Raw genomic sequence first — 57,671 nt, 5'->3', positions numbered from 1 at the left:
AAAACCACATAAAAATCAGGAATAAATTAAAATATTAACACAATAAATAATTAGATCATTTTTAAACCAAAAGCAACCGCCATTTTACCGCCATAAAATAAACAATAAAAAACAACTATAAAAAAATATATTTCAACAAATTGATTTTAATTTATTTATTTTAAATTATTTAGGTTTTATGAAATACCAATGCGGAATTGGAATCCGCTTTGGAGATATTCGATTATACCGCAGTAAAAAAGTGATATTTAATACAAGTTGTGAGGGTTGAAGCAGATAGTTTTCTAAATTGGAATTTGAATCTCGCGTACAGTTTATTTCACTATGCCTATAGTGTGATAACTAAAAAGGTGAAACATGAGAAAATAAATTGAATAAGAAAAAATAAAACGCCGATTATATTGAAATGGCTGGGGTACCAGGATTCGAACCTGGGCGTGGCGGGATCAAAACCCGCTGCCTTACCGCTTGGCTATACCCCAATAAAGGATAGAGTTTAAGATTAAATGGTGCGGGTGGAGAGACTTGAACTCACACACCTTGCGGCGCCAGAACCTAAATCTGGTGCGTCTACCAATTTCGCCACACCCGCACTGAATACTTCCGGTAAAAGTACTATCTAATCTTTGTGGTGGCTACGACGGGATTCGAACCTGTGACCCCATCATTATGAGTGATGTGCTCTAACCAACTGAGCTACGTAGCCATTTCATTCGCAACGTCGTAAGCAACACTGCGAGGCGCATTATGCTTGTGTTACGCCAAATCGTCAACCCTTTTTTTAAGATATTTTGAAAAAAAGTGACGATTGATTAAGATGCAATCAAATCCAGTTTAATAACGCTTCAATTCTCCTTTTTTGCAACTCAAAATAAATTTGTTTTCCTACATATCCTTCAGCAAGGATAGGTTGCACATTAACTTTATTGGCTATTTCATAAGCATCTTTTAAATAATTTCCTTGTTCAAATGATGTTATTTTAGCAAAAGCTTGGCTTGCAATAATTAATTGTTCAAGGTGCAAAGGATTGCGCCATACATCTATACTATTTAGTAAAGAAACAATTTGCTCAGCAGATAGTGTTTGCACTCGCTCAAGATCGTTACGATATTGCTGAACCATGATGGCAACTTTCGTATAGTTGTTGGGTACTTTAATTTTTCTACATAACGCTTCGACTGTTGACTTGTTAGGTAACTGAGCACACAGCACGGCAAAACGGATAGTTAAATCGTCAGTTAACAAGGCTGATTTTTTTAGTGCTTCAATAATATTGGTAGTTAAATCTAATGATGGAAACAGTAATGTAAGTGCTCCACATTGTGCCAGTACTTGAAAATAGATTTGAGGATTTAAAGCCGATAAGGCCTTTTCGGTTTCCTTCCATATGCGTTCTGGTGTTAGGTAACTAACTTCACCAGCTGATACCATCTGTTTCATTAGTTCTAGAGTTTGTGGCGCGACTGTAAAATCTAACTGATGAAAACGCGCTGCAAAACGCGCCACACGCAATATACGTAGTGGATCTTCTCGGAAGGCTGGTGAGACATGGCGTAAGACTTTATGTTTAATGTCATCAATACCATGATAAGGATCGACAATATTGCCGTTTTCGTCCATGGCAATGGCGTTAATAGTTAAATCTCGGCGAATCAGATCTTGCTCTAATGTAATTTCTTTACCAAAATCGCAAATAAATCCAGTATAACCTTTACCTGATTTGCGCTCAGTGCGAGCCAATGCGTATTCTTCTTTTGTATCGGGATGCAAAAATACTGGAAAGTGTTTACCGACTTGTTGATATCCCAAAGCCAAAAGTTCGTCAGGTGTAGCACCAACAACAACCCAATCATGGTCGGAAACAGGCAAATGTAACAATCTATCGCGTACACTTCCGCCTACAAGATAGATTTTACTCATCTATCGCATCCAACGTTCTTTTTTGCGTCTGCTAGTGATAATGCTTGGTAATATAAGCCCTAAAATAAGCCCCCCTCCAGCAACAAGACCACCATAAGTAAACCAAGTTACAATAAGATCACGACGTTTATCATCAACTTGATTTAGCATTGACTCAATTCTTGCTCCTTGCTCCTTGACCTTTTCCTCTAAAGCTTCATTTTTATTTTGTAGTGTTTCAATTGATTTTTCGGCCAATTGCAACTTTTGGATATATTCACTCACCAATTTTTGTTGATTTGCCTCAGCGTTATCAACTTTATCTTGATATTCTGCAAGCTTTGCTTCTAATAATGGAAAGCGTTCTTTATAGCTAGGTTCTTCATTTAATTTAGCAGTTTCAATCCAAGCTGCACGACCATTTTTAAGCTGGATGCGAGTGTATTTACCATCTGCGCTTTTTTCAAGCTCGATGACCTTTTCGCCGGCTTTCACTGCGTTAGAAAACGCATATTGTGAGCCAGGACCACGATGCAAATAAACATCAACATTATCAGTCACATATTTGTCTATAGCGTAAGTATCAAAAGAAATCGCAAAAAGTGAAAGCATCGCAATAATATTTTGTTTTTTCATTACATTCCTAAATAATTACCCATAAATGATGACATAATAACACAAAAAAACAGCAATTCGCATATTCATTTTATGATAAATGGTTTTAAAGTTTAAGACTAAGATAGTAACTACCACAAATGAAATCGTTTACATTTTATGAGATCTTAATCACAAAATATAAAATTTAAGATACTGTTTGAGACAAATAGCCCTTATTTTATAGGAGTAATTAAATTATAAATTTGGAGCCATTATGAATTACCGTCTTAAAAATAGCTATATCGATGTCATATTTCACACAACACCTTATCCTGAATTATGTTATTTTGGTAAACGATTACAAAACTTACAATCTGAGGTTGTTGACTTGCTAATCCCGGCTGTACCTAATTCTCGTATAGATGTCCATGTACCATTTACCCTTTGTCCAGAAGAAGGATTAGGTAATTTTAGTACACCAGGACTTGAAGGTCACCGAAATGGTAAAGATTGGTCTCCCGTTTTTACTACCAAAGAAGTTAATCAAACCGATAATGACATTACCATTATTAGTGAAGATAGCATTGCTAAACTCCGTTTGACCAACCATTTCATTTTAGATAACAGCGGCGTGCTACAATGCCAAAATACTTTAACCAATTTGGGAGACGAACCATATCAAGTTAACCGACTTTCGGTTACGTTACCCATTCCTGAACGTGCACAAGAACTAATGGCATTTAGTGGTCGTTGGATTAAAGAGTTCTTCCCTCATAGAACAAAAATATCACACTGCGGTTATTTACAAGAAAATCGTCGAGGTCGAACATCACATGAGTATTTCCCTGGTATGATGATTGGTACGGAAGGTTTTAAAGAACAAACAGGAGAAGTCTGGGGAGTCCATTTGGGTTGGAGTGGCAACCACCGAATTCAAGTTGCCGTTAAAAGTAACGGTAAGCGTTTTATTCAAGCCGAAGCCCTTTATCTTGCTGGTGAAATATCTCTGGCTAAAGGTGAGTCGTTAAGCACACCTTGGTTATATGCAACCTATAGCGATGAAGGCTTAAATAAAATGAGTCAGCATTTTCATCAATACTTGCGTAATAATATTATTAAGTTTTGTCATAACAAATCTAGACCAGTCCATCTTAATACATGGGAAGGCATCTTTTTTGATCACAACCCTGATTACATTATGAAAATGGCCACTAAAGCGGCCCAAATTGGTGTTGAACGTTTTATTATTGATGATGGCTGGTTTGGGAAACGTGATGATGATTATCAAGGGTTAGGAGATTGGTATATTGATAAGAGAAAATATCCAAACGGATTAGAACCAGTAATTAAACACGTTAAAGACCTTGGTATGGAATTTGGTATTTGGGTTGAACCAGAGATGATTAATAAAAACTCAGATCTTTATCGTGCTCATCCAGATTGGTTGCTCGAGCTACCAGGTTACCATCAACCAGAAGGTCGCCATCAGTATTTGCTGGATTTACAAAACCCTGATGTTTTTGAATATTTGCTTGAAAGACTAACATGGTTACTTGGTAGTTATGATGTTGATTATATAAAATGGGATATGAATCGAGAAATTGTGCAACCAGGTCATGAGAGTAAGCCTGCAATTGTAGGTCAAACTAAAGCGCTTTACCGATTACTTGATATTTTGCAAGAAAAATTCCCGAATATTGAAATTGAATCTTGCTCATCTGGAGGTGGACGCATTGATTATGAGATTTTAAAACGTACACAACGTTTTTGGACTTCAGACTCTAATGATGCATTAGATAGACAAATTATTCAACGAGGCATGAGCTATTTCTTCCCTCCTGAAGTAATGGGTGCACATATTGGTGGTGCATTATGTCATACCACATTCCGCGAACTACATATGAATTTGCGTGGTCTAACAGCCTTATTTGGTCATATGGGTGTTGAACTCGATCCAGTAAAAGAGTCTGAGCAAGAACAAAAAGGGTTTGCGCATTATATTAGTTTACACAAACAATTGCGCCCTTTATTACATAATGGTAGCTTTGTGCGTTTAGATGTTGATGATACTCCAGCGATGCAAAGTTATGGTGTTGTCAGTCAAGACCAAAAAGAAGCTGCATTTATTATTGCTCAACTAACATTACCAACTTATGCTTTAAGTGGCAATTTGCGATTGTCAGGTTTGTTAGCCGATAAGCAATACCAAATTGAGGTGCTAGATATGCCTGATAATATCGATCCTAAAATAAACGGTCATGTGATGAAGGCTTTACCGCAATGGATGATGACTGAAACAACACTGTCTGGTGATTGGTTAATGAATGTAGGCTTACCTTTGCCAGTGCTTGATCCTGCAACAGCAATGTTAATAAAAGTGACCAATAGGTAATATTATTAACACTCTTAATTTAATTGTTTAACAATAAATAAGGGGGAATTAACCATATCGCTAATTCTCCTTAATTTTGAATTACTACTGAGAAAATTTAGGTTGTTAATACATTAATGATATTATTGGCAAACATTTTTTGTTACCTTATGATGGCTAATTTAGTCATATATCAAAAGTGTTGAAAACTAATAAGCTTAAAGTACCAGCCAAAAGATCATTAACTTGCGTTTTATGCGCCTATTTTGTCTTATATTGTTTATAATCAACAAAACTCTATATTGACAAACATTAAACATAGAAATTATAAATATTTTATTAGTAGTAATTAATTAAAAGGTTTTTTATGGCGACAATAAAAGATGTTGCACGTTTAGCAAAAGTTTCTGTTGCAACCGTATCCCGCGTGATTAATAACGCAAATAACGTACGAGATAATACGCGAAATATCGTAAAAAATGCCATGGAAAAGTTAAATTACTATCCAGATGCTAATGCGCGAGCTTTGTCACAACAAAATTCGAATACCATTGGTATTATTGTAGCCGATGTTTCAGATCCGTTTTTTGGAGCAATGGTTAGCACCGTTGAAAAAGTTGCTTCACGAACTGGGCATTTTTTGTTGATTGGCAATGGTTATCATAATGAGCAACAAGAATATAATGCCATTACCCAATTAATTGAGCATCGCTGTTCGTCGTTAGTTGTGCACGCCAAAATGATCCCCGATAATGCACTTAAGAAATTGATGCAACAAGTGCCTGGGATGGTTCTGATTAACCGTATCTTAAAGGGATTTGAAAAACGCTGTATTGCGCTTGATGACCGTTACGGTTCTTATCTTGCCGTCAAGCATTTAATTCAACATGGGCATACCAAAATTGGTTATTTATGTTCAAATCATAACATTTCTGACTCATCTGATCGTTTACAAGGTTATAAAGATGCTTTATTAGAACATGGAATCGATGTTAATGAGAACTTGATTGCTATTGGCTTACCCAATGAAATAGGTGGAGAACAAGCAATGATGTCGTTGCTTGAAAGAAACTGTCATATCACCGCAATCGCTTGTTACAACGACTCAATGGCAGCTGGTGCAATGTCGGTACTTTATGAGAATGATATTAAGATTCCAAATAATATTTCGATTATTGGATTTGATGATCTTGTTTTATCGCGTTATTTACACCCTAAATTAACCACTATTCGTTACCCATTACAAACAATGGCAGAACAAGCCGCTGAATTAGCATTAAAGCTGGCTAAAGGTGAAGCTCCACCATCAAATTTAATTAATATTTTTATACCAACACTTACCAAACGTTATTCAGTAAATTGTATAAAATAGTTAATATTTAATGAAATTTACACATCCAGTATATAAACATCAACAAGCTATTCACTTTTCATCTGAACTATATAAGTAACTTTGACTTAATAATAGTTCAGATGATGAGTTTAATATTATCTCCTATTATGTGAAATTGTCATTAAAACCATACTTCTGTTTGTACACCAAAACTAATTTGATGATCTTTACCATTAAAATCAAATTGACTAATATCATTTTGCAACGCTTCTATATAAGAAACATAAAAACGGATATCAGGTCGTGAAGATAAAATACTTTTTCCAACTTTGAATGAATGATAAAGTGTAGTTTTATATCCTTCTTCAACATAAGTTTTACTTTTGACTTTATTCTTTTGCCTAAAGTAACCTAGTTCAATACCACTTTGGTTGTAAGTGTCCCATATATAAGCGGGTCTTATTGCTGATTTAAAGCTGGTAAAATCAGTATGAGGAAGATTAAGATCATAAGAGTAAACATCATTACCTGAAGTTAACGCCAAAGCATGAGCAACAATAATATCATCGCTTAAATAGGCTTCACCTTCTGATACTAAGCGATAAGCTTTACCACCAGTATGCGTACCAATATAGTCGTTATCCGAATTGCTAGCAAACTCTGGATTATTAGTATTAATGTTAGCTAACTGTGAAGCAACGGAATTGGTTGCTGTCTGTAATGTAAACTGATTAAATCCACCAAAAAATTCATTTTGACGCAAAACAAAGCTACCAAGCCAAGCATTTTTAACAGATACATTATCTTGGATTTTAGATTTATTGGGTGCTGAATAACGCGCATTCACACCAAGCGTTGCACCTTTCCATAATGGAATATCACGATAGCGGATTTCTAGTTCGTTTAAATCAACTTCTTCTTTTTTATACTGGGTAATTTTATTCCCATTACCATCATCTTTAACGACTTCTTTTTTATTTTTTACATTTACATCTGCTCTAACTAAAGCTAAATCAAGTGTACCCATTCCAAATTTAAGATTTTCAATACCTATCCCCCCGCCTGCTGGCGTTTTTTGCGTTTTCCAATCAAGCATTTGTATTTCATTATAAGGTAAAGAGTGTTTACCAACCCATAATTTTGCATCAGGAAAACGTGGCACAAATCCTTTTGTTTCTAAATAGATATCTGAAAATTGCATCAGATTATCATCTTGAGTATTAAATAAACCCGCAGCTTTATTTGTTGCAACGTTTCCATCAATCATAACAATTGCATCAACGCGTCTGCCATCTTGATCATAGACTTTTTGCTTAAAGATAAGATCATACCAACCACCATATTCATTACCAAATCGACCTAATGCACCTTCTGCATAATTTTTAGGTTTACCATTACTTGAGGTTGACCAACCACCACGAAAGTAGCCATTATAAGAAAATCCTATTTCATCTTTAATATAATCTTTAAATTCAGCTAAAGTAAATGAGGTTTTTTCTGGATAATTTTCACTTTGTATGGTTTCAGCTTTTGGTGTGTTAACAAGTACAATTTGATTATTACTTACTTGTACAGGACTAACAGGCGCCTGTTGTTTTATAATTATTGCTTTTTGACTATTTTTAAGCGATTTTTTCTGATTATTGATAACCATTTGTTGTTTTTGAAGATGATTATTTAATTGAGCAAGCTGTTTATTAGACTCTATTACTTGCTTTTTCAAATCATTAGACTCTTGACTAAGTGCTAATAATTTTTGCTCTAATAACGCAATTCTTGCTTCTAACTCATCTTGAGTTGCAGCCATAGCATTTGGTACATAACACAAGCCCAGCATCGTTATTAAAACAATTCGTTTTAGCTTCACTTTACATACTATTTTTTTTGATAATTTCATTTTTTCCCCTACTCATTATTTTAAAAATATATATAAACATCTTTTAAATTTGAGACAAAAAAAAACCTAAAGAATAGTTATAACTATTCTTTAGGTTTTGCCCGCTAGAAGTCGGTAACAATCCAATACCTTTTAATAGGTGGTTTCAATATAACCAATAAAAACGACTATTCAAAAACTAAATACTAATATTGTGATTGATATCACATTAAAAATTATCACTTTATATAACAACACAAACAAGTGTAATCGGTCATTCTTAAAAAGATTGCAAAACAATAAAACACATATCATATAAAAATGTATACGATTACATAAATGTTAACTTCATCACTGTTTTTAATCACCTGTAATTTATAATTCATAAAAGCACAATGATAATGCTAGTAATTGAGTTATCAGCATTACACAAACAAACTGAATTAGTGGGTGAACTATATGTATCCTTCCTTCAATGAAATAATAAATCGGCACGATTGGAATAACTTATCTGTTTTAAGTATTAATCGACTTGATACTCATCCAAAATTTCATAGCTGGCGAGATAAGCAACAAGCTAAAAATAACAGTAATTCCAATTCGATATTATCACTAAATGGCGATTGGTTTTTTAGCTATTACTGTAACCCCAAACACGTACCTGAATCTTGGTTACACAAAGAGGTTGATAACACAACCATTGCTGTCCCTTCTAATTGGCAACTGCAAGGGTATGATGCTCCAGTTTATACTAATATCCGCTATCCATTTCCTTATAATCCGCCATTTATACCAGAAGAAAACCCAACGGGCTGTTATTCTCGATATATCAATATCACCAAAGAATGGCTTGCTAAAGGTAATACAAGAATTATATTTGATGGAGTCAGTTCTGCATTTCATCTTTGGTGTAATGGCAAATGGGTTGGCTATTCACAAGATAGCCGAATTGCAGCAGAATTTGATTTAACACCTTTTTTAAAAGTCGGTCAAAATCGCATAGCAGTATTAGTTTTAAAATGGTGTGAGGGAAGTTATCTTGAAGATCAAGACATGTGGCGATTAAGTGGTATTTTTCGCGGCGTCTGTTTACTAAATAAACCTAAATCACATTTACGTGATATTCACATTGACACCTTACTTGACGCTTGTTATCAAAATGCCACTTTATCACTACAGGTTGATGTCCAACATGCTGGAAATATGGACTTGTTAAATGTCGGTATTGAATTATGGCGGCAAGATAAATTAATTGTTAATCATATGCAATCGATAGACCTACCTTTTGTTGATGAAAAAGGAGGATATACTGACCGCTTACATTGTCAGATACCGATTACCAAACCACAATTATGGAGCGCTGAAACCCCAAACCTTTATCGTGTTGTTGTGAGTTTATATCACACAAAAACAGGATTAATTGAATCAGAAGCTTATAACATCGGATTTAGAACCGTTGAAATTAAACATGGACAACTATGTCTCAACGGTAATCCACTACTGATTAAAGGGACAAATCGTCATGAGTTTTACCCTGATTTAGGATATGCATTGACCGAAGAAGCAATGCTACACGATATTAAGCTTATCAAACAACATAATTTTAATGCGGTGCGTTGTAGCCATTATCCTAATGATCCACGTTGGTATGATCTTTGTGATCAATATGGTTTGTATTTAGTTGATGAAGCAAATATTGAATCGCATGGTATGTTTCCTATGTCTCGCCTATCTGATGATCCTAGCTGGTTTGCTGCTTATAGTGAGCGAGTAACACGGATGGTTCAGCGCGATCGTAATCATCCATCCATTATCATCTGGTCTCTCGGAAATGAATCAGGACATGGATCAAACCACGACGCCCTATATGCTTGGATCAAAAGTAATGATCCAACCCGCCCAGTACAATATGAAGGTGGTGGTGCCAATACTACCGCCACTGATATAATTTGCCCAATGTATGCGCGTGTTGAACAAGATCAGCCCCACCCTAATGTGCCAAAATGGGCAATAAAAAAATGGATCTCAATGCCTGATGAAAATCGTCCACTTATTTTATGTGAATATGCCCATGCAATGGGTAACAGCCTAGGTGCTTTTTACAAATACTGGCAAGCATTTAGACAATACCCTAGATTGCAAGGTGGATTTATTTGGGAATGGGCTGATCATGGTATACGTTGTCAAAAAAAATCAGGTGAAAGTTATTGGGCTTATGGTGGTGATTTTGGTGAAGCTTATCATGATAGGCAATTTTGCTTGGATGGATTAGTGTTTCCTGATAGGACTTCTCACCCTAGTTTAATTGAAGCAAAAAAAGTACAGCAACCATTCCAATTTAAGCTAATTAGTCAAAAACCGTTGATTATTGATATTACAAACGAATATCTATTTCGCCATACTAATAATGAAAGTTTATATTGGGAACTGTTAATTAATGGGAAAAAACATCAAAGCGGAAAAATTAAACTTGATATTCAGCCCGATAGTGCATTACAAGTTACCCTACTTAACGATATACCAAGCAATTTACACTGTGAGGACTTACATTTATCAGTAAGAGTTATTCAAAATAAAGCGACACCATGGTCACCAGCTGGCCATATAGTTGCATGGGAACAGTGGCGACTAGTTAATTCATATATTGCACCCTTAGCTTTTTGCCAAACAAAAAGTAAGCTCACATTGACTGAAACCCAAGATGATTACCTTGTTCATTATAAAAACCAATGTTGGCAATTTAATAAAATAACAGGGCAGCTTTGCCAATGGACAAAAGGAAACAAACCATTATTATCCTCGGCTTTTGCTGATCAGTTTATTCGTGCACCTGTTGATAATGATATTGGTATTAGTGGTGATTTTGATAGTAATAATAATCCATTTGCTTGGATTGAACAGTGGAAGGCAGCTGGTTATTACAACCTTACTCATCAATGTTTGGGCATAAATATCTCACAATCACCCGATAAAATTGTGATTGAAGCACTACATGGATATTTCGTTAACAATAAAAAAGTCATTCAAAGTAGATGGCAACACCTGTTTGATCAAGAAGGCAAGTTGACTTTATCTGTGCAAGTTGATATTGCCAATGATATGCCAGCACCCGCGCGAATTGGTCTAAGTTATAAAATAAAACAGATCCCTAAAAAAGTAAAATGGCTTGGTTTAGGCCCTCATGAAAATTATCCTGATCGAAAAGCCTCGGCTATTTTTGGTGATTGGTCATTACCTTTTGCCGAACTTTATACACCTTATATTTACCCGTGTGAAAATGGTCTACGCTGTGATGTAAAAAAATTGCAACTTAATGAGATGACAATAACTGGGCAGCAATTTAAATTCAACATTAATCAATATGGCACTGAGCAACTAATGGCAAAAACACACCGTCATTTATTAGAACCCAAGTCATGTGCGTATGTCAGCATTGATGCTTATCATATGGGGATTGGTGGTGATGATTCTTGGACACCAAATGTACATCGTGAATTTTTGCTGACAGATAAGCATTATAACTATCAACTGATTTTTAAGTGTTAATTAAAAATACTTAATTCTAAAAAAATAAGGCACAAATAATTAGTGCCTTATTTTTAATTAGTTAACACTTCACCCTCAAATAACTTATCAAGCTCTTCGATAAACGCTTGCTCAGGTAGATGGTAAAAGATGCCATGCTCTGGCATACCACGCAAAAACAGATAGTAAACGCCCCCAAAATGGGTTTGATATTGGTAATTTGCTAAGCGACTTTTTAAAAAGCGATGCAAGGCTAAACAATAAAGTTGGTATTGTAGGTCGTAGCGATGTTCACACATCACTTTTTCTAATGCTTCTTGGTTATAAGAATCAGCGCATTCCCCTAACCAATTAGATTTATAATCGACCACATAATATTTACCTTCAAATTTAAAGACTAAATCAATAAATCCCCTTAGCATGCCTTGTACCGAATCAAAATCTAACTCAGGACATATTCTTGATAAGCTATCATATTTTTTACATAAGCTATCTAATTGCTGGCTAGTTACTGTTTTACGTATAGGAAGATAAAATTGTAATTCATTAATATGCTGCCCCATTAATACTTGCGATAATATTAAATTTGGCTCATGCAGTTGTGTTGTCAATACTTGTTGCATCCAATTTGTTACTACACCACTCCATGCTGGCTCTAAATTGAGTTTTTTTACCATTTGATTACATAATTCATCAAGATTATCTGGTGTGATCTCTTCCATAATGCTGTGCATTAATGTACCCACATATGCCCCTTTCGGAAAGTGGTGGATATCATATTGTATATCAGTTGACGGAGCACTAGCAGATTCAAGTTGGAGTTCATCCCAATCATTAATAATATCGGGATTGTAAGTCGATACTGTATGATTGTGTTTTTGTAACTCAGTATAGCTTGTGACCCGCCAATCACTCGAGAGGTTACGTGAAAACGCATTAGCCGATAAGGATTGGCTTGGCAAAATTTGGGGAATATACTGCTTGCTATCAATTGGTAGTTGTACATCAACCAGATTAGCTATACTTGCAATTGATCGTAATTCACTTTTTAATAAATGATTAATCGCTGATTGGTTTTTCTTCAACGAGGCAAGCCCAATACTACAATGATAAACCGAACGGGTCATGGCTACATACAATAATCGTAAATCTTCGGCAAGACGTTCGTTTTCTATCTGTTGCTTGATCTCATCAGTCAGTAACCATGCATAAGTTAGCTGATAGTCATTGTCTTTATCATGATAAAATTGACTGTCCGATGCACGACACATCGAAATAAATGGTAACCAAACAATCGGAAATTCCAACCCTTTTGATTTATGAATGGTAATAATCTTCACCAGATTTTCATCACTTTCAAGGCGTTGCTGATGATTTTCTAAATTAGGGTCGGGACTAACGATTTGTTTTGTCAACCAGCGAATTAACGCATGTGGACTATCTAATTCATTTGACGCTTCTTGGAGTAATTCACCTAAATGCATTAAGTTAGTTAATATTCTTTCACCATCTTGGCGAGCTAAAATATTTTCAGCTAAATGACGTTTTTTCATCATTCGGCGTAACATAACTAACACACCATAGTATTGCCAAATTGCTTGGTATTGTTTGAACTCTTCCACTAAACTTTCCCATTTATCTTGATCATCAGTGATTTGTTCAAGTTCAGTCATGGTTTGCCCTAATAGCGAGGTCATTAATGCAAGCTTGAGCATTGTTTCGTTTTCAGGCATTAAGACAGCTTGCAATAGGCTCAAAACATCTTTTGCCTCTATTGAAGAAAAGACGCTACTATGGTTTGATAAATAGACACTTTTAACGCCACAATTAGCTAATTTTTGTTGAATAATTTCGGCTTCACGCCCAGTGCGCACTAAGATCGCAATATCAGCTGTAGTTACAGGTCGTTGCTGTTGTTCATTATCAATTAATATTGTCGAATTAGACAATAAAGTCACAATTTGATTAGCACAACAGCTTGCTATATGTTCTTGATAATCTGTATTGTTGGCAATCTCATCAGGCAGTAAATAAGCCGTTAATGCTGCAAACTCTTGGTTGTTAACTTGCAAAAACTTTTGCTGATTGCGTTTTGCTGCCTCCATGGGTAAAAAAGGAATATCTTCAAATATAAATGGATTATTGCAATTAGCAAACAATTGATTAACCGCTTTAACCATCGAAGCTGATGAACGATGGTTGACATCCATGGTAAAATAATTTTCTCCAGTCGATTGTTTAGCCTTTAGATAAGTGAATATATCAGCCCCTCGAAAGCTGTAAATCGCTTGCTTTGGGTCGCCAATAAATAGTAAACCTCGATCTAGCCGTTGGTTATCATAAATACGGTTAAAAATTTGATACTGCGTGGGATCGGTATCTTGGAATTCATCAATCAAAGCAACGCAGTATTTTGACGCAATACTTTGCGCTAATCTTTCACCTGTTTTTGCTTGTAATGCGCGATTAAGTTGCCCTATAAGATCATCAAAGCTCATTTCGCCATTTTTGCTTTTTTCGCTATAGAGCCCTTGTTGAATCACACTGACAATATCCATTAAGATTTGGCTACGTAAGTCAAGCGGTTGTGAATATAGATCATCAATTTGTTCAAAGACAAAATGACAAGGTGCGCTCTTTCCTTCTTTTGTCTTTTCGATTAATACCGATTGCTTAAATTTTTTAAGTTCCTCTGGTAATTTAAACGTTTGAGTTGCGCTATTAGCCCATGCTGATACTTTAATTACCCAATTGGGTAAATGTCGGCTACTATAAGATTGTTTGCTAACACCTGATTGCGTAATGATATTGACTAATTCATCAGACAAGGCTAACCAAGACTGTTTGGCGCTTTCAATTCTTTCAAAATTTTGTTGGTAAAATGCCTTAATTGTTGTACCAATATCTGGATTTACCTTGTTAGTATTATTAATTTCCAAACTTAAATAAGGATTGATATCTTTTAATAAAGCGGTTGGATCTTGCCATGTTGCAAGTACTAAATAAGCAAGCTGTTTATCAAGTGGCGTAAAGTAGTGACGCCAAAACTCTTGTGTTACCCTTAATTTCAGTTGAGATTCATCAGAAATTAGCTTTTGTTCAAATAAAACACCAGACTCAAACGCATGGCTAGTTAAGATACGCTGACAAAAACTATGAATAGTATAAATTGCCGCATCATCCATTGATTGTTGAGCATCTGTTAGCCGTTGTATTGCTAATTGGCGATCATCAATTAACTCTATCAGTTGTTGATAAATCGGATCTTGATGCTGCCCTTGTAGCAGTCCAATTCGCAATTCTTGAATATTTTTTCTTATTCGGGAACGTAGTTCTTGAGTTGCAGCTTTAGTAAAAGTAACAACCAGAATTTCGTTAACTTCTAAAGGTCTTGGATAACTATTTTGACCGATACCAAGCAACAATCTTAAGTAAATAAAGGCAAGTGAATAAGTTTTACCTGTTCCAGCCGATGCTTCAATTAAGGTTCGACCAGTTAAAGGTAAATCAAAAAGATTGAGTTTTTTTACTCCACTTGATGAAACCATTCAAGCTTTCCTGCAGAGTCTGGCAATAAATTAATACAAGCAATGGCAGCAGTAGGAAACATAGGCGGAGAAACTTGCGGGCACAGTTCATTAACTAAATATCCCACCAATGGCAAATGCGACACCACGATCACATTATCAACCCCATCAGCTAACAATAATGTTAATACGTCAACAATATGAGATGGGCTACCACCGGGCACTAAAAATTGATTAGTTTCAACTTTTTCAACATGAACATGCGATGATAATTCAGTCAATGTTTGTTGTGCTCGGAGATAAGGACTCACTAAGCCAAAATCAAATTGATAATCCTGCTGTTTAAGCCATATTCCAGCTTGATTTGACTGAATAATACCATAATCTGTTAATGTTCGACTTGAATCGGATGAAGCAGAAAATCCTGCTTCACCATGTCTCATAATACAAACTTTCATCAATATTTAATTAACGTAATTTTAATTGAAAAATCATGGATTCTGCACCACAGCAAAAAGTGAATTTTACTGATAATTTAAAACCATCATTAATTTTTTCAATATTACTTTCAATTTTGCAAGGCTCGGTTTCAACATCTTTGGCGGCTTGTGTTAATGATGCCAACTTTTGTTGAGCTTCAGATTCTGTCGCAAAAACACGCTCATATTCAGCGCTACAATCTTCGTTGTCAATGATTGTACCAACATCCACACAACAGCATGCTGCTGTTTCGTTTGCTTTACATTTGTTTAAAGAATCTGTCATGCTACACCTCTGTTTAGCCATTAATATTGCTAGTAGTATACTCTCTATCATCACTTAGGGCAAAGTGCTAACTCTGTTTTGTTTTAGTTTTGTTATTTATAATAACTCGATAACTAACCGCTTTAACAAATTTTGATTGAGTTTTTAAGTCATATATCGGAATTATTCGCGTTGTTTACCGTAATTTGAAAATCGACTGTATAACGCCGTCTCCCCCAAACAAGCGATACGGTGTTTATACTATAAAAAATCACGTCTCTGATTTGGCTAACTACTTTATATTTATGGCTAATCGTCCAACTATTTATAGCACTGAAAGATCTCATTAAACATTCAATAACATGACTGCTATTGAATATAAAACACAAGAACAGATAGCATCATTTTCTAGATGAGTTGCGTGCTCACTATCGGATATTTACCCAACTATTCACCTTTTAGGTTATATTTTTTGTAAAAAATATTCAGGATTCTATACCGTTTCGGGATAAATTGAGACTTTGCCATCGTTCATTGGTTAAAACGTGCGCTCGCCATCGTATCCATTAGAAATACACAAAACCAACCAGCCCTAAAATAAATGGGTAAGTCAAAAGCGTAATACGTACTTTAATGGCGATGTGCCATAATCCGCAAATAATGAGTCATTCAAAAGATAGAAAACTAAAAGTTTAAGCGATTACAGGTAAAACGTTTTATGAGCTTTTTAGATGATTATTTTCATCATGAAGTGTAAACAACCCGAAGTATTCCGACCAGCCATATAATTAGTTTTCTGAATAAATGTTAGCAGTATATAACGCCAAATTACTTTGTTAGAGGTAGGATAAATCGGGTGAAGTGAACAAACCTCTGCCTGACGGCAGAGGTCATATCATTAAAATTTAGGTGCTGAAGGACGACCTCGTTTTTTAGCAAATCCTTTATCAGATGTATCAGATTTATTACCTTTACGACCTCGCTTAGGTTCGGACATTGTGCCATTAACTAGGCTCATCTTCATTGGTTGATTAAGCACTCTTACCTTTTCAAAGTGTTTTAATATATCTTTCGGCATGCCTTTTGGTAACTCAACGGTTGAATAAGTATCATAAAGCTTGATATTACCAATATAACGGCTACTAATATCGGCCTCATTGGCAATTGCTCCAACAATATGACGCACTTCAACACCGTTTTCTTTACCAATTTCGATACGGTACATATCCATATCACCCACATCTCGGCGTTCACGACGCTTTGGTGCTTCACGATTGTCTCCTCGTAAACGGCGCTCACCACCACGATTATCACGATCACGACTATCGCGTGATGGTTTAAATACCGGATCAGGTGGAAGAATCAATGGACGTTCACCTTGTGCTAATTTGAGCAATGCAGTTGCAATTGTTTCAAGATCAGCACCACTTTCGGCTTGTATTTGCGCTAATAAATTTTGGTATTGATCTAAATCACTACTCTCTAACTGTTTTTGGACTTGCTCCGTAAATTTAGCTAAACGACGTTTTTCGAGCAGCTCTTTAGATGGTAAGCCAACTTCAGGAATCGGTTTTTTGATCGTTTGTTCGATATTTTTGAGCAAGCGACGTTCACGGCTATCAACAAATAAAATAGCGCGACCTGCTCGACCTGCTCGACCTGTTCGTCCGATACGATGCACATAAGATTCAGAATCTAAGGTAATATCATAATTGATAACCAAACTAATACGCTCTACATCCAAACCACGAGCTGCAACATCAGTTGCAATTAAAATATCTAATCGACCATTACGTAAACGATCTAATGTTTGTTCACGCAATTGTTGTGTCATATCGCCATTTAAAGCGGCACAACTATAACCATGTTTTTCAAGCACTTCTGCCACATCCAAAGTTGCTGATTTTGTTCGAACAAAAATAATTGCTGCGTCAAAATCTTCTGCTTCTAAAAAGCGAACAATCGCTTCATTTTTACGCATACCTCGAACAAGCCAATAGCTTTGATCAATATCAGGTGCCGTTTGTTTGGTTCCTTTAATTTGAACTTCTTTAGGATTATGCATAAATCGTTTAGTAATACGACGAATTGGTGCAGGCATCGTTGCTGAAAATAATGCTGTTTGATGATTTTCGGGAATCGTTGCCATGATGCTTTCAACATCATCAATAAAGCCCATTCTTAACATTTCGTCAGCTTCATCAAGCACTAAACCTTTCAAATTGGAAAGATCCAATGTTTTACGATTTAAGTGATCAAGCAAACGCCCTGGTGTACCAACCACAATTTGTGGCCCTTGTTTTAACGCTCGTAATTGCACGTCATAACGCTGCCCGCCATATAAAGCTAGTACTTTTACTCCTTTCATATATTTTGAATATTCAGAGCAAGCATCAGCAACTTGCATAGCCAGCTCACGTGTTGGAGCTAGAACTAAAAGTTGTGGTGCTTTTAAGCTTGCATCAATGTTCATTAGAAAAGGAATTGAAAATGCCGCTGTTTTGCCACTACCTGTTTGTGCCATACCCAATACATCGTTACCTGCTAATAATAGAGGTATACATTCAGATTGGATTGGTGATGGTTTGTTAAAACCAAGATCATTTAATGCATTAAGAATATCCTCGGATAAACCAAGGTCAATAAAAGAAATGTCTTTTGTCATGTAAACTCGCTTAAAAATTTTGAATATATAAGCTTGCTTGTTTAGTTAGCAAAAAGATTGATAATGATTAACTAATATTAATTAAAATTTATCTTATTTTTGCTGAAACAAATAAAGCAGATATAAATTTATGCCAGCTCACTAAATTGAAAATTTACAACTCACCCCAATAACTAACTGCCAATATTGACTCAACAACTAACTAGTATAAAAACAGCATAAATTTAAAGGTTAATGATGTTTATATAATCGGAGATAAAACTCACTGCATTATCTTATGTTGAGTACATATTATTTAGCAAATCAGAACTACGCTATAACAATATTTTCACTTTTAAAACTGGCATGACCCTTGTTACTTTTCTTTTTCTTCAAGTAACTTTATTTCGTAGAGTGCCTGTTGATGTTCAACAAAGTTATAAATATTATTGGCTAAAGCATATTTAAATAACATTTTGGCACGCTCGTTGTCACCTTTACTTTGATAGTATTTACCTAAGTAAAAGTAGGCTTCACAAAGGCGTTCAGCTAACTGCCGATTATCTTCTACACCTTGTTGAAGGTTCTGCATTAATTTAGACTCGCTTATTTGACCTAAATAAAATGCAATAATATTGCCACTATATATCGTTTTGTCATTAATCAGATCATAACGTTTTTGTAGCTCGTTTTTGGCAACTTTATTGTCGTTTTCCTGCTCAATCAGATAAAGCCATAAAATTCTAAGAGGATCATTCACATCATATTGATAAAACTGCAATGCATCTTGCTCAGCAGCTTGATAATGCCCCGTGCGATATAACGCAATTGCCCGATTTAAGTAGGCATAAGCATAAGTAGGATCTAGCTCTAAGGCTGTATTAAATGACGTTAAAGCTTCATCAAAGTTACCTTCTCTAAGCGCATAAGTCCCCAAAAAATTATAGATATCGGGAACTTCAGGATTGAAATTTAATAAATACGAAAAATCGCTTTGTGCAAAGGCTTTAAAACCTAGTGAATCGTAAGTAATACCGCGCTCAAAGATGAGTTGCATTTGCGTTACAGTATCAAGATCTTTTCGTGATAACTGTTGGCTGATTTGAGCAATTTTTAATTCATCATCATATGAAACTTGCTCAGGCACAGCCAGCAAAAGCTGGGAGTTAGAACAACCCGACAAAAGAATAACGGCTAGCAAAAAGCAGTATACAGTTCTCAGGTTGAATAATCCCACTTTTATCCCCTAGTGAATAATACTTTTATTCGGCTGTTGGAGCAACTTCTGCTACCGGCTCAACAGCATCTTTCATACTCAAACGGATTCTGCCTTGGCGATCAATTTCAAGTACTTTAACATTTACTTCTTGTCCTACTTTTAGATAATCAGCCACTTTTTCGACTCGATGATCAGCAATTTGAGAAACATGGACAAGTCCTTCTTTTCCACCAATAACAGATACAAAAGCACCAAAATCAACAATTCGAGTTACTTTTCCTGCATAAATTTTACCAATTTCGACATCAGCAACTAAATTAGTAATACGCGCCATGGCATCTTTCGCTTTATTACCATCTGAAGCGGCAATTTTAACTGTACCATCGTCAGTAATTTCAATAGTTGTTCCTGTTTCTTCAGTTAAGGCTCGAATAGTTGCGCCACCTTTACCGATAATATCGCGGATTTTATCTGGATTTACGTTCATTGTATAAATACGTGGTGCAAATTCTGATATTTCTTGACGAGGTTTATTAATTGCTTGTTCCATTACACCTAAAATGTGTAAACGTGCGCCTTTCGCTTGATTAAGTGCCACTTGCATAATTTCTTTAGTGATACCTTCAATTTTGATATCCATTTGTAATGCACTAACACCTTCACGTGTACCTGCTACTTTAAAGTCCATATCACCAAGGTGGTCTTCATCACCAAGAATATCTGACAATACCACAAACTGCTCGCCTTCTTTTACCAGCCCCATCGCAATACCAGCAACCGATGACTTAATTGGCACACCAGCATCCATTAGAGCAAGTGAAGCACCACAAACAGAAGCCATTGAAGATGAACCATTTGATTCGGTAATTTCTGACACAACGCGGACAGTGTATGGAAATTCTTCACGACTTGGCATTACGGCTGCAACACCACGTTTAGCTAAACGACCATGACCAATTTCACGGCGTTTTGGTGATCCAACCATGCCAGTTTCACCAACAGAATAGGGTGGAAAATTGTAATGAAGTAAGAAACGTTCAGTATATTCACCCGTTAATTCATCAATAATCTGAGCATCACGCTCTGTCCCTAAAGTTGCAGTAACTAATGCTTGGGTTTCTCCACGAGTAAACAAAGCACTACCATGTGTTCTTGGTAAAACACCTGTACGGATATCAAGCGCACGAATCATATCTTTTTCGCGACCATCAATACGTGGCTCACCAGCAATGACACGCTTACGAACAATTTGGCTTTCTAAATCGACGATGATATTGATAACTTCGTTTTCATCTAATTCTTCATTCTGTTCTTTTAGTGCTGCTAATACTTCTTCTTTGATTAAATCAATTTGAGCATAGCGCGCTTGTTTTTCAGTGATACGATAAGCCTCTCCTAGGCGCTCTTTAGCGAGTTCAACAATAGTATTATATAGCGCTTCATTTTTAGCTGGCGCTACCCAATCCCATTTTTCACAATTGGCTTTTCCTACAAATTCATTGATATTATCAATAACAACTTGTTGTTGTTCATGACCAAACACTACTGCAGCTAACATTTGATCTTCAGTCAGTAGATCAGCTTCAGATTCAACCATTAATACTGCACTTTTAGTTCCTGCAACAACTAAATCTAAACGACTCGTTGCAAGCTCTTTTACTGATGGATTTAATACAAATTCATCATTGATAAAGCCGACACGTGCAGCACCGATAGGACCATGGAATGGTACACCAGATAAGCAAAGCGCAGCAGAAGCGCCGATCATAGCAACTAAGTCTGGGCTCACATCAGGATTAACGGAAACAACTGTTGCAATAATTTGGATTTCATTAACAAATCCTTCTGGAAATAATGGGCGAAGTGGGCGGTCAATCAAACGTGCAATTAAGGTTTCACCTTCACTTGGGCGACCTTCTCGTTTAAAAAAACCACCAGGAATACGACCAGCAGCATAGGTTCGTTCTTGGTAATTAACTGTTAGTGGGAAGAAATCTTGACCTTCTTTCACTTTTTTATCGGCAACAACTGTAACAAATACAGCGGTGTCATCCATATTAACCATAACAGCTGCTGTTGCCTGACGTGCCATAATACCGGTTTCTAAAGTCACAGTATGACGACCATATTGAAATTTTTGATATGTCGGATTAAACAAAATAATGTCCTCTTGTTATTTATTATGTTGAAGTTTGATATTTCGACAGGACGCACTATTACACTGCGCTTATTGATACTCTCTTCAACAATGTGGGGATATATTCAACAAAAAGATTATTTCACTGTCACGACTAATGACAAATCTATAAATTATAGAGCTCTCATTAGTCGCGCGAAACATGAGATATAATCTTTATTTTATTGAATTAACATAAAATATTAATTTTTTTAGCTCAGTATTATATCAGAGCATCAATTTTTCACAACGAAAAAGAGGCCTAAGCCTCTTTTCAAGTAGATTATTAATTAGCGACGTAAACCTAGTTTTTTAATTAATTGGTTATAACGTTCAATATCCTTACGACGTAAATAATCTAATAATTTACGACGGCTAGATACCATACGTAATAGACCACGACGGCTATGGTGATCTTTTTTATGCTCAGAAAAATGACCTTGTAAATCATTAATACGCGCAGTTAAAAGAGCAACTTGAACTTCAGTTGAACCAGTATCTTTAGCATCACGACCATATTCAGCAACAATTTTCGCTTTAGTTTCTACAGTTAGAGACATAACAAACCTCTTAAAATCAAAATAAAATGTGGAGTGACCGATCTCTAATTCAGACACTCCTCGCTATTTTTCATATAGTTCTATATGAACTGCGTAATTATACTGAAATTTATTAAAATAGCAATTCGATTTATTTAGTTAATAGTAGGATTTACTTGAGTTCAAAACCGTACTCTTCTTCAATGAGCTTTTTAAGCGCCTCAATATAATTTTGTGCTGATAGACTTAATTGAGCTTTTTGCGATGTGATCCAACCAATTAAAATTTTTTCTTCTACATCTAACGGTATTGATAAAATATCAGAGCCATTTAAATCAGTACTTAAAACCCCTGTACTAATAGTATAACCATTAAGTCCATGCAATAGATTAAATAACGTTGCCCTATCACTAACATGAATACTTTTTTTATGGTAAACCGTACTTAAAATCTCTTCGGAAAAATAAAATGAGTTATATTCACCCTGCTCAAAAGAGAGATAAGGATAATCCTCTAAATCATCTAACGTTAATGACTTCATTTCCGCTAATGGATGATGAGTACTAATAAATACATGAGGATGCGCTTCAAAAAGTGGATTAAAGGTCAATCGATGTTCTTTCAGTAGTCGCAAAATTACCTTTTGGTTAAAATCAGTCAAATATAAAATACCAACTTCACTGCGTAAATTTGCGACATCGGTAATAATATCGTATGTTCTTGTTTCTCTGAGTGTAAACTCGTATTCGTCAGTATGATTTTTTTTAATTAGATTAACAAAGGCATTAACCGCAAAAGCATAATGTTGAGTTGATATGCTACATAACTGTTTAGATGGTGCTTTTTTAGAATAGTGTTGTTCCAATAGTTCAGCTTGGTCTAAAACTTGTTTAGCATAACCTAAAAACTCAACGCCATCGGTAGAAAGTGAAACACCTTTAGAAGTACGCACAAAAATTTCAATTCCAAATTCAGCTTCTAAATCCTTTACCGCCGTTGATAAACTCGGTTGTGTAATATACAAATTTTTAGCTGCCTCATTAATTGAGCCTGAACGTGCAATTTCTAAAATATAACGTAGTTGTTGAAGTTTCATAATATCAGTTAATGTCTTAACACAAACTATCTTGCTTAACACAAATATATACTAAATCATATTTAAGTGAAGTAAATAATTGTTATTGTTTTTATACTCAAACATATGCTTTCCTGAAAGTTTTTAACAACGATTTTGTTGCGCTATAAAATAGTGATGAAAAACAAATATTAATGATTAGGATGATGAGTAATTAAAAGAAGTTTTCGTAAATTAATTTTATACTCATAAGCGTTGAAACAGTAATTAGCATTGGTCTGATTAATTTGCGACCTTTAGCAATGACCATCTTAGCGCCAAGTCTTGCACCTATAAATTGACCAACTAACATGACAAGTCCAATTGACCATATCACTTCGCCACCAATAATAAAAAACAGTAAACCGGCTAAATTTGAAGTGAAGTTTAACACTTTGGTATGTGCTGTGGCTTTAGTTAAATTAAAACCTGCCAGTGTGATATAGGCTAACGCATAAAATGAACCCGCGCCAGGCCCAAAAAATCCATCATAAAAACCAATTGCCAAAGCTGGTATTAGTGCAAATTGGATAACTGAAAAGCGACTTTTACAGTCGTTTTCACCAATGGTTGGAGAAAGTAAAAAATAAAGTCCGACGCCAATGGTTAAAATAGGTAGTAATAGCTTTAAAAAATCAGCTTGGATATGCATAACCAGTAACGTGCCAACTGCCGAACCAATAAATGCAAACGCGATTGCCCATTTTTGCTGTTTTAAATCCACCATATGCTGACGGATAAAATATAAACTAGCTGAAAATGAACCACCACAGCTTTGTAATTTATTGGTTGCCAAAGCACTGGCTGGTGGCAGTCCAACTGCAAGTAAAGCCGGCACAGTCAATAGACCTCCGCCACCAGCAATTGAATCAATAAAACCGGCTAAAGTAGCAATAATAAACAGTAAAATAAGTAACTCATAACTCATAGCGAATTGACATCATTACATTGAGCACGATAACGAAGATAATGATCCATGAGCACAATAGCGACCATCGCCTCGGCTATAGGTACTGCACGAATTCCTACACACGGATCATGTCGACCATGAGTTGATACTTCAACGGTTTCACCATGAATATTGATTGATTGCCCTGCAATTTCAATACTGGGTGTTGGCTTTAAGGCAATACTGGCTAATATCGTTTGTCCTGAGCTAATCCCCCCTAAAATGCCACCAGCATGGTTAGACAAAAAACCTTGCTTGGTTATCTCATCTCGATTTTCACTGCCTCGTTTATTGATAACCGCATAACCATCGCCAATTTCAACACCTTTCACCGCATTAATACTCATTAACGCATGTGCAAGTTCAGCATCTAACTTGTCAAATACAGGTTCACCAAACCCTACAGGAACATTTTCGGCAACAATACAGACTTTAGCCCCAATTGAGTCCCCCTCTTTTTTCAGCGCTCTGAGTAACTGATCAAGCGCCTCTAATTTACTTTCATCAGCACAAAAAAATGGATTTTGTTCAACTTGTTGCCAGTCCTTTAATTCACATTTTACATCGCCCATCTGAGCCAAATAACCACGAATGGTTATGCCAAGCTTTTCTTGCAAATATTTTTTGGCAATCGCGCCAGCAGCAACGCGCATGGCAGTTTCACGAGCAGAAGAACGACCACCTCCACGATAATCGCGTATGCCATATTTATTTTGATAAGTATAATCGGCATGACTCGGCCTAAAGATATCTTTAATTTTACTATAATCTTGAGAACGTTGGTCAGTGTTTTCAATTAGTAATCCAATACTTGTACCTGTTGTCACACCCTCAAATACGCCAGATAAAATTTTAACTTGGTCGGCTTCTCGGCGCTGAGTAGTATAACGAGATGAACCCGGTCGACGGCGGTCAAGATCATGTTGCATATCGGATTCAGTTAATGCAAGTCCAGGAGGAACACCATCGACAACACATCCTAATGCTATGCCGTGTGACTCACCAAATGTGGTCACTTTAAATAATTTTCCGATTGAGTTTCCAGCCATAATAAATTTATTCCAATTGTTGAAAACAGTTTATTTAAAACATTCATGATATTGAACTAGCTCTTTATAGGTGATCGAAAATACGCCCAGACCACCACGTTCAAATTCTATCCAATTAAAAGGAACATCTGGGTATTGTTGTTGTAAGCTAATCCAACTATTGCCAACTTCACAGACTAATACACCCTCTGGAGTTAAATAATCTATCGCATCTCGTAAAATTCTTTTTACCAAATCTAAACCATCAAAACCCGCCTGTAATGCTAATTTAGGTTCATATAAAAACTCATCGGGCAAATCACTCATATCTTCACTATCAACATAAGGCGGATTTGTGACAATTAGATCATATTGTTTTGCAGGCACATCATTAAATAGATCTGATAAAATAGGCTTAACTCGAAAATCCATTTCATGCATTTCAATATTCGTTTGTGCAATATCTAATGCCTCTAATGAAATATCGGTTATATCAACTTGAGCATCAGCAAATTCATAAGCACAAGCAATACCAATACAACCACTGCCAGTACACAAATCTAAAATATTTTTTGGCGTAGTTGATATTAGCGATGCAAAATGATTATTGATGAGTTCACCAATAGGAGAACGAGGTATTAATACACGTTCATCGACATAAAAAGTATGTCCACAAAACCAAGCTTGATTAGTTAAATAAGGAGTTGGTACGCGATCTTCAATTCGTTTTTGTATAATATCAAAAAGTTGTTTTTTCTCATCATTAGTCAGATTTGCCGAATAAAATTCCGTAGGAATAAACAACGATAGTCCTAATGTTGCTAAAATGAGTTGTTTAGATTCATCAATAGCATTATCCGTACCATGCCCTAAAAAGACATCTGATAGATTAAGTTGCGATGCTGTCCAGCGTATAAAGTCCTGAACTGTGCGTAAGTTTTCCATAATGACTCCAAATGATCCAGGAGAGGAAGGTGTTACTTGTCATTTTAGGTGACAACCCTCAATAGGGTTTTGCAAAAGTAACCTTGACTATTACTTCTTACAATAATGTTAAGCCTGATGTTCTACCCTTAAATGACTAACTATTTATGGCGGTGAGGAAGGGATTCGAACCCTTGATACGTTGCCGTATACACACTTTCCAGGCGTGCTCCTTCAACCACTCGGACACCTCACCAATTATTAGTGCCTGCTTTTTTCAGCAGGCTGCATACTATAATAACCAAGCGATAATTAATCAAGCTTTTTTAATTCATACAAACAATGATACCAAATGTGGCTAAAACAGCGAGTATACCAACTGTTGTGAGCAAAGCATATTTTATATCTGAACACATTTTATTATCTCCAATTATTTTTTATTATTAATCTTTTCGATTGGTGAATCAAACGAAATAATCTTGTTAATAGAGCCATTACTTTCAATTTTTGGATATTTAGAGGCGAAATCAAGAAGTATCTCGATCGATTCATCTAAGTAAGCATCAGGCTGTTTATAATCTTTTGGTAAATCTTCTAGCTTAATAATTGTTGGTAAACCGGCTTTATGCAAACGTTCGTTCATTCTTTTTAAACCACGTTCCTCATTAGTTTTTTGTTCCGCTTCTCGTGTTTCCTTATTAAGCGAAACAATATATTGTCGATCTTTCTTACCATTAAGCGTTTTGATATCTTCATCAATATAAATAAATTCAGGATTATTTGAAATGCGAGCCAAATGTTGCGATTCTAAATCAGGTAACAATGGCTTAATATTAGCAAGAGTCAAATAATCAGCTGAGGGAATTTTATCCCAAGGTAATGCATTGTCTAAGAAGCGCTCTCCCGTCTCATCGACATATTTCACTTTATTCATGTCAATGTCTGGTTCAACACCTTTTAATTGAGTACTTCCCCCATTGATACGATAGAACTTCTGAATAGTGTATTGAGCACCACCAAGCTCAGGCCATTTTGGATGCAATCTTGCGTCAATCGGATAAGAAATATTACGAGATGTTTGTACAGTTCCTTTACCATAAGTTGTTTCACCAACGATTAATGCTCGTCCATAATCTTGCATAGCGGCAGAAAATATTTCTGATGCTGATGCGCTATAGCGGTTAACCATCACAACAAGTGGCCCAGCGTACTCAATACCTTTCTTCTTGTCATCGTAAGTAATGACTTTTTGTAAATTATCACGAACCTGCACTATAGGCCCGCTATCGATAAACAAACCTGTTAAAGTAATAGCTTCGGCTAATGAACCCCCTCCATTATCACGTAAATCAATCACCAACCCTTGCAAATTATCTCTATTTGCTTTCGCTAAAAGTGATTGAACTTTTTCGGTAAGTCCCAAATAGAAACTTGGTATTTCAATAATACCTACTTTACCGCGCGGATTATCAATAATCTTTAATTTTGCCTCGCGATCTTCAAAATGAATTTTATCTCGAGTAAGTTCAATGACTTTGGCCTTACTATTATTACCTGTAGGTAAAATTTCTAATTTCACCACAGTTCCTTTTGGTCCACGAATTTTATCGACAATATCATCTAAACGCCAACCAATAACATCTTCAATTGCAGAATTGCTTTGACCTACGCCAATAATTTTATCCCCTACAGAAAGTTGCTTGCTTTTTTCAGCAGGACCACCGGTTACAAAAGACATAATCACTGTATAATCATCTTGCTGACTTAATGTTGCGCCAATACCTTCAAAGGATAAACTCATTTCAGAATCAAAATCTCGTTTTTTACGTGGCGCTAAATAGCTAGTGTGGGGATCAATCTCTCTTGCAAATGCATTCATAAATACTTGGAAAGCATCTTCATTATTTGATTGCATTACTGTTTTTAAAACGCGATTGTAACGTTTAGTTAATACTTCCCGGATCTCTTTTTCATTTTTCCCCGATAAGGATAAACTTAGCTCATCATATTTAACGCGTTTATCCCAATAACTATTAAGTTCGGCCTCAGAAACTGGCCATGCAATCTCTTCACGATTGAAATCGATTTCATCATTAGCAGAAAAATCCATTGGGCGTAATAAAACTTCAAGTGCATATTGATAACGGTTATAACGTTTTTGTAAAAAAAGATTATAAATGTCATAAGCCGTTTTTAAATCACCATCAAGTAATTCCTGACCTAAATTCTCTTGTCTATTTCTAAAGCTATCAACATCACTTTGAATAAATATAGATTTATTACCATCTAATAATTTGAAATAGCGATCAAAAATCTGAGCAGAAAATGCACCATTCAAAGCAAAATTACGATAATGTGATTGAGTAAAAAAATTGGTTACACGTCTAGCAACAACTTGATGGACCTCGTCTTGCATTAAAACCGGTATTTGTTCTTTTGCTTGCGGTTTTGCCTGAACGTTTTGGCTAACAATCCCCAAAACAAGGCTTAGTGTAATAATACCTTTCAGTAATTTATTCATTAAAATTCTCTACTTATTGATAATAAGTTCAGGTTTTACCGTTAATTCCATACCCGCACCAAGCTTTACTTTAATGTGCTCTTTTTCAATGTTAATGATTTGTACTTTTATAGGTTTATTGCCTACAACAACTTTAACAAAATCACCAATTTTTAGAGTTTTCGCTTTTTTAGAAGGTGAACGAATAAGTTTACGTTTTTCTTTTGAACGCCCTTTAAAGCGCTCTTTAGCTTTTTCTTTACTCTCTTTCAACTGTTGTTGAGCATGATCCATCTGTTCTTGATTGATAACTTCATGAAGTTTACCATCTAAATCAACACGGTTAGCTCCTTCTTTTATACTATACAAGTAGCGCCAACTCATTGTGTATGCGCGCAGCGCAGCACGCAGTTTAGTTTTACTAAGCGCTTCACCACTACCCTCTAGACGAGAAATAATATCTTGAAAAATACCAATTTTTAATGGTTTTGCTTCACCCTCAAGGGTAAAACAATTCGGGAATTGTTGAGCTAAATAAGCAATAATCTCTTTACTATTTGTTAATTGAAACTGACTTTCCATTGTTTATTCCATAGTAACTAAATTTTACAAGCGTTAAAGTATATCGCAGCTTACACAATAACACTAATCATCTTTTTTCTGTTTATTAATAAAAGTAATAAAATCTTTAATACCGTTTCGCATCAACCACGAAGCAACAATAGATTGTTCATCAGTGGTTAACTGTTCAAATGCAGTCATCCACAGTTGTAACGGTTCAATCGGCGAAACAACATAACTAGCACTCTCTTCTTCACTATATAATGCTCTTTTGACATTAGGCGGTAAGCTACCAATATGATATTCTAAAGCTTTCCCTCTAACACCCACTCTTTTTCGTGCAGTCCAATTTTCAACTCTTGCTTTTCGATTAACGCCTTGTATCGTTGATGGCATCCCAGCAATACTTGATAGCTCTTTTGATGAAAACCACTCTTTCATTTTCACTATCCTATTTTAACACATTAAGAAAAAATTACAGAAACTAAAGAAACTTTGATACAATAAATAAGAAACACATAATTATTAATAATTCAAGTTCGAAAGCAAACTTACTCGCTTTAGTAACTTCAGAGCATAACATAGATATATAAGGTTATAAACTAAGAGGAAATAAAAAATGAAAATAAAGTCGAATGATTGGCATCCTGCAGATATTATCGCCGCTCTAAAAAAGAAAGGTACTACACTTGCAAATCTATCTCGCCAATCAGGTTTAAGTTCATCAACACTTAGCAATGCATTAGTCCGTCCCTGGACGAAAGGAGAGATCATTATAGCCAAAGCATTAAATTTAGAACCCCATCAAATTTGGCCTAGTCGTTATATTAATTCGAAAACAAAGCAACCGATAAAGCGCGTAATCAGGCAGAGTAAAGAATAATTTTTAGAATAATCTATAAGCAAAAAACAAATCAAAAACAATACTATAGAAAATATGGAAACATACAGAAACACAAATAATTGTTTCCATATTCTTTTATTAATAACGATTTTGGTGTGATTGAATATTAGTTGATTTTTCAAAAAATATAAATATTAGTTCATATTGAACGTTATCCAACATATGTTATTATTAGTGATTACCAATAAAAAGTATTAATCATCAGGTAATAATACAATGAAAAATGCAAAAAAATACCTTATCGCATTACTCTCCATCATACTATTATCAAGCTGTTCACAAAAAAATTTTGTAGAGCAAGGTACCCCGCTAAGTAAAGAAAAAGTAAGGAATATAGTCGAAGGTTCCACGACACAATCCCAGATAATGACCCTATTTGGTAAACCAACAAACCAAAAAAAAATTAATGAAAATGAAACACAATGGACATATAAATATGTAAAAAAAAGTTCAACCAGCCATATGATTATCGGTGAAACACAATTCAATATTATTGAAGGCACGCTTGATATTATCCTGTCAAACGGCGTGGTAACTTGGTTTAACTATGATGAATCTTACGAACAGAAAAAATGGTAGTTAAATTTATACCCTAAACTCAAAGCACATCGCTGGATGTGCTATTTAGATAGTATCGGTTATTTTATCAATAGATACCCTATTTCAAAACAATTTTTCCCGTGATTCTTTCATTAACAAAATGATTAAAAGAAAATACAATGCTGGACAAAATTATACATTACGTTATACTCAATCGGTGAAATTAACCAGACAATCGCTGCTTTGTTGTTGTCCTTGATTAAAGGAGACAAACAGAGGGGAGGAAAGTCCGGGCTCCATAGGGCAGAGTGCCAGGTAACGCCTGGGGGATTTTTGTGAGAGCGAAAATTCACGACTAGTGCAACAGAAAGTAAACCGCCGATGGCTTATGTTATAAGATCAGGTAAGGATGAAAGGGTGTGGTAAGAGCACACCGCGCAACTGGTAACAGTTGTGGCACGGTAAACTCCACTCGGAGCAAGGTCAAATAGGGATTCATTGGCGCGGCCCGCGTTGAATCCGGGTAGACTGCTTGAGCTAATACGTGAGTATTAGCCTAGAGGAATGATTGTCCACGACAGAACCCGGCTTATCGGTTAATTTCACCTTCTAATTTTTATTATGATTTGATGCAACTTTAGATTGCTTTTTATTGCTGACTGAGCGTTTAACTGCAAGAAAAACCGAAAAGATCAATCCTACCACCAATAAAAAGATAGGTATTAACATTAGCAGAACCATGATCTGCTTTTCATAATCTTTGAAAATTGCCGATAACCCAAACAGATAACCTAAGGTCACAATCAAGAAAATCCATAATGTTGCACTAATCAAATTATAAATATGGAATTTTCGGCTATGTAATCCTGATAATCCAGCCATCATTGGTAATAATGTACGTACGAAAGCAATAAATCGTCCAATAAATAGTGCCTGTAATCCATAGTTATGGAATAATACTTCAGATTTATGATGATATTTTTCTGGTATATGCGCCATCCAACCTTGTACAAGCTTAGTATTACCAAGCCACAAACCTTGTGCATAACCTAACCAAGTACCTAAAGCTGCGCCAGCAATCAAAATAAGATTAATTAAACCAAAATGAAACACATTTTGACTAATTAATACACCCGTTAAGAATAATAGACTGTCTCCAGGCAAAAAAGCTGCTGGTAAGACTCCATTTTCTAAAAGGATAATAACAAACAACATGCCATATAGTGTCCATAGCACATTAGGATTTGAGAGCGTTGCAATATCCAAATTAATAAACGCATGATAAAGTGTAATTATTGTTTCCATCTATTTTGAAATCCTATTGATGTATCGTTATTAGTGGTTTTAGTGGTTAATGGTACCGCCAACGGTCAAATTATTCACTTTCAAAGTCGGTTGCCCAACCCCAACAGGAACACTTTGACCTGCTTTACCACAAACTCCTACACCTGAATCTAGTTCAAGGTCATTACCCACCATAGATATTTGTTGCATGGTTTCAATACCTGAACCAATTAGTGTTGCACCTTTTACCGGCGTTGTTATTTTACCCTTTTCAATCAAATAGGCCTCTGAGGCTGAAAAAACAAACTTACCGGAAGTGATATCAACTTGCCCACCAGCAAAATTCGGTGCATAAAGCCCATAATCAACACTGCTAATGATATCGTCAAAAGAGGAATTCCCCGCCAGCATATAGGTGTTTGTCATTCTTGGCATAGGTAGGCAAGCATACCCTTCACGACGCCCATTGCCCGTTGAATGCGTATTCATCAGTTTTGCGTTGAGTTTATCAAACATATAGCCCTTTAGGATACCATTTTCGATAAGGACTGTTTTTTGGCTTGGTGTACCTTCGTCATCTATAGAAAGTGATCCTCGGCGATTGTCGATGGTACCATCATCGACAATGGTACAAAATTCTGAGGTAACTTGTTCACCAATTTTTCTGGAAAACACTGAACTATTTTTACGGTTAAAATCACCTTCTAAACCATGGCCTACAGCTTCATGTAACAATACACCAGGCCAACCAGCACCTAAAATAACAGGCATAGTGCCAGCGGGTGCGGCTTTTGCTGACAGGGACACGAGTGCTTGGCGTACGGCTTCTCGCGTGTAGCTATTAGCATAACTTTCTGATGTTTTAGGATTGATTGTTAGGAAATATTCATACCCAAAACGTCCCCCTCCGCCACTACTCCCACGCTCACGTTTACCTTCTTTTTCGACCAAAACAGAAATCGACAAACGAACTAAAGGACGAATATCGGCACATAGTGTACCATCTGTTGCTGCAATTAGAATATCTTCATAACTACCCGTTAAGCTGGCTGATACTTCAATAACACTTGGATCAATTGAGCGCGCTAACATGTCAACTTGTTGCAACAACGCAATTTTCTGCTCCTGGCAAAACGAATTGATCGGATTGGTTGATGAATAGATTGATACTGTTTTAGTAGATTTAATCGGCGTCACAGCTATGGGTGTTTGTAATTTAGTGATTGAATTTGCCGCTAATACACTTTGTTCTAAACGTGCTAAGGAAAGCTGATCGGTATAAGCAAAGCCTGTTTTTTCACCCACAACAGCTCTAACACCAACACCTTGATCACGATGGAATGAGGCATTTTTTATAATTCCATCTTCAAGTAACCAGCTTTCATAATAGCCAGATAAAAAATACAAATCACCAAAATCAATTTGCCTTGAACTTAGCATATCAAGTAAATGCAAAATATCTTGTTGGCTTAGATTGTTTGTATTGAGCAATCGTTCGCTCACTTGAATTAGTGTCATAAAATCCTTAATTTTAATTGTGGATGCAAGCTTTTTGATGACCGTTTATAAATATTCGATCATAATAATTTTTAGCTTACATCATTTTTATACTCAAACGCATAGTTCCCTGAAACTATTTTTTTAATAGTGGTTACTACATTAACACTACATCATATTGTTCTTGAATATAAAGCGGTTCAACTTTTACTTCAACGCGTTTACCAACGAACACCTCGACTTCAGCTAATGCATGAGACTCATCATTAGTTAAAGCATTAGCTACAGCTGCTGAGGCATAAACCAAAAAGTACTCTGAGTGATGCGCTTTATAAATACGAACGATTTCACGTAATATTTCGTTACAGATAGTTTCAACTGACTTGACCATACCACGACCTTTACATGCGGGGCATTGTTCACACAAAATATGGCCTATACTTTCGCGTGTTCGCTTGCGTGTCATTTCGACTAAACCTAAGGTCGAAAATAAATTAACAGTCGTTTTAGCCCTATCTTTAGATAAAGAATCTTGAAGCGATTGCAAAACTCTCTCACGATGCAATTCTTCTTGCATGTCAATAAAATCAATAATAATAATGCCGCCCAAATTACGTAAACGCAATTGACGAGCAATCGCTATTGTTGCCTCGATATTGGTATTAAAGATAGTTTCTTCTAAATTTCGGTGGCCAACAAATGCACCAGTATTAATATCAATTGTTGTCATAGCTTCGGTTTGATCAATAATCAAATATCCGCCGGACTTTAACTTTACTTTACGATCTAGTGCTCTTTGAATCTCATTTTCGGTATCATAAAGATCGAATATCGGAATATTACCACGATAATGTGATAATTTACTGGTCACTTCGGGCATAAATTCTTGCGTAAACTCAACCAGTAAATCATAAGTTAATTTTGAATCTACCAAAATTCGTTCAATGGGATCACCAACAAAATCACGTAATACTCGTTGTGATAATACTAATTCCCCATAAACTAGATTCTTACTTACCGGACGAGCCATACGCTGTTGAATTTTAGTCCAAAGTCTTTTTAAAAAATTAGCATCTTGCTCTAACTCATGTGCATTCGCACCTTCAGCAGCTGTTCTAACAATAAAACCACCTTCGTCAGTCACATATTGCTCAACAATATTTTTTAACCTTTCGCGCTCTTGTTCGCTCTCTATGCGTTGTGAAGTTGCCACATGCGCAGAATTTGGACCTGGCATTAATACTAAATAACGTGATGGCAAAGTAATATCGGTTGTAAGTCTAGCGCCTTTGGTTCCGAGTGGATCTTTCACCACTTGCACCATTAAGTCCTGTCCTTGGCGCACAAGTTCAGAGATATCTTTTACTTGGAATTGTTCTTGATCAGTATCAGATACACACTCTGTATGAGGCATAATATCTGATGCATGCAAAAAAGCGGCTTTCTCAAGGCCGATATCTACAAACGCAGCTTGCATACCCGGTAAAATACGGATCACTTTTCCTTTATAGATATTCCCAACGATACCACGTCTAGATTCACGATCGACGTGGATTTCTTGCAATACACCATCTTCTATGTAAGCAACTCTAGTTTCAGATGGCGTTACATTCATTAATAATTCAACAGACATAAGATTCCCTTTTAATCGATAGCAAAGCTTCGTCTTATTAGTCGTAAAAATAGATAGATGGCAATCCATAATAAGCCATCAATAAAACTTGATAGCAAAATCAATGGTGATATCGTTATCGTATGATAAATACTGACTTGAAATAAAAATACCAATAAATTATAACAAATCGAAATCCCTAAAATGATAAACGACTGTTGCCATAAAGCTAAATTGCGTATTAATTGGAAATTAAAAACAATTAAATAAGCAATAAATGAATAAATAAAAGCGTGGATCCCCAAAATTGAGCCAGAACTTAAATCCATCATCACACCAAATACAAAAGCGGTACCAATCCCAACACGATGAGGAAGCGCTATCAACCAATAAGCTAAAATGAGGATCAGCAAATGTGGTTTAAATATGTTATATGATGATGACCACGGGATAATTTGTAAACATAAGCCAATTAATAGTGTCATCCAAATAATCAATATTCGATTACGATCCCTCATATTTTACTCCTTGATTTCCCCACAATAACAATAAATAACGTAAACGCTTCAGATCTGCTGTTGGTGTTGCTGAAATAATCGGGGTTGAATCGGTAATATCAAGTTTTACTGAACTGACTACTGCTACTGGGTATCCTTCCGGAAAACGACCATCAAGTCCGGAAGTCACTAAAACATCACCTACTTTTATATCAACGTTACTAGGCATAAACTCTAATGTTAAATCATTATTACACCCATTACCCACAGCAACCATGCCAATATCGTTCCTTAGTACTTGTACTGGTATTGCATGTTGATAATCACATACTAAAATTGCACGGCTGGTGGACTGAGATGTTTCATAAATTTGTCCTACAATACCTTTTTCATCAACGACAGGCTGTCCAACATAAACTCCATCTTGTGCGCCTTTATTTACAACAAATTGATAAGCATAAGGATCCGTATCAGCAAGCAATACTTGTACAGCCATTTTATGTTCATCATGTCTTAATGGGGAACCTAATAATTCGCGAAGTCTATTGTTTTCATGTTTTAAATGCTCAAGTAATAATAAATCGTTTTTTTGTTCCAATAAATCTGCGTGTAATTTTTCGTTTTCTTTTATTAAGGTTTCTCGCGTTTTTGACATCTCATATAGCGAATCAAACGAAGATCTTGGTGCATTTGATACATAATAAAGAGGCGAAATAATGGTATCTAAATAATAACGAATTTCTTTAAACGGGCGATAATTGATATCTAATACAATTAGCACCAAGGCTAACGCCAAAGAAGTAAATAATTGTACACTGAGGGGAGAGCGCTTAGAAAAAAGTAATTTCATTGTCCAGTACTTACCTGTTTTATATTCAAGATCTAATTATTCCAAGAAATGAATCCGCCGACAATGTCGGCGGAAGAAAATATGAGATGTTTACTGACTAATCGCTTCATCAACATGAAACTAATTAACAATCAGGTAGCAATTATTCTTCACTAAATAGATCGCCACTATGCATGTCAACCATATCTAACGCTTTGCCTCCACCTCTTGCTACGCATGTTAGCGGATCTTCAGCCACTACAACATGGATACCGGTTTCAGCTGCTAATAATTTATCAATATTACGTAATAAAGCACCACCGCCAGTTAAAACCATGCCATGCTCAGAAATATCGGAAGCAAGTTCTGGTGGACACTGTTCTAACGCAACTTTAACCGCACTGACAATGCCACTTAATGGTTCTTGTAGCGCTTCTAAAATTTCGTTAGAATTTATAGTAAAGCTACGCGGTACACCTTCAGCAAGATTACGTCCACGAACCTCAATTTCAAGCACTTCATCTCCAGGATAAGCACTACCAATAAAATGTTTAATTTTTTCAGCCGTCGCCTCACCAATTAATGCACCATAATTACGACGAACATAATTAATAATCGCTTCATCAAATCGGTCACCACCAATACGTGCAGATGCAGAATAAACAACACCATTTAACGAAATAACAGCGACTTCCGTCGTTCCACCACCAATATCAACAACCATTGAACCAGTTGGTGCAGAGACAGGTAAATCAGCACCGATAGCAGCTGCCATTGGCTCTTCAATTAAATACACCTCACGAGCACCTGCTCCTAATGCTGACTCACGAATAGCACGGCGTTCAACTTGTGTAGCGCCGACAGGAACACAAACAAGTACACGGGGGCTTGGTCTTAAAAAACTATGGCTATGAACTTGGCGAATAAAGTGCTGTAACATTTTTTCAGTGACTGAAAAGTCAGCAATAACACCATCTTTCATTGGTCTAATGGCGGCAATATTACCAGGCGTTCGGCCTAACATCAGTTTCGCAGCATGTCCAACAGCAGCAACACTTTTGGGTGTGCCTGTGCGATGATCTTGGCGAATCGCTACAACTGATGGTTCGTTTAAAACGATACCTTGTCCTTTCACATAAATAAGTGTGTTTGCTGTACCTAAATCTATCGATAAATCATTTGAAAACAAGCCACGAACTTTTTTTAACATAATAAAAACTCTTCCTAGAATTAATCTTGATTAAGTATATTTTAATATTTAAAAACAAACCATGGAATCAAAAAAATATATATTTCCAAATTTATTCAAACAAAATAGAATATTATTTACCTCTTTCAAACCATAGCCAACCTCAATTGTAATTGACACTAATTATTGTATCGCAATTATAAAATAATACCTAGAAATAGTATAACAAGTGTTTGTAAAGGAGATATATAATGACAAATTCGGTTTTACAGTGTATTCTTCCGCGTTAATGTTGAGTTACAACCTTATTATCGGCGAAAACAACACTGTTAGCCAATAATAAGGATGCATTAAATAATTGTTACTTATATCAAATAAACACGGTGTAATTCATGGATATACGCAAAATTAAAAAATTAATTGAATTAGTTGAAGAATCAGGTATTTCTGAACTTGAAATTTCTGAAGGTGAAGAATCTGTTCGAATTAGTCGTTCAGCGCCTACTACAAACTATTCGGCGCCAGTACAAAATATACAAATTCCTCAACCAGCTCCTGTTGTTGTAGCTCCAACAGTTCAAACTGAAGTCGTAACAGAGAGTGTTGTAGCTGACGGCTCAACAATCAAATCACCAATGGTTGGTACTTTTTATCGTACACCAAGTCCAGAATCAAAAGCTTTTGTTGAAGTTGGTCAAACTGTAAATGTTGGCGATGTGCTTTGCATCGTTGAAGCGATGAAAATGATGAACCAAATCGAGTCAGAAAAAGCTGGTACAATAAAAGCCATCTTGGTTGAAAATGGTCAACCAGTTGAATTTGATCAGCCACTATTCATTATTGAATAATCTGAATTTATTATTGACTATACGATTAAGAGATTGAATATGCTTGATAAAATTCTTATTGCGAATCGTGGAGAAATAGCTCTACGTATATTACGAGCATGTAAAGAACTTGGAATTAAAACTGTTGCAGTTCATTCTACGGCAGATAAAGATTTAAAACATGTTTTACTAGCAGATGAAACAGTCTGCATTGGCCCTGCCGCTTCAGCAAAAAGTTACCTTAACGTTCCGGCATTAATTTCAGCAGCTGAAGTAACCGGTGCATCTGCTATTCACCCAGGATATGGATTCTTATCGGAAAATGCCGACTTTGCTGAGCAAGTCGAGCGTTCAGGCTTTATTTTTATTGGTCCAAAACCTGACACTATACGCCTTATGGGTGATAAAGTGTCAGCAATTCACGCTATGAAAAATGCAGGCGTCCCTTGTGTACCTGGTTCAGATGGACCACTAAGTAATGATATTGAAGCCAATAAACAAATCGCTAAACAAATCGGCTATCCTGTTATCATTAAAGCCTCTGGCGGTGGTGGCGGCCGCGGTATGCGTATTGTTCGTGAAGAAAAAGATCTGGAACAATCAATCAAAATGACCAAATTGGAAGCCAAAACAGCTTTCAATAATGATATGGTTTATATGGAAAAATTCCTAGAAAACCCACGTCATATCGAAATTCAAGTACTTTCTGACGGTCAAGGCCATGCTGTTTATTTAGGTGAACGAGATTGCTCAATGCAAAGACGTCATCAAAAAGTTGTGGAAGAAGCTCCAGCACTTGGCATTACCCCTGAAATGCGTAAATTCATTGGTGAGCGTTGCGTTAATGCATGTATTGAGATTGGTTATCGTGGTGCTGGTACATTCGAATTTTTATTTGAAAATGGGGAATTTTATTTCATTGAAATGAATACCCGTATTCAAGTAGAGCATCCGGTAACTGAAATGGTAACCGGTGTTGATTTAATAAGAGAACAAATTTTAATCGCTTCAGGTAGACCACTTTCAATTAAACAAAGTGATATTGAAATCAAAGGCCATGCGATTGAATGCCGAATTAATGCTGAAGATCCAAAAACCTTTATGCCATCACCAGGAAAAATTACCCGTTTTCATGCGCCAGGTGGCTTTGGTATTCGTTGGGAATCGCATATTTATGCTGGTTATACTGTCCCTCCTTACTATGATTCAATGATTGGTAAATTAATTGCTTATGGTGAAACTCGCGAAGTTGCTATTGCCCGGATGAAAAATGCCTTAGCGGAGCTGGTTATCGATGGTATTAAAACCAATATTGATCTTCATATTGAAATCATGAATGATGAAGGCTTCGAAGAAGGTGGTACCAACATTCATTATTTAGAAAAAAAATTAGGTATTTATGAATAACAAAATAATCCCTATCAATTAGGGATTATTGCTATATTTAAGTATCAATAAGATATGGGTAGATATAAATGAAAAATTGGCAAAAAAGTGCTGAAGAAATTTTAACCATGGGGCCTGTTGTTCCGGTTATTGTCATTGAACGACTTGAAGATGCTGTACCACTAGCCAAAGCTCTCATTGCTGGTGGCGTCAAAGTATTGGAAGTGACGTTACGAACAGCTTGTGCAATTGATGCCATAAAAAAAATCATCAAAGAAGTTCCTGAAGCAGTGGTTGGAGCAGGAACAGTTACAAGTGTTGAGCAACTAAAACAAGTCACCGAAGCCGGCGTTCAATTTATTATCACTCCTGGTATTACTGACGCTATTTTAAAAGCTGCAGTTGATGGCCCTATTCCTGTTATTCCAGGTATTGCAACTATTTCTGAACTATTAACAGCACAAGAATATGGTTTAACGGCATTAAAATTCTTCCCTGCTGAAATCAATGGCGGCGTTGCAGCTTTAAAAGCTTTTGCTGGCCCTTGTGGATATATGAAATTCTGTCCAACTGGGGGAGTAAACCCTAAAAACTATCGCGATTACCTTGCACTGGATAATGTACTTTGCGTCGGTGGCACTTGGTTTATTCCAACTGATGCAATTGCAAAAGGTGATTTTGCTAAAATTACTGAAATGGCAAAACAAGCCGTTGCTGGTGCGCAATAACTGTTATTATTCCGCCGATATAATATCGGCGGTTAGCTACTACTAGCCATCTATCTTTATTAACTTCTTAATCCTCGCCCACTTTCAATAAGTCTCCATGCAATTACATATAGTCCGGTAACAAACAAAATCAGCATTGAAAATGTGATCCATAACGACACGTCTGTCACGCCCAAAAATCCATAACGAAAACCGTTAATCATATAAACGATTGGATTAATTTTTGAAACCCACTGCCAAAATGCCGGTAACATAGTAATTGAATAGAAAACACCACCAAGATAAGTTAATGGTGTTAATACAAATGTTGGAATAATGCTTATATCATCAAATGACTTGGCAAATACAGCATTTAATAAGCCAGCTAATGAAAACAGAATTGAGGTCAATAGCAATGTACAAACAACAAATAACCAAGAATGAACTTCGTAACGAACAAAAAATAGTGATACGATAGTCACTAAAATACCAGTTAAAATACCACGCATCACGCCACCACCAACATACCCCAAAATAAGAATATGCGTTGGTACAGGTGCGACCAATAACTCTTCAATATTACGTTGAAATTTAGCGCTAAAAAAGGATGAACAAACATTGGTATAAGAATTGGTAATAACTGACATCATGATTAATCCCGGTACAATAAATGCCATATAGCTAAATCCCCCCATCTCACCAACACGAGAGCCAATTAAATTACCAAAGATAATAAAATAAAGAGACATGGTAATAACGGGTGGAATTAGCGTTTGAACCCAAATTCTTAAAAAACGTGTCACTTCTTTACGCCAAATACTTTTTAAGGCAATCCAATATAAATTATTCATTAAAAACACCTTTTTGGTTGGTATCATTATGCAACAGATCAACAAATAACTCTTCTAAACGATTTGCTTTATTTCGTACGCTGATCACTTTAATATTTTGTTGATTTAATTGTTCAAATAATTGGTTTAATCCATGTTGCTTATCTACTTGCACTTCTAACATGCCGGGCTCCACATCAGAATAATTATAGCTTTGTAATTTAATTGGCTCAGATGTGGGGACATAATCAATAACAATTGTTTCAGATTGGCTTTTCGCCAATAGATCACGCATTGAGGAGTTCGCAATCAATTGACCTCTCTGAATAATACCGATATTTCGACATAGCATTTCCGCTTCTTCTAAATAATGGGTGGTTAAAATAATTGTGATACCTTGCCGATTTATTTCGCGTAGAAAATCCCACATAGAACGGCGTAATTCAATATCAACACCTGCGGTTGGTTCATCAAGAATCAATAATTTGGGTTCATGTATCAGTGCTCTAGCTATCATTAATCGCCTTTTCATGCCACCGGACAACATGCTAGCTCGACTGTGGCGTTTGTCCCATAAATCTAAGATTCTCAAATACTTTTCAGCACGCTCTAATGCAAGTTTTCGTGGCAATCCATAATAACCACCTTGATTAGTAACTATTTGTAGCACCTCTTCAAATTGATTAAAATTAAATTCTTGCGGGACAAGCCCTAATTGCCTTTTAGCATTGACAACATCGTTATCTAAGTCATAACCAAAAATTTTTACTTGCCCTGATGTCTTAGTAACTAATGAACTGATAATACCAATAGTTGTTGACTTCCCAGCACCATTTGGTCCTAGCAAGGCATAAAAATCGCCGTCTTGTACAGTTAAATTGATACCTTTTAATGCTTCTATACCATTTTTATAAATTTTTTTCAGTGAGATTAACTCAAGTGCAGGAATTGATGGCATAAATATATCCTAATTGAATAAATTGCTATTGGAATAATATGATATCATGTTAAATCAATAGGCAATATAATCAACCATTGTAAAGGTATTTTTAGATTTATCTATATCATAAATTATTATGTATAGATTATAGAGTATATATTATTGATCGGGCACAAATAGTGTGGTTTCAAGTTTGGAGCGAAGTGCCTTTATTACTTAAGGGATAAGTATCATGTTTAAAATTGGATTAGTTTCAGTATCAGATAGAGCTTCAAGTGGCGTTTACCAAGATGAAGGCATTCCATCATTAGTTTCATGGTTACAAACCGCATTGAAAATGCCTTTTGTAACTGAAAATCGTATTATTCCCGATGAACAATCTATCATTGAACAAACATTATGCGAATTTGTTGATAATCTACATTGCCACTTAATTTTAACTACCGGAGGCACCGGTCCTGCAATTAGAGACGTAACACCTGATGCAACACTTGCGATCTCTGATCGGGTGATGCCGGGATATGGAGAACAAATGCGTCAAATCAGTTTGCATTTTGTACCAACCGCGATTTTATCAAGGCAAGTTGCTGTTATTCGCAAAAAGTGTTTAATCATAAACCTACCAGGCAGACCAAAATCAATCAAAGAGACACTTGAAGGCGTTAAAGACAATCAAGGCAATGTAATTGTTAGTGGTATATTTGCCAGCATCCCCTATTGTATACAACTATTAGGAGGCCCTTACATTGAAACCCATGATCAAATAGTTAAATCTTTCCGTCCTAAGGATGCAATTAAATCAAATCTTTAATTTTATGCAAATTTAATGCATAATTATGTATAAAAAATGACTGCTAATACATTTAAAATGGCTGAAGTTATTTTTATTTAAATAGCAAAAAAATTTTATTATAAGTGTTATAACTTCATGTATTAGCAAAAACAGTAACAATGTAAAAGCCAAGGAACATTATGAAACAAGCTAATCTCACTAAAACATTTAAAGAGATGCTTCGTCAAGAGAAGTTTAGTTCGCAAGTAGAAATCGTACAAGCGCTACAAGAACAAGGTTTTGATAATATCAATCAATCCAAAGTTTCACGCATGCTAACCAAGTTTGGCGCAGTGAGAACTCGAAATGCAAAATCCGAAATGGTCTATTGTTTACCTGCTGAAATCAGCGTACCAACTACAAGTAGCCCATTAAAAAATTTAGTAATTGATATTGATTTTAATAGTTCAATGGTGGTGATACGCACCAGCCCAGGTGCAGCCCAACTCATTGCTCGGTTACTCGATTCAATTGGTAAATCAGAAGGTATTTTAGGTTCCATTGCGGGTGACGACACAATTTTTAGTACACCAACTAAAGAGTGTACAGTAAAAAAATTGTATCAAACCATTATCGAATTATTTGAACGAGAATTATAGTAATTGCAATGTCCCCGCATTACAGCTAATAATTTTTAACATTTAACCTATTGACACAATTAATAAAATCGTTAATCTTATATAACGCTGACTTCGTTACAGAAGTTGCAAAACGAAGAGGCGCATTACTCAGGTAAATCATTTTAGGGACTGGAACCATTAATAAATGATTGAGGGGATGTAATGCCGAGGTTTGATTGCCTATCCAGAAACAATCAAATCGACTGCAAGGGCTGAATCCCTTGGGTTGTCACCTTAACAGGTGGAGCACTTCATGGTTTGTACTTTTTTAATTGTAAATAGGACACGCCCGCTCTAACTCTGTTAAAAATAAAAATTTTTAATATGAGGAATTCATGGAAACATCATTTGTAATTGCTAAATTTGGTGGTACTAGTGTTGCCGATTATCCTTCAATGGTAAATAGTGCCAATATTGTAATAAATAATCCTAACGTAAAAGTTGTGGTACTATCGGCATCTGCTGGCGTGACAAATTTATTAGTCGCCTTAGCTGAAGGACGTGATATCGAAGTTCGATCTCAACATATTGCCAAAATCCAATCAATCCAATACAACATCTTAGAACAATTACCTGAAAATCCCGCACTACGAACTGAAATTGACAAAATTATTGCTAACATAGCCTCTTTGTCAGAAGCCGCAAGTTTAGCTACTTCACCAGCATTAACAGACGAGCTTGTTAGTCACGGTGAAATTATGTCTTCAAAACTGTTTGTCGAAATATTGAAAGAAAAACAAAAAAATGCCATATGGTTTGACGTCCGTAAAGTTATGCGCACCGATGATAAATTTGGTAAAGCCACACCTAAAATTGAAGATATTAAACAGCTTTGCTGTGCGCATTTAAAATCACTAAACAGTCATAGCATCGTTGTAACACAAGGATTTATCGGTAGTGAAAGTTCAGGCAAAACCACCACTTTAGGCCGTGGGGGAAGCGATTATACCGCAGCGTTATTAGGTGAAGCATTGAATGCCACCCAAATTGACATTTGGACTGATGTTGCAGGAATTTATACTAACGATCCTCGTATTACGCCAGCAGCTAAACGCATTGATGAAATATCATTTGCAGAAGCAACCGAAATGGCAACATTTGGTGCAAAAGTACTACACCCAGCAACACTAGTACCAGCAGTGCGTAGCAATATCCCTGTTTTTGTTGGTTCAAGCAAAGCGCCTCAAGAAGGAGGAACTATTGTTTACAACACTAACAGCATTACATCTAAATTACCAGTATTTAGAGCGTTAGCGCTACGTCGCAAGCAAACATTATTAACACTTACTAGTTTAAACATGCTACATGCACAAGGTTTTCTAGCTAATGTGTTTACAATATTAGCCAAACATAATATTTCGGTCGATTTAGTCACAACATCAGAAGTAAGTATCGCATTAACTATTGATACTACAGGCACTAACACTAACGGCAATAGTTTGTTAACAAAAGAATTATTTGATGAACTATCAACCGTGTGTCATGTAACAGTTGAAGAGGACTTAGCATTAATTGCTATTATTGGAAATAACCTAACTTCAACACAAGGTATAGCAAAAGAGGTGTTTGGTGTATTAGATGATTTTATTATTAGACTTTGCTGTTATGGGGCAAGTACTCACAATCTTTGCCTATTAGCAAAAAGTAACGACGCAGAGTCAATTATTAAAATTCTGCATAAAACCATTTTTGAATCATAATACTAAAAGGGAGATTAACTCTCCCTTCTTACCTCAAACAGATGTTAAGATTTAGAAAATCACTGTAAAATAAATTAACTTTCATTAAAAATGATTATAAAATATCATCAATGAATCAATAATTTTTTAACTATTGTATTCATAACGTTAGTCTTTAAATTAAATATCTATCTTCTTTATTATAATTAGTTATTAATATATTTTGAATATGATTTATTACTCTTAATTAATCGATTAAAGCTATTACATTGAACATCAACTTCTGTTAGATTTTTTAATTAATTTGAGTAAACTAAAATTAATTTCAATAACAAGAGGAAATTATCATGGGTATTATAAGTTGGATAATTCTAGGATTAATTGCCGGCTGGATTGCCAAGTTTTTTATGCCACTAGGAAGTGTAGGTGTACTTAAAACTATTTTATTAGGCATTGCAGGTGCTTTAGTGGGTGGCTATATTAGCACCTTCTTTGGTTGGGGTAGTGTGACTGGATTTAACTTCCCTAGTTTGTTAATTTCAGTACTTGGTTCGGTTATAGTCATTTATATCTATCGTCACATAAAGAAATAATTTGTTTTTAGTTAAATTGGCGGTTTTACCGCCAATTTAACTAACTCTTAAGTTTTATACCCTTAAATATATTTCCCTTTTTAGTTCAAAGTTCGTAATAAGTAATTTCGTCATATCCAGAATTTTGTTATATTATTTAATTAAACCTATCAATTTCAACTTGTAGATTATAATGTTAAAAATATTCAACACATTAACCCGAGAAAAGGAAATTTTTCAGTCTATTATCCCAAATAAAGTTGGGCTATATGTTTGTGGAGTAACCATTTACGATCTTTGCCATATTGGTCACGGGCGTACTTTTGTTGCATTTGATGTTGTCACCCGTTATTTACGTTTTTTAGGTTATGATTTAACTTATGTACGTAATATTACTGATGTGGATGACAAAATCATTAAACGTGCACTCGAAAACGGCGAGAGTTGCGATCAACTTACCGATCGAATGCTACAAGAAATGTATGCAGATTTTGATGCACTGAATATAAAACGCCCTGATATAGAACCACGTGCTACTCATCACATGCCACAAATCATCCAATTAGTTGAAAAATTAATTGCCAAAAATCATGCTTATATTGCCGATAACGGCGATGTAATGTTTTCAGTAGACAGTGATCCTAATTATGGTGTTTTATCGCGACAAAATTTAGAACAACTACAAGCTGGTGCTCGTGTTGATGTGGTTGATGTTAAACGTAATCCAATGGATTTTGTGTTATGGAAAATGTCAAAACCGAATGAACCAAGTTGGGATTCGCCATGGGGTAAAGGTCGCCCAGGTTGGCACATTGAATGTTCGGCGATGAATAGTTATCAGTTAGGTAATCACTTTGATATTCACGGTGGTGGCTCAGATTTAATGTTCCCACATCATGAAAACGAAATTGCCCAATCAACCTGTGCGCATGATGGTCAATACGTCAATTATTGGATGCATTCCGGCATGGTTATGATAGACCAAGAAAAAATGTCAAAATCACTCAATAATTTTTTCACAATTCGCGATGTATTAAAACATTATGATGCCGAAACAGTGCGTTACTTTTTACTATCAGGTCATTATCGAAGCCAACTCAACTATAGTGAAGAAAATCTAAAACAAGCGAGGATGGCACTAGAGAGACTCTATACAGCACTACGAGATACGGATCCAACTCATCCACACATAACACCTGACAGCGATTATTATCGCCAATTTTGTGATGCAATGAATGATGACTTTAATACACCGGAAGCTTATTCAACTCTTTTTGATTTGGCTCGTGAAATCAATAAAGCCAAAGCTGACAATAATATGTCACTTGCAAATGAATTAGCTGCCGAATTACGTTATTTATCAGCAGTACTTGGACTATTAGAGCAAGATCCCGTAGAATTTTTACAAAGTAATCAGCAAGATGATGTTGACATTACATTAGTCGAAGCGTTAATTAAACAACGAAACGAAGCCAGAGCAAGCAAAAATTGGGCACAAGCCGACGAAGCTCGCGATAAATTAAATGCAATGAATATTGTACTTGAAGATGGCGCGAATGGTACAACATGGCGGAAAAAAAGTTAATATTATCAAAATAAGAAGTTTGATGAATAAATAGCGCATTAAACATTGTCGATTGAAAAATAACACCCACAACCTCGTGGGTGTTATTATTTGTGATTAGCGTAACGTTTTATCAATCGAAGTTAAAATACCTCGCAAAATATTCAGCTCCTGTTGTTCAATACGTGCACGTGTAAACAATCGACGTAAACGCCCCATAATTTGCCCCGGATGGTTGGACTTAATAAAACCTGTGTATAATAAAGTCTGTTCTAAATGCTGGTAAAAACGCTCTATATCGGCATCAATAGGAAATTCAGTTTCTGACATATTCATATTTTTTAGCTCTGATATGTTATTTTCAAGGTTTAACATTGACATACGAATTTCATAACACAAAACTTGCACCGACATGGCAAGATTTAAAGAACTATAATCAGGATTAGCAGGAATGCCAACATGATAATGGCACTTTTGCAATTCTTCATTCGTTAAACCGACACGTTCACGCCCAAACACCAAAGCGACTTGGGCATAGCTCTTAGTTGCTTCTTGAATAATCTTATCTCCACATGTTTTTGGAGTTAAGTGTGGCCATTGCAAACTACGGGAACGGGCACTAGTGCCAATCACTAAAGTACAATCGGCAATAGCTTGTTCAAGCGACGAAAAAATTTGTGCATTTTTAATAATATCACTTGCACCTGCCGCTAACGAAATCGATTGAGAATCAGGCTTGATGACGGGATTAACTAAACAAAGATTCGTTAATCCCATAGTTTTCATTGCTCTTGCAGCAGATCCCATATTACCTGTATGAGATGTTTCAACCAAAACAATCTTTACATTATCTAAATAACTCACATTATCCTCATTCATTGAAAATATCTTATAACGCAGAATAAACTAAATACTTATTGACACAGTATATAGTAAAATCAGTTTCAGCCCCACTGTTATGCAATAGCTAATTAATAGAATCTATTTTTGAATTAAATTCACAAAAATGTGATCAATAACCAATATCTTATTGACGAGACTAAAATAATTTGCCAATGTAGTGATAACAATTTTTAAAAAGGTTAGATTTATTGATAAAAAGCGGAGGTCAACTATGGCGTTAAGTATTACCAGTAAACAAATGGATATTACCCCTGCAATTCGTAGCTATCTAGAAGATAAGTTTTCAAAATTAGATAAATGGAGAGCGCAACTAATCAACCCTCATTTTATTTTATCCAAAGAACCAGACGGATTTATTGTTGATGCAACAATTGCCACCAAAGGAACGCCATTAGTTGCATCTGCCAAACATATTGATATGTATGCTGCAATTAACGATCTTATTGATAAACTTGAAAAACAACTTAATAAGCTACAACATAAAGGCGAAGCTCGCCGTGCGGCTAACAGCATAAAAGATGCAGTATTAGAAGAAGAAATTTAATTAATCTATTTTCACGATCTAATAAAAAGGCACTTTGATAGTGCCTTTATTTTTTTGCTTGTTATAATACAAACTATCTTTTTTTACATATCTGATGAAAATGAGCGCAAACCCTTTATTACCTTTACGAGATAAGATTAATGAGCTAGATAAAACGTTGTTAGAACTTATTGCTGAACGTCGCAAACTCTCAACGCAAGTAATTCATACTAAAATTGAAGCAAACATTCCGGTACGTGATATTGAGCGTGAGCGTTTACTTATAAAAGCTTTAATCAATCAAGGCAAAAATTATCATCTCGATGATCTATTCATTAAACGCTTATATCAATTAATTATTGAAGATTCTGTACTATTACAACAAAAAATCTTACAAGAAAAACTTAATCGCGGCACTATTGTCACGGCCAAAGTTGCTTTTTTAGGGCCAAAAGGATCTTATTCTCATTCCGCAGCACGCCATTATGCAAGCGCTCATTTAGATGAAATGATTGAATTAAGCTGTTCAACCTTTAAAGACATTTTTGAACAAGTCGAAAATGGTGCTGTAGATTATGGAATTTTACCAATAGAAAATTCTAGCTCGGGCTCAATTAATGAAGTTTATGATTTATTGCAAAAAACCAATTTACACATTATTGGTGAGCTTTCTTTACCTATTGATCATTGTGTTCTTGCCGGGCCAAATTCAAAAATTGAACAAATTGATACCATTTATAGCCATCCACAACCATTCCAACAATGCAGTAACTTTCTAGAAAGCTATCCACATTGGAAGATTGTATACTGCGACAGTACATCGTCAGCAATGGAAACTGTTGCAAAATTGAATCAACCTAATGTTGCTGCAATGGGTAATAAAGATGGCGGTGAATTATATGGACTGCAAGTCCTTGAACATAACTTTGCGAATCAAAAAGAAAACATTACTCGGTTTATTGTGCTGGCTCGTCAGCCTATTGAGGTTTCGGAACAAATTCCAGCTAAAACCACAATTTTAATGAAGACAGGTCAACAAGCAGGTGCTTTAGTTGATGCCCTATTAGTATTACGTAATCATAACATCATCATGACTAAACTTGAGTCGCGCCCAATTCATGGTACACCATGGGAAGAAATGTTTTATATTGATTTGCAAGGCAATATTCATTCTTATGAAATGCAAACAGCACTCAAAGAACTAGCATCAATGACGTTATATACCAAGGTGCTCGGATGCTATCCAAGTGATTCCATTGTTGCTGTAATGTAAATAACTATGACTATGCAACAGTTTTCGCAAGCTGTACTTAACTGGTATGAACAGTACGGTAGAAAATCGCTACCTTGGCAAATCGAAAAAAGCGCTTATCATGTTTGGTTATCAGAAGTGATGTTGCAACAAACTCAAGTTGCAACGGTAATCCCTTACTTTAACCGTTTTATTGAACAATTTCCCAAGGTTACTGACCTAGCAACATCACCAATTGACGATGTGTTGCATCTTTGGACAGGGCTTGGCTATTATGCAAGAGCGCGCAATTTACATAAAGCAGCACAAATGATTGCCGAACAGTTTAATGGCGTGTTCCCTACACAATTTGACGACGTCATCGCCCTACCCGGTGTTGGGCGTTCAACTGCAGGAGCAATTTTATCACTTTCACAAAATCAGCATTATCCAATTTTAGATGGCAATGTAAAACGTGTTTTAACCCGATATTTTGCAGTTGAAGGCTGGCCAGGTATTAAAACTGTTGAAAATAAGCTTTGGCAATTGAGTGAGCAAGTTACCCCTCAAAAAGAGGTTGCAAAATTTAATCAAGCTATGATGGATATTGGGGCAATGGTTTGTACTCGCACTAAACCTAAGTGCACTTTATGTCCTTTACATAATCATTGCCTTGCCTATAAAAATGAAACTTGGCAACAATATCCAGCCCCCAAACCTAAAAAGACTATTCCTGAAAAAACAGCCTATTTTTTAATGCTTGAATATCATCAAGCTATTTGGCTAGAAAAAAGACCACCATCGGGTATTTGGGGAGGACTATATTGTTTACCTCAGTTTTCAAGTAAGCAAGCATTAACTGACTGGTTAAAAAAACAAGGCATTGAAACAACAAAACCAAAGCAACTTATTGCTTTTCGCCACACCTTTAGCCATTTTCACTTAGATATTATTCCTATCCATTGTGTTATCACTAATTATACAAAATGTTGGGATGAATCTTGTGGCTATTGGTATAATCTTAACTCTGACAATGCCAAAATAGGCTTAGCAACGCCGGTTTATAACTTATTAAAACAAACGAGTTATTAACGCCTCTTTATCAGAATCTACATTATTTTTAGTATATAATTACTCATTATTTTTTACTCTATTAAGTTATGCAAAGCAAACAACATCAAAGCTTATCTGGCTACTTAGTGTTTTTAATGGCTTTTGCTATTGGTATTACTATAGCTAGCAATTATTATGCTCAGCCGCTATTACATTCGATTACAAATAATCTGCATATAAAAGTAGAAAATGCAGGATCAATCATTATGGCAGCACAATTTAGTTATGCTGTAGGCTTACTTTTTATCACACCACTTGGTGATAAACTAGAGCGTAAAAGATTGATTATTATTTTAATGATATTATCCACTTGTGGACTGATGGTAAGCGCTTTATCTCAAAATATAGAAATGCTTATAATAGGCACAGCTATGACAGGGTTATTTTCAACGGTAGCACAAGTCTTAATTCCTTTTGCAGCTACATTATCAAGACCAGAACATCGTGGTAAAATCGTGGGCACGTTAATGAGTGGTATGTTACTAGGTATTTTATTAGGTCGAACCTTTGCGGGTGCCATTTCAACCATTGCCGATTGGCATGATGTGTATTGGATTGCAACAGGTATTATGGCCATTGTGACGCTATTACTCTGGGTTTCGCTACCCAGTTATCGTTGCGATGTTAACATTAATTATTTTAAGCTGTTATGGTCGATTGCTTTATTATATAAACAAGAGCCAACACTTAGAATTCGTTCACTATTAGCCATTATATCATTTGCACTATTTTCGCTATTATGGACACCTCTTGCTTTCCTACTAACTAATGCACCATACCACTATTCTGATTTTATTATTGGCTTATTTGGACTTGCTGGTGCGGCTGGTGCAATGGGATCACCAATAGTGGGAAAATTATCAGATAAAGGCAAAGGTTTTATTGCAACCACTATTGGATTATGTTTATTGCTGTTAGCTTGGTTACCTCTATCGTTAGCGAAATATTCAATTTTCGCCTTAATTTTCGGCGTAATTTTGTTAGATTTAGCCGTACAAGTTACCCATGTGTCGAATATGAATGCTATTTATCAAATCAGACCCGAAGCACGCAGCCGAATGAATACAGGTTATATGGTATGTTATTTTATTGGCGGAATGCTAGGATCTGTGGGTTCGACCTATTTATTTAGTCATTACGGATGGATAGCGATAATCATTGCAAGCACGTCTTTAGCAATATTAGGTATCATGTGCTGGCTTTTTTATACTAAAACGCATGCCTACCTGAAACTTTTTGACAAAAATCACATTAACTAAATGTTGACCTAAATCAAATATGCATAGCGTATTTGATCAATTGTTTTTTTAATAGTGAACTGTGATTAATAGCATTCATGCCAATGGTTCTTAATGTCTTTTTCAGCACATTATCTCCATTAAACATATCTTGAATTGTTCTCATGGCTGTGAGCATCACTAACGTATCTTTACGACGGTTAAACTCAAATGACTTTAAATTATTTACAAGTCCAATATCTTTTTGTGTATCAAGTGATTGTTTAATAGCCGAAACTAATAAAGCGGAGTCTTGAAACCCTAAATTCACGCCTTGTCCAGCTAAAGGATGAATCGTGTGCGCAGCATCACCAATCAGTACTAAGCGATGTCTAACAAATTGTTTTGCAAAACGCGCTTTTAATGGAAAGACCATGCGCGGATTAATTAATTGGCATTTGCCTACTTTATCGCCCGTTAACGCTAGTAATTGATTTGAAAATTCAGATTCACAAAGCGAGGTTAAATTTGCCGCATTATCCGGTTTAGTAGACCAAACTAAGCAACTTTTATTGGCATCCCAAAGCGGAAGAAAAGCGATAATCCCATTAGGATAAAACACTTGTCTAGCACAAGATTGATGTGGATACTCAGTTTCAACAGTTGTAATAACAGCATGATGAAGATAATCGCGTTCAAAAACAGAAATATTTTTGCATCTACGTACCCAAGAATGAGCACCATCAGCACCAATCATTAATTTAGATTGTAAAACAGTTTTATCTGCAAGTGTCAAAAAGGCAAAATCGTCATTAAATGTACAATCAATTGCTTCAAAATTATAAAAATGAATATTGGAACACTTTTTAGCATATTGGTAAAGATAATGAGAAATAACATTATTTTCGATTATATATCCAAGATTTGAATAACCATAATCTTTAGCATGAGCAGACAAATGAGCTTGACCATATTTTTCCCATACACCTATTTCGGTAAACTCTTGTACACGTCGACTAGCGCACAGATTATCCCATATACCGATTTGCGAAAAATACCGTTGGCTTGCGCCATTAATAGCTGAGGCTCTAATGCCTATTTCACTATGTGACAATGATGCATGCTGATGAATTTTAGCATCTATAATTGCAATGTTTAGTGCATATTGACTAAGTGCGCAGGCTGTCGCTAACCCTACTAATCCCCCACCTACAATTGTCACATCAAATTGAATATTCATACCGGTAATTATCACTATTTATTATCTAACTTATCATCTTGTTTTGATTCAACTTCGTCATCATTCATCGCTTTTTTAAAGCCTTTTAATGCAGTACCAAGATCCGAACCTAAATTACGCAATTTTTTAGTGCCAAATAATAAAATAACCACGGCAAGAAAAACTAAAAGATGTGGAATACTAAAAGACATAATCAAATCCTCTCAATAAATATAACTCGTTATTTAGGGTAGGTTTTAAAACATATTTAATAAAGTGTTAATTATACTCTTTTGGTGGGATTTCATGAATAGTTCAAGAATAAAAAAGACCTGTATAAAACTATACAGGCCAACATGAAATATAAGGAATATAAGGAAAGAAAACAATGAAAAATCCTTACCATTCTTATTATCCATTTTTTTTCGCTTTAGTCAACGCTTTTGTTTGCTCCTATTTATTGAATCATTATATAAATAAAAATAATAAATAAATAAAAAACATAATGATAGCAAATAAATCGACAATAAAAAAATATTTGATCCATATCAAATTTAAGTAAAAAAAAACTTAATAAATAGAATACCACGATAAATTTAGCAGAAAAAACAAGCAATCAAGCAGAAAAACAATATTCATTCTTTTTTTTAAATAAATTTGAACTCGTACTAAAAAATAAAAATAGTGCGAAAATTCGCAAATATAAAATCAAAAAAGAGCATTAACACAAAAAATAAAAAAAATATTTGATTTTCCACGTTTTACAGATATATAAATTCCAAAAAAAATTCACTATAATTAATAAACTTATGCAAGAAATAAAGGGTCAAAGATGAATACAATTAAAAATAATAATGTTAAAACTTTCAAAGATAGATTACATAGGTCAATGCAAGGTTTATCTGTATCTGCTTTCGCTAAAAAATGTGACATGTCAGAAACCGTAATCCGAGATTATTTATCAGGAAAAACATACCCATCACTGACACGCTTAGAAGTTATTGCTGAAAAATGTAATGTTTCTTTTAATTGGCTTGCTACTGGTCATAAACTAGAATTTGTAGACTCTAAAAATGATGAAGATGTCTATAGCGAAAATATTTATCGTATTCCTGTTTACAAAAAACAATTACCAACAAAAGAAGAAGCGCAAAAAGAACGTTTTGTTAGAGAAACACCGCCATTAATGAATTATCCTATTATTGAAGGTTGGGTCAAGCATCGTGGGTTAGATGCTAAAAAATTAATTATATACTGGGCTAAAGGCGATTTAATGTCGCCAGAAATAGAAAACAATAATGGGTTAATTCTTAACACTGAAATCACTGATATTGTTGATGGTGCAATATACCTAATTGAATATGAAGATATTACCTTTTTGAGAAAGGTTCGATTAACACTCAATGGTTGGTTGTTAATTTGTAATAATAACCAGCATCCCACAATTGAAGTACCAAAGGCAGACTTTCATAAACATCATATTGTTGGTCGCGTTGTACTTATTATTAAAGACATATTTTAATATCTTTAATAGCCATATATTAGCTTTCAAGATATAATCGGATAATGAGGAAATGTTGAATTTTTTATTTCCTCATTAATTTCTCTTATGTTTATAAAGTCAGTAATAACAGATATATAGCACATTGATGTTTATTTAAAATTTCATATAAAATATTCATGCAAAGCTGATTAACATCTGTTTGCACTATTTTTGCACTATCCGCATTTATCTATATCATTGATAATATTCTTATTAATTAGGTCTAATATGTATCGATTTTTTGAAAAATTGGTGTCATCATATCCTAAAGATGAACCTCAGCCTATGGCTAAAAATTTTTTTAGTTTCATATGGCAATCCACTAAAGGAACTCGTTTATTTCTACTGTTATTAATTATTCTTAGCGCATTAGGCGGAGCTTTTGAAGCCTTTTTGTACGCAGCCCTTGGTAAAGTGATTGATTGGCTTGCGGTCGTTGAACCTAGCAAATTTTGGCAACAAGAAAAAACAACATTAGCAATATTAGCCTTAGTTATCCTTGCTAGTACAATTATTATTGGACTACAAACGACTATTAAACACCAGTGTCTAGCGGGAAATTTTCCAATGCGAATGCGCTGGAATCTACATCGGTTAGTACTAAATCAAAGCATGCGTTTTTTTCAAGATGAATTTGCAGGAAGAATATCAGCCAAAGTCATGCAAACATCACTAGCAGTTCGAGATACTTGCTTTTTAGTGGCGGATATTTTCATCTATGTCCTAATTTCGTTTATTACTATGGCAACAATCATCGGCCAATTAGACATTTGGTTATTAATTCCATTTATAACCTGGTGTCTAATTTATGCTATTGCCATGTATTATTTTATTCCCCGATTAAGTAAAGTGGCTAGTATGCAGGCTGATGCTCGTTCTACAATGACAGGACGAGTGACCGATGCCTATACTAACATTATGACAGTAAAACTATTTTCTCATGCAGGCAATGAGGCAAAATATGCTCAAGAATCAATGGATGAGTTTTTAGTGACCGTGAATAAACAGATGCGTCTAGTCAGTAGTTTTGAAATTGTTAATCATTTATTGTCTATTTCGTTAGTACTAAGTACCACAGGCGTTGCCTTATGGTTATGGACCGATCAATTAATTGGTGTTGGCGCAATTGCAACAACAACGGCTGTTGCACTTCGTTTAAATGGTTTTTCACACTGGATCATGTGGGAAATGGCTGCCCTATTTGAAAATATTGGGGTTGTTAAAGATGGTATTAATACTTTTTCAGCAACTAAAACGGTTGTTGATCAACCCAATGCAACATCACTTAATGTTACTCAAGGAAAAATCGAATTTAAAAACATTTATTTTGCCTATGACGAAAAACAACGTAACTCAGTCATTGAAAATTTAGATTTAACAATTAAATCAGGTGAAAAAATCGGATTAGTTGGTCGTTCTGGGGCAGGTAAATCAACACTTATCAATTTATTGCTTCGCTTTTATGATTTACAAAGTGGCAAGATTGTTATTGATGATCAAGATATTACCGCTGTGAGTCAAGAAAGCCTACGAGCACAAATTGGTATGGTGACACAAGATACCTCATTATTGCATCGAACAGTACGAGAGAACTTGCTCTATGGTAATAATCACGCAACCGAAGAACAAATGATTGAAGCTGCAAAAAAAGCACATGCTGATACCTTTATTCAAACGCTAATTGATGCAAAAGGTAGAACTGGGTATGACGCATTTGTTGGTGAGCGAGGCATAAAATTATCTGGCGGGCAAAGACAGCGTATTGCAATTGCTCGCGTCATTCTTAAAAATGCCCCTATTTTATTATTAGATGAAGCAACAAGTGCGCTGGATTCGGAAATAGAGCAAGCCATTCAAGAAAGCCTATACTCTTTAATGGAAGGTAAAACCGTTATTGCCATTGCTCACCGGTTATCAACTATTGCAGCAATGGATAGATTAGTCGTTATTGATCAAGGTAAAATCATCGAGCAAGGAACACACCAAGAATTACTGATGAAAAACGGACTGTACGCCCAGCTGTGGAAACATCAAAGCGGTGGATTTTTAGCAGCTAATATTTAATTTTATTAGTAAGTAAGTTTTA

General features: G+C 35.5%; 48 protein-coding genes, 4 tRNA genes, 1 other RNA gene and 1 riboswitch. Of the genes, 20 read left to right on the top strand and 33 right to left on the bottom strand.

Annotation, left to right across the window (positions count from 1 at the left end; all coding sequences use genetic code 11):
• Positions 1–407: 407 nt before the first annotated feature.
• From BQ5209_RS04720 to BQ5209_RS04700, 5 genes are all read right to left on the bottom strand, one after another.
• Positions 408–482, bottom strand: a tRNA-Gln gene (locus tag BQ5209_RS04720).
• A 25-nt stretch (positions 483–507) separates the two neighbouring features.
• A tRNA-Leu gene (locus BQ5209_RS04715) sits at positions 508–592 on the bottom strand.
• A gap of 37 nt (positions 593–629) precedes the next feature.
• Positions 630–706, bottom strand: a tRNA-Met gene (locus tag BQ5209_RS04710).
• A gap of 117 nt (positions 707–823) precedes the next feature.
• Positions 824–1,921, bottom strand: coding sequence for a multifunctional CCA addition/repair protein (locus BQ5209_RS04705; protein WP_085247395.1), 1,098 nt, complete (start codon positions 1,919–1,921; stop codon positions 824–826).
• The gene (locus BQ5209_RS04700) at positions 1,922–2,536 is read right to left on the bottom strand and encodes a TIGR04211 family SH3 domain-containing protein (protein ID WP_085247394.1); all 615 of its coding nucleotides are present in this window, start codon (positions 2,534–2,536) and stop codon (positions 1,922–1,924) included.
• Positions 2,537–2,771: 235 nt separating this feature from the next.
• Here BQ5209_RS04700 and BQ5209_RS04695 point away from each other — a divergent pair, with 235 nt between their 5' ends.
• A complete protein-coding gene (locus BQ5209_RS04695; RefSeq protein ID WP_085247393.1) occupies positions 2,772–4,889 on the top strand; it encodes an alpha-galactosidase in 2,118 nt (705 codons plus the stop codon).
• A 346-nt stretch (positions 4,890–5,235) separates the two neighbouring features.
• The gene (locus BQ5209_RS04690) at positions 5,236–6,240 is read left to right on the top strand and encodes a substrate-binding domain-containing protein (RefSeq protein WP_085247392.1); all 1,005 of its coding nucleotides are present in this window, start codon (positions 5,236–5,238) and stop codon (positions 6,238–6,240) included.
• A 142-nt stretch (positions 6,241–6,382) separates the two neighbouring features.
• Here the strand turns inward: BQ5209_RS04690 and BQ5209_RS04685 are convergent, their stop codons facing one another.
• Positions 6,383–8,098, bottom strand: a complete 1,716-nt coding sequence (locus BQ5209_RS04685; protein WP_085247391.1) for a carbohydrate porin — start codon at positions 8,096–8,098, stop codon at positions 6,383–6,385.
• 438 nt (positions 8,099–8,536) lie between these two features.
• Here BQ5209_RS04685 and BQ5209_RS04680 point away from each other — a divergent pair, with 438 nt between their 5' ends.
• Complete coding sequence (locus BQ5209_RS04680) at positions 8,537–11,623, top strand: beta-galactosidase (RefSeq protein WP_085247390.1); 3,087 nt, start codon at positions 8,537–8,539, stop codon at positions 11,621–11,623.
• Positions 11,624–11,676: 53 nt separating this feature from the next.
• Here the strand turns inward: BQ5209_RS04680 and recB are convergent, their stop codons facing one another.
• The 16 genes from recB to BQ5209_RS04605 form a co-directional block, all read right to left on the bottom strand.
• Positions 11,677–15,150 (bottom strand): exodeoxyribonuclease V subunit beta, encoded by a 3,474-nt coding sequence (gene recB / locus BQ5209_RS04675; RefSeq protein ID WP_085247389.1) that lies wholly within the window; start codon positions 15,148–15,150, stop codon positions 11,677–11,679.
• Positions 15,129–15,587: a phosphohistidine phosphatase SixA gene (sixA, locus tag BQ5209_RS04670; RefSeq protein ID WP_085247388.1), complete on the bottom strand. Its 459-nt coding sequence runs from the start codon at positions 15,585–15,587 to the stop codon at positions 15,129–15,131. The genes recB and sixA overlap by 22 nt, the downstream gene beginning before the upstream one ends.
• 10 nt (positions 15,588–15,597) lie before the next feature.
• Complete coding sequence (locus BQ5209_RS04665) at positions 15,598–15,894, bottom strand: YfcZ/YiiS family protein (protein ID WP_085247387.1); 297 nt, start codon at positions 15,892–15,894, stop codon at positions 15,598–15,600.
• A gap of 877 nt (positions 15,895–16,771) precedes the next feature.
• On the bottom strand, positions 16,772–18,538 hold the full coding sequence (locus BQ5209_RS04660) for a DEAD/DEAH family ATP-dependent RNA helicase (protein WP_085247386.1): 1,767 nt from the start codon (positions 18,536–18,538) through the stop codon (positions 16,772–16,774).
• Between the two features lie 355 nt (positions 18,539–18,893).
• Complete coding sequence (gene nlpI / locus BQ5209_RS04655) at positions 18,894–19,754, bottom strand: lipoprotein NlpI (protein ID WP_167370311.1); 861 nt, start codon at positions 19,752–19,754, stop codon at positions 18,894–18,896.
• Between the two features lie 25 nt (positions 19,755–19,779).
• Positions 19,780–21,894: a polyribonucleotide nucleotidyltransferase gene (gene pnp, locus BQ5209_RS04650; RefSeq protein ID WP_085247384.1), complete on the bottom strand. Its 2,115-nt coding sequence runs from the start codon at positions 21,892–21,894 to the stop codon at positions 19,780–19,782.
• 308 nt (positions 21,895–22,202) lie between these two features.
• Positions 22,203–22,472, bottom strand: a complete 270-nt coding sequence (rpsO, locus tag BQ5209_RS04645; protein WP_085247383.1) for a 30S ribosomal protein S15 — start codon at positions 22,470–22,472, stop codon at positions 22,203–22,205.
• Positions 22,473–22,623: 151 nt separating this feature from the next.
• Positions 22,624–23,547 carry a LysR family transcriptional regulator gene (locus BQ5209_RS04640; protein WP_085247382.1) on the bottom strand — a complete coding sequence of 308 codons (924 nt, stop codon included), beginning with the start codon at positions 23,545–23,547 and terminating at the stop codon, positions 22,624–22,626.
• A gap of 193 nt (positions 23,548–23,740) precedes the next feature.
• On the bottom strand, positions 23,741–24,493 hold the full coding sequence (locus BQ5209_RS04635) for a TSUP family transporter (RefSeq protein ID WP_085247381.1): 753 nt from the start codon (positions 24,491–24,493) through the stop codon (positions 23,741–23,743).
• The gene (gene aroC / locus BQ5209_RS04630) at positions 24,490–25,563 is read right to left on the bottom strand and encodes a chorismate synthase (RefSeq protein ID WP_085247380.1); all 1,074 of its coding nucleotides are present in this window, start codon (positions 25,561–25,563) and stop codon (positions 24,490–24,492) included. Before aroC ends, BQ5209_RS04635 begins: the two co-directional genes overlap by 4 nt.
• Before the next feature lie 30 nt (positions 25,564–25,593).
• Positions 25,594–26,487 (bottom strand): 50S ribosomal protein L3 N(5)-glutamine methyltransferase, encoded by an 894-nt coding sequence (prmB, locus tag BQ5209_RS04625; RefSeq protein ID WP_085247379.1) that lies wholly within the window; start codon positions 26,485–26,487, stop codon positions 25,594–25,596.
• A gap of 147 nt (positions 26,488–26,634) precedes the next feature.
• Positions 26,635–26,722: transfer RNA gene (locus BQ5209_RS04620), tRNA-Ser, on the bottom strand.
• Positions 26,723–26,792: 70 nt separating this feature from the next.
• Positions 26,793–26,882, bottom strand: coding sequence for a cytochrome bd-I oxidase subunit CydH (gene cydH, locus BQ5209_RS11005; RefSeq protein WP_143421848.1), 90 nt, complete (start codon positions 26,880–26,882; stop codon positions 26,793–26,795).
• Between the two features lie 14 nt (positions 26,883–26,896).
• Positions 26,897–28,987, bottom strand: coding sequence for a carboxy terminal-processing peptidase (gene prc / locus BQ5209_RS04615; protein ID WP_085247378.1), 2,091 nt, complete (start codon positions 28,985–28,987; stop codon positions 26,897–26,899).
• A gap of 9 nt (positions 28,988–28,996) precedes the next feature.
• Entirely contained in the window at positions 28,997–29,548 is a 552-nt protein-coding gene (gene proQ, locus BQ5209_RS04610) for an RNA chaperone ProQ (RefSeq protein WP_085247377.1), read from the bottom strand.
• 63 nt (positions 29,549–29,611) lie between these two features.
• Positions 29,612–29,968: a DNA-binding protein gene (locus BQ5209_RS04605; RefSeq protein WP_085247376.1), complete on the bottom strand. Its 357-nt coding sequence runs from the start codon at positions 29,966–29,968 to the stop codon at positions 29,612–29,614.
• Between the two features lie 178 nt (positions 29,969–30,146).
• Between BQ5209_RS04605 and BQ5209_RS04600 the strand changes: the two genes are divergently transcribed.
• The 3 genes from BQ5209_RS04600 to rnpB all read left to right on the top strand — a co-directional run bounded on the left by BQ5209_RS04600 (position 30,147) and on the right by rnpB (position 31,579).
• Positions 30,147–30,410, top strand: coding sequence for a helix-turn-helix domain-containing protein (locus tag BQ5209_RS04600; RefSeq protein WP_085247375.1), 264 nt, complete (start codon positions 30,147–30,149; stop codon positions 30,408–30,410).
• Positions 30,411–30,647: 237 nt separating this feature from the next.
• On the top strand, positions 30,648–31,010 hold the full coding sequence (locus BQ5209_RS04595) for an outer membrane protein assembly factor BamE (protein WP_085247374.1): 363 nt from the start codon (positions 30,648–30,650) through the stop codon (positions 31,008–31,010).
• A gap of 180 nt (positions 31,011–31,190) precedes the next feature.
• An RNA gene (gene rnpB, locus BQ5209_RS04590) (RNase P RNA component class A) lies at positions 31,191–31,579 on the top strand.
• Between the two features lies 1 nt (position 31,580).
• Here rnpB and BQ5209_RS04585 read toward each other — a convergent pair.
• The 6 genes from BQ5209_RS04585 to BQ5209_RS04560 all read right to left on the bottom strand — a co-directional run bounded on the left by BQ5209_RS04585 (position 31,581) and on the right by BQ5209_RS04560 (position 37,900).
• Complete coding sequence (locus BQ5209_RS04585; protein WP_085247373.1) at positions 31,581–32,276, bottom strand: DedA family protein; 696 nt, start codon at positions 32,274–32,276, stop codon at positions 31,581–31,583.
• A gap of 39 nt (positions 32,277–32,315) precedes the next feature.
• Positions 32,316–33,773, bottom strand: a complete 1,458-nt coding sequence (gene tldD, locus BQ5209_RS04580; protein ID WP_085247372.1) for a metalloprotease TldD — start codon at positions 33,771–33,773, stop codon at positions 32,316–32,318.
• A 136-nt stretch (positions 33,774–33,909) separates the two neighbouring features.
• The gene (gene rng, locus BQ5209_RS04575; protein ID WP_085247371.1) at positions 33,910–35,385 is read right to left on the bottom strand and encodes a ribonuclease G; all 1,476 of its coding nucleotides are present in this window, start codon (positions 35,383–35,385) and stop codon (positions 33,910–33,912) included.
• Between the two features lie 11 nt (positions 35,386–35,396).
• Complete coding sequence (mreD, locus tag BQ5209_RS04570; RefSeq protein WP_085247370.1) at positions 35,397–35,882, bottom strand: rod shape-determining protein MreD; 486 nt, start codon at positions 35,880–35,882, stop codon at positions 35,397–35,399.
• Positions 35,869–36,711, bottom strand: a complete 843-nt coding sequence (gene mreC, locus BQ5209_RS04565) for a rod shape-determining protein MreC (protein ID WP_085247369.1) — start codon at positions 36,709–36,711, stop codon at positions 35,869–35,871. Before mreC ends, mreD begins: the two co-directional genes overlap by 14 nt.
• Positions 36,712–36,853: 142 nt before the next feature.
• Positions 36,854–37,900 carry a rod shape-determining protein gene (locus BQ5209_RS04560; protein WP_065586869.1) on the bottom strand — a complete coding sequence of 349 codons (1,047 nt, stop codon included), beginning with the start codon at positions 37,898–37,900 and terminating at the stop codon, positions 36,854–36,856.
• Positions 37,901–38,271: 371 nt separating this feature from the next.
• Between BQ5209_RS04560 and accB the strand changes: the two genes are divergently transcribed.
• The 3 genes from accB (at position 38,272) to BQ5209_RS04545 (ending at position 40,820) form a co-directional block, all read left to right on the top strand.
• The gene (accB, locus tag BQ5209_RS04555) at positions 38,272–38,727 is read left to right on the top strand and encodes an acetyl-CoA carboxylase biotin carboxyl carrier protein (RefSeq protein WP_085247368.1); all 456 of its coding nucleotides are present in this window, start codon (positions 38,272–38,274) and stop codon (positions 38,725–38,727) included.
• A gap of 39 nt (positions 38,728–38,766) precedes the next feature.
• Positions 38,767–40,113, top strand: a complete 1,347-nt coding sequence (gene accC, locus BQ5209_RS04550; RefSeq protein ID WP_085247367.1) for an acetyl-CoA carboxylase biotin carboxylase subunit — start codon at positions 38,767–38,769, stop codon at positions 40,111–40,113.
• A 68-nt stretch (positions 40,114–40,181) separates the two neighbouring features.
• Positions 40,182–40,820 (top strand): bifunctional 4-hydroxy-2-oxoglutarate aldolase/2-dehydro-3-deoxy-phosphogluconate aldolase, encoded by a 639-nt coding sequence (locus BQ5209_RS04545; protein ID WP_085247366.1) that lies wholly within the window; start codon positions 40,182–40,184, stop codon positions 40,818–40,820.
• Positions 40,821–40,879: 59 nt separating this feature from the next.
• Here the strand turns inward: BQ5209_RS04545 and BQ5209_RS04540 are convergent, their stop codons facing one another.
• Positions 40,880–41,650 (bottom strand): ABC transporter permease, encoded by a 771-nt coding sequence (locus tag BQ5209_RS04540; protein ID WP_085247365.1) that lies wholly within the window; start codon positions 41,648–41,650, stop codon positions 40,880–40,882.
• Complete coding sequence (locus BQ5209_RS04535) at positions 41,643–42,587, bottom strand: ABC transporter ATP-binding protein (RefSeq protein WP_085247364.1); 945 nt, start codon at positions 42,585–42,587, stop codon at positions 41,643–41,645. The genes BQ5209_RS04540 and BQ5209_RS04535 overlap by 8 nt, the downstream gene beginning before the upstream one ends.
• Before the next feature lie 214 nt (positions 42,588–42,801).
• Here BQ5209_RS04535 and mog point away from each other — a divergent pair, with 214 nt between their 5' ends.
• The 5 genes from mog (at position 42,802) to cysS (ending at position 47,857) form a co-directional block, all read left to right on the top strand.
• A complete protein-coding gene (gene mog, locus BQ5209_RS04530) occupies positions 42,802–43,380 on the top strand; it encodes a molybdopterin adenylyltransferase (protein WP_085247363.1) in 579 nt (192 codons plus the stop codon).
• 161 nt (positions 43,381–43,541) lie between these two features.
• On the top strand, positions 43,542–44,000 hold the full coding sequence (gene argR / locus BQ5209_RS04525) for a transcriptional regulator ArgR (RefSeq protein WP_065560627.1): 459 nt from the start codon (positions 43,542–43,544) through the stop codon (positions 43,998–44,000).
• A gap of 107 nt (positions 44,001–44,107) precedes the next feature.
• Positions 44,108–44,281, top strand: a riboswitch (Lysine riboswitch).
• 75 nt (positions 44,282–44,356) lie between these two features.
• Positions 44,357–45,721, top strand: coding sequence for a lysine-sensitive aspartokinase 3 (gene lysC / locus BQ5209_RS04520; protein WP_085247362.1), 1,365 nt, complete (start codon positions 44,357–44,359; stop codon positions 45,719–45,721).
• A gap of 326 nt (positions 45,722–46,047) precedes the next feature.
• Positions 46,048–46,293, top strand: a complete 246-nt coding sequence (locus tag BQ5209_RS04515) for a GlsB/YeaQ/YmgE family stress response membrane protein (protein WP_085247361.1) — start codon at positions 46,048–46,050, stop codon at positions 46,291–46,293.
• 172 nt (positions 46,294–46,465) lie between these two features.
• The gene (gene cysS / locus BQ5209_RS04510; RefSeq protein ID WP_085247360.1) at positions 46,466–47,857 is read left to right on the top strand and encodes a cysteine--tRNA ligase; all 1,392 of its coding nucleotides are present in this window, start codon (positions 46,466–46,468) and stop codon (positions 47,855–47,857) included.
• Between the two features lie 96 nt (positions 47,858–47,953).
• On the opposite strand, the gene trmJ is transcribed toward cysS, so the two are convergent.
• Positions 47,954–48,715, bottom strand: coding sequence for a tRNA (cytosine(32)/uridine(32)-2'-O)-methyltransferase TrmJ (gene trmJ / locus BQ5209_RS04505; RefSeq protein ID WP_085247359.1), 762 nt, complete (start codon positions 48,713–48,715; stop codon positions 47,954–47,956).
• Between the two features lie 235 nt (positions 48,716–48,950).
• Between trmJ and raiA the strand changes: the two genes are divergently transcribed.
• The 4 genes from raiA to BQ5209_RS04485 all read left to right on the top strand — a co-directional run bounded on the left by raiA (position 48,951) and on the right by BQ5209_RS04485 (position 52,865).
• On the top strand, positions 48,951–49,283 hold the full coding sequence (raiA, locus tag BQ5209_RS04500; protein WP_085247358.1) for a ribosome-associated translation inhibitor RaiA: 333 nt from the start codon (positions 48,951–48,953) through the stop codon (positions 49,281–49,283).
• A gap of 100 nt (positions 49,284–49,383) precedes the next feature.
• The gene (gene pheA / locus BQ5209_RS04495) at positions 49,384–50,535 is read left to right on the top strand and encodes a bifunctional chorismate mutase/prephenate dehydratase (RefSeq protein ID WP_085247357.1); all 1,152 of its coding nucleotides are present in this window, start codon (positions 49,384–49,386) and stop codon (positions 50,533–50,535) included.
• Between the two features lie 6 nt (positions 50,536–50,541).
• Positions 50,542–51,585, top strand: coding sequence for an A/G-specific adenine glycosylase (gene mutY, locus BQ5209_RS04490; protein ID WP_085247356.1), 1,044 nt, complete (start codon positions 50,542–50,544; stop codon positions 51,583–51,585).
• A gap of 68 nt (positions 51,586–51,653) precedes the next feature.
• Positions 51,654–52,865, top strand: coding sequence for an MFS transporter (locus BQ5209_RS04485; RefSeq protein WP_085247355.1), 1,212 nt, complete (start codon positions 51,654–51,656; stop codon positions 52,863–52,865).
• 13 nt (positions 52,866–52,878) lie between these two features.
• Here the strand turns inward: BQ5209_RS04485 and BQ5209_RS04480 are convergent, their stop codons facing one another.
• Entirely contained in the window at positions 52,879–54,063 is a 1,185-nt protein-coding gene (locus BQ5209_RS04480) for an FAD-dependent monooxygenase (RefSeq protein ID WP_143421847.1), read from the bottom strand.
• Between the two features lie 14 nt (positions 54,064–54,077).
• Positions 54,078–54,254 (bottom strand): Sec-independent protein translocase subunit TatA, encoded by a 177-nt coding sequence (locus BQ5209_RS04475; protein ID WP_085247353.1) that lies wholly within the window; start codon positions 54,252–54,254, stop codon positions 54,078–54,080.
• Between the two features lie 620 nt (positions 54,255–54,874).
• Here BQ5209_RS04475 and BQ5209_RS04470 point away from each other — a divergent pair.
• Positions 54,875–55,564 carry a LexA family transcriptional regulator gene (locus tag BQ5209_RS04470; protein ID WP_085247352.1) on the top strand — a complete coding sequence of 230 codons (690 nt, stop codon included), beginning with the start codon at positions 54,875–54,877 and terminating at the stop codon, positions 55,562–55,564.
• A gap of 249 nt (positions 55,565–55,813) precedes the next feature.
• A complete protein-coding gene (locus BQ5209_RS04465; RefSeq protein WP_085247351.1) occupies positions 55,814–57,649 on the top strand; it encodes an ABC transporter ATP-binding protein in 1,836 nt (611 codons plus the stop codon).
• Positions 57,650–57,671 lie beyond the last annotated feature (22 nt).

This window comes from Gilliamella mensalis (assembly GCF_900103085.1).
In the GTDB taxonomy this organism is placed as follows: Bacteria; Pseudomonadota; Gammaproteobacteria; order Enterobacterales; family Orbaceae; genus Gilliamella; species Gilliamella mensalis.
Note: the sequence above shows the minus strand (reverse complement) of the source record. Positions and strands in the feature narration are given on the sequence as shown.

What these genes read in the sequence shown, in the direction of transcription:
- BQ5209_RS04705 (WP_085247395.1), bottom strand. Translation starts at nt 1,921, where the DNA reads ATGAGTAAAATCTATCTTGTAGGCGGAAGTGTACGCGATAGATTGTTA.
- BQ5209_RS04700 (WP_085247394.1), bottom strand. Translation starts at nt 2,536, where the DNA reads ATGAAAAAACAAAATATTATTGCGATGCTTTCACTTTTTGCGATTTCT.
- BQ5209_RS04695 (WP_085247393.1), top strand. Translation starts at nt 2,772, where the DNA reads ATGAATTACCGTCTTAAAAATAGCTATATCGATGTCATATTTCACACA.
- BQ5209_RS04690 (WP_085247392.1), top strand. Translation starts at nt 5,236, where the DNA reads ATGGCGACAATAAAAGATGTTGCACGTTTAGCAAAAGTTTCTGTTGCA.
- BQ5209_RS04685 (WP_085247391.1), bottom strand. Translation starts at nt 8,098, where the DNA reads ATGAAATTATCAAAAAAAATAGTATGTAAAGTGAAGCTAAAACGAATT.
- BQ5209_RS04680 (WP_085247390.1), top strand. Translation starts at nt 8,537, where the DNA reads ATGTATCCTTCCTTCAATGAAATAATAAATCGGCACGATTGGAATAAC.
- recB (WP_085247389.1), bottom strand. Translation starts at nt 15,150, where the DNA reads ATGGTTTCATCAAGTGGAGTAAAAAAACTCAATCTTTTTGATTTACCT.
- sixA (WP_085247388.1), bottom strand. Translation starts at nt 15,587, where the DNA reads ATGAAAGTTTGTATTATGAGACATGGTGAAGCAGGATTTTCTGCTTCA.
- BQ5209_RS04665 (WP_085247387.1), bottom strand. Translation starts at nt 15,894, where the DNA reads ATGACAGATTCTTTAAACAAATGTAAAGCAAACGAAACAGCAGCATGC.
- BQ5209_RS04660 (WP_085247386.1), bottom strand. Translation starts at nt 18,538, where the DNA reads ATGACAAAAGACATTTCTTTTATTGACCTTGGTTTATCCGAGGATATT.
- rpsO (WP_085247383.1), bottom strand. Translation starts at nt 22,472, where the DNA reads ATGTCTCTAACTGTAGAAACTAAAGCGAAAATTGTTGCTGAATATGGT.
- BQ5209_RS04640 (WP_085247382.1), bottom strand. Translation starts at nt 23,547, where the DNA reads ATGAAACTTCAACAACTACGTTATATTTTAGAAATTGCACGTTCAGGC.
- BQ5209_RS04635 (WP_085247381.1), bottom strand. Translation starts at nt 24,493, where the DNA reads ATGAGTTATGAGTTACTTATTTTACTGTTTATTATTGCTACTTTAGCC.
- aroC (WP_085247380.1), bottom strand. Translation starts at nt 25,563, where the DNA reads ATGGCTGGAAACTCAATCGGAAAATTATTTAAAGTGACCACATTTGGT.
- prmB (WP_085247379.1), bottom strand. Translation starts at nt 26,487, where the DNA reads ATGGAAAACTTACGCACAGTTCAGGACTTTATACGCTGGACAGCATCG.
- cydH (WP_143421848.1), bottom strand. Translation starts at nt 26,882, where the DNA reads ATGTGTTCAGATATAAAATATGCTTTGCTCACAACAGTTGGTATACTC.
- prc (WP_085247378.1), bottom strand. Translation starts at nt 28,987, where the DNA reads ATGAATAAATTACTGAAAGGTATTATTACACTAAGCCTTGTTTTGGGG.
- proQ (WP_085247377.1), bottom strand. Translation starts at nt 29,548, where the DNA reads ATGGAAAGTCAGTTTCAATTAACAAATAGTAAAGAGATTATTGCTTAT.
- BQ5209_RS04605 (WP_085247376.1), bottom strand. Translation starts at nt 29,968, where the DNA reads ATGAAAGAGTGGTTTTCATCAAAAGAGCTATCAAGTATTGCTGGGATG.
- BQ5209_RS04600 (WP_085247375.1), top strand. Translation starts at nt 30,147, where the DNA reads ATGAAAATAAAGTCGAATGATTGGCATCCTGCAGATATTATCGCCGCT.
- BQ5209_RS04595 (WP_085247374.1), top strand. Translation starts at nt 30,648, where the DNA reads ATGAAAAATGCAAAAAAATACCTTATCGCATTACTCTCCATCATACTA.
- BQ5209_RS04585 (WP_085247373.1), bottom strand. Translation starts at nt 32,276, where the DNA reads ATGGAAACAATAATTACACTTTATCATGCGTTTATTAATTTGGATATT.
- tldD (WP_085247372.1), bottom strand. Translation starts at nt 33,773, where the DNA reads ATGACACTAATTCAAGTGAGCGAACGATTGCTCAATACAAACAATCTA.
- rng (WP_085247371.1), bottom strand. Translation starts at nt 35,385, where the DNA reads ATGTCTGTTGAATTATTAATGAATGTAACGCCATCTGAAACTAGAGTT.
- mreD (WP_085247370.1), bottom strand. Translation starts at nt 35,882, where the DNA reads ATGAGGGATCGTAATCGAATATTGATTATTTGGATGACACTATTAATT.
- mreC (WP_085247369.1), bottom strand. Translation starts at nt 36,711, where the DNA reads ATGAAATTACTTTTTTCTAAGCGCTCTCCCCTCAGTGTACAATTATTT.
- BQ5209_RS04560 (WP_065586869.1), bottom strand. Translation starts at nt 37,900, where the DNA reads ATGTTAAAAAAAGTTCGTGGCTTGTTTTCAAATGATTTATCGATAGAT.
- accB (WP_085247368.1), top strand. Translation starts at nt 38,272, where the DNA reads ATGGATATACGCAAAATTAAAAAATTAATTGAATTAGTTGAAGAATCA.
- accC (WP_085247367.1), top strand. Translation starts at nt 38,767, where the DNA reads ATGCTTGATAAAATTCTTATTGCGAATCGTGGAGAAATAGCTCTACGT.
- BQ5209_RS04545 (WP_085247366.1), top strand. Translation starts at nt 40,182, where the DNA reads ATGAAAAATTGGCAAAAAAGTGCTGAAGAAATTTTAACCATGGGGCCT.
- BQ5209_RS04540 (WP_085247365.1), bottom strand. Translation starts at nt 41,650, where the DNA reads ATGAATAATTTATATTGGATTGCCTTAAAAAGTATTTGGCGTAAAGAA.
- BQ5209_RS04535 (WP_085247364.1), bottom strand. Translation starts at nt 42,587, where the DNA reads ATGCCATCAATTCCTGCACTTGAGTTAATCTCACTGAAAAAAATTTAT.
- mog (WP_085247363.1), top strand. Translation starts at nt 42,802, where the DNA reads ATGTTTAAAATTGGATTAGTTTCAGTATCAGATAGAGCTTCAAGTGGC.
- argR (WP_065560627.1), top strand. Translation starts at nt 43,542, where the DNA reads ATGAAACAAGCTAATCTCACTAAAACATTTAAAGAGATGCTTCGTCAA.
- lysC (WP_085247362.1), top strand. Translation starts at nt 44,357, where the DNA reads ATGGAAACATCATTTGTAATTGCTAAATTTGGTGGTACTAGTGTTGCC.
- BQ5209_RS04515 (WP_085247361.1), top strand. Translation starts at nt 46,048, where the DNA reads ATGGGTATTATAAGTTGGATAATTCTAGGATTAATTGCCGGCTGGATT.
- cysS (WP_085247360.1), top strand. Translation starts at nt 46,466, where the DNA reads ATGTTAAAAATATTCAACACATTAACCCGAGAAAAGGAAATTTTTCAG.
- trmJ (WP_085247359.1), bottom strand. Translation starts at nt 48,715, where the DNA reads ATGAATGAGGATAATGTGAGTTATTTAGATAATGTAAAGATTGTTTTG.
- raiA (WP_085247358.1), top strand. Translation starts at nt 48,951, where the DNA reads ATGGCGTTAAGTATTACCAGTAAACAAATGGATATTACCCCTGCAATT.
- pheA (WP_085247357.1), top strand. Translation starts at nt 49,384, where the DNA reads ATGAGCGCAAACCCTTTATTACCTTTACGAGATAAGATTAATGAGCTA.
- mutY (WP_085247356.1), top strand. Translation starts at nt 50,542, where the DNA reads ATGACTATGCAACAGTTTTCGCAAGCTGTACTTAACTGGTATGAACAG.
- BQ5209_RS04485 (WP_085247355.1), top strand. Translation starts at nt 51,654, where the DNA reads ATGCAAAGCAAACAACATCAAAGCTTATCTGGCTACTTAGTGTTTTTA.
- BQ5209_RS04480 (WP_143421847.1), bottom strand. Translation starts at nt 54,063, where the DNA reads ATGAATATTCAATTTGATGTGACAATTGTAGGTGGGGGATTAGTAGGG.
- BQ5209_RS04475 (WP_085247353.1), bottom strand. Translation starts at nt 54,254, where the DNA reads ATGTCTTTTAGTATTCCACATCTTTTAGTTTTTCTTGCCGTGGTTATT.
- BQ5209_RS04470 (WP_085247352.1), top strand. Translation starts at nt 54,875, where the DNA reads ATGAATACAATTAAAAATAATAATGTTAAAACTTTCAAAGATAGATTA.
- BQ5209_RS04465 (WP_085247351.1), top strand. Translation starts at nt 55,814, where the DNA reads ATGTATCGATTTTTTGAAAAATTGGTGTCATCATATCCTAAAGATGAA.